The 56,255-nt window shown below is 50.6% G+C and carries 60 protein-coding genes (1 of these 60 running past the window's edge); 27 read left to right on the plus strand and 33 right to left on the minus strand.

Features of this window, described 5'->3' with window-relative positions; genetic code table 11:
• Positions 1-1,511: aspartate--tRNA ligase (gene aspS, locus HZB31_08850; protein ID MBI5848039.1), on the plus strand; the 1,511-nt coding region annotated here is incomplete at its 5' end.
• Here aspS and HZB31_08855 read toward each other — a convergent pair.
• Positions 1,508-2,101 carry a hypothetical protein gene (locus HZB31_08855; protein MBI5848040.1) on the minus strand — a complete coding sequence of 198 codons (594 nt, stop codon included), beginning with the start codon at positions 2,099-2,101 and terminating at the stop codon, positions 1,508-1,510. The genes aspS and HZB31_08855 overlap by 4 nt on opposite strands.
• A 199-nt stretch (positions 2,102-2,300) precedes the next feature.
• Here HZB31_08855 and HZB31_08860 point away from each other — a divergent pair, with 199 nt between their 5' ends.
• The 15 genes from HZB31_08860 to HZB31_08930 all read left to right on the plus strand — a co-directional run bounded on the left by HZB31_08860 (position 2,301) and on the right by HZB31_08930 (position 20,673).
• Positions 2,301-3,056: a hypothetical protein gene (locus tag HZB31_08860; GenBank protein ID MBI5848041.1), complete on the plus strand. Its 756-nt coding sequence runs from the start codon at positions 2,301-2,303 to the stop codon at positions 3,054-3,056.
• A gap of 39 nt (positions 3,057-3,095) precedes the next feature.
• The gene (locus tag HZB31_08865) at positions 3,096-5,465 is read left to right on the plus strand and encodes an endonuclease MutS2 (protein ID MBI5848042.1); all 2,370 of its coding nucleotides are present in this window, start codon (positions 3,096-3,098) and stop codon (positions 5,463-5,465) included.
• Between the two features lie 293 nt (positions 5,466-5,758).
• Positions 5,759-6,190 carry a hypothetical protein gene (locus HZB31_08870; protein MBI5848043.1) on the plus strand — a complete coding sequence of 144 codons (432 nt, stop codon included), beginning with the start codon at positions 5,759-5,761 and terminating at the stop codon, positions 6,188-6,190.
• 302 nt (positions 6,191-6,492) lie between these two features.
• A complete protein-coding gene (locus HZB31_08875; protein MBI5848044.1) occupies positions 6,493-8,346 on the plus strand; it encodes an ATP-binding cassette domain-containing protein in 1,854 nt (617 codons plus the stop codon).
• Positions 8,347-8,413: 67 nt separating this feature from the next.
• Positions 8,414-8,635: a hypothetical protein gene (locus HZB31_08880; protein ID MBI5848045.1), complete on the plus strand. Its 222-nt coding sequence runs from the start codon at positions 8,414-8,416 to the stop codon at positions 8,633-8,635.
• A gap of 9 nt (positions 8,636-8,644) precedes the next feature.
• The gene (locus tag HZB31_08885) at positions 8,645-9,235 is read left to right on the plus strand and encodes a hypothetical protein (protein ID MBI5848046.1); all 591 of its coding nucleotides are present in this window, start codon (positions 8,645-8,647) and stop codon (positions 9,233-9,235) included.
• Positions 9,236-9,252: 17 nt separating this feature from the next.
• Positions 9,253-10,020 carry an S-methyl-5'-thioadenosine phosphorylase gene (gene mtnP, locus HZB31_08890; GenBank protein MBI5848047.1) on the plus strand — a complete coding sequence of 256 codons (768 nt, stop codon included), beginning with the start codon at positions 9,253-9,255 and terminating at the stop codon, positions 10,018-10,020.
• A gap of 11 nt (positions 10,021-10,031) precedes the next feature.
• Entirely contained in the window at positions 10,032-10,565 is a 534-nt protein-coding gene (locus HZB31_08895) for an adenine phosphoribosyltransferase (GenBank protein ID MBI5848048.1), read from the plus strand.
• Between the two features lie 6 nt (positions 10,566-10,571).
• Positions 10,572-11,249 (plus strand): hypothetical protein, encoded by a 678-nt coding sequence (locus HZB31_08900; GenBank protein ID MBI5848049.1) that lies wholly within the window; start codon positions 10,572-10,574, stop codon positions 11,247-11,249.
• A 316-nt stretch (positions 11,250-11,565) separates the two neighbouring features.
• Positions 11,566-12,906: a hypothetical protein gene (locus HZB31_08905; protein MBI5848050.1), complete on the plus strand. Its 1,341-nt coding sequence runs from the start codon at positions 11,566-11,568 to the stop codon at positions 12,904-12,906.
• A 15-nt stretch (positions 12,907-12,921) separates the two neighbouring features.
• Positions 12,922-13,302: a Crp/Fnr family transcriptional regulator gene (locus tag HZB31_08910; GenBank protein MBI5848051.1), complete on the plus strand. Its 381-nt coding sequence runs from the start codon at positions 12,922-12,924 to the stop codon at positions 13,300-13,302.
• A 15-nt stretch (positions 13,303-13,317) separates the two neighbouring features.
• Positions 13,318-15,906 (plus strand): GAF domain-containing protein, encoded by a 2,589-nt coding sequence (locus tag HZB31_08915; protein MBI5848052.1) that lies wholly within the window; start codon positions 13,318-13,320, stop codon positions 15,904-15,906.
• Between the two features lie 65 nt (positions 15,907-15,971).
• On the plus strand, positions 15,972-16,652 hold the full coding sequence (locus HZB31_08920; GenBank protein MBI5848053.1) for a 4Fe-4S binding protein: 681 nt from the start codon (positions 15,972-15,974) through the stop codon (positions 16,650-16,652).
• A gap of 253 nt (positions 16,653-16,905) precedes the next feature.
• Entirely contained in the window at positions 16,906-20,271 is a 3,366-nt protein-coding gene (locus tag HZB31_08925; GenBank protein ID MBI5848054.1) for a Cache 3/Cache 2 fusion domain-containing protein, read from the plus strand.
• Positions 20,272-20,283: 12 nt separating this feature from the next.
• On the plus strand, positions 20,284-20,673 hold the full coding sequence (locus HZB31_08930) for a response regulator (GenBank protein ID MBI5848055.1): 390 nt from the start codon (positions 20,284-20,286) through the stop codon (positions 20,671-20,673).
• 97 nt (positions 20,674-20,770) lie between these two features.
• On the opposite strand, the gene maf is transcribed toward HZB31_08930, so the two are convergent.
• The 4 genes from maf to HZB31_08950 all read right to left on the minus strand — a co-directional run bounded on the left by maf (position 20,771) and on the right by HZB31_08950 (position 24,661).
• Entirely contained in the window at positions 20,771-21,361 is a 591-nt protein-coding gene (gene maf / locus HZB31_08935) for a septum formation inhibitor Maf (GenBank protein ID MBI5848056.1), read from the minus strand.
• Entirely contained in the window at positions 21,354-22,520 is a 1,167-nt protein-coding gene (locus tag HZB31_08940) for an NAD(P)/FAD-dependent oxidoreductase (GenBank protein MBI5848057.1), read from the minus strand. Before HZB31_08940 ends, maf begins: the two co-directional genes overlap by 8 nt.
• A gap of 66 nt (positions 22,521-22,586) precedes the next feature.
• Positions 22,587-23,672, minus strand: coding sequence for a radical SAM protein (locus tag HZB31_08945; protein MBI5848058.1), 1,086 nt, complete (start codon positions 23,670-23,672; stop codon positions 22,587-22,589).
• Entirely contained in the window at positions 23,672-24,661 is a 990-nt protein-coding gene (locus HZB31_08950; protein MBI5848059.1) for a glycosyltransferase, read from the minus strand. Before HZB31_08950 ends, HZB31_08945 begins: the two co-directional genes overlap by 1 nt.
• A gap of 615 nt (positions 24,662-25,276) precedes the next feature.
• On the opposite strand from HZB31_08950, the gene HZB31_08955 reads away from it, so the two are divergent.
• Together HZB31_08955 and secG are read left to right on the plus strand one after the other, a co-directional pair.
• Positions 25,277-26,023, plus strand: a complete 747-nt coding sequence (locus HZB31_08955) for a triose-phosphate isomerase (protein MBI5848060.1) — start codon at positions 25,277-25,279, stop codon at positions 26,021-26,023.
• Positions 26,023-26,388, plus strand: a complete 366-nt coding sequence (gene secG, locus HZB31_08960) for a preprotein translocase subunit SecG (protein ID MBI5848061.1) — start codon at positions 26,023-26,025, stop codon at positions 26,386-26,388. The genes HZB31_08955 and secG overlap by 1 nt, the downstream gene beginning before the upstream one ends.
• 107 nt (positions 26,389-26,495) lie before the next feature.
• Here the strand turns inward: secG and HZB31_08965 are convergent, their stop codons facing one another.
• The 13 genes from HZB31_08965 to HZB31_09025 form a co-directional block, all read right to left on the minus strand.
• Positions 26,496-26,906 (minus strand): hemerythrin family protein, encoded by a 411-nt coding sequence (locus HZB31_08965; protein MBI5848062.1) that lies wholly within the window; start codon positions 26,904-26,906, stop codon positions 26,496-26,498.
• 206 nt (positions 26,907-27,112) lie between these two features.
• Positions 27,113-27,274 (minus strand): cbb3-type cytochrome oxidase assembly protein CcoS, encoded by a 162-nt coding sequence (gene ccoS, locus HZB31_08970; protein MBI5848063.1) that lies wholly within the window; start codon positions 27,272-27,274, stop codon positions 27,113-27,115.
• Entirely contained in the window at positions 27,274-29,733 is a 2,460-nt protein-coding gene (locus HZB31_08975) for a heavy metal translocating P-type ATPase (protein MBI5848064.1), read from the minus strand. The genes ccoS and HZB31_08975 overlap by 1 nt, the downstream gene beginning before the upstream one ends.
• Before the next feature lies 1 nt (position 29,734).
• Entirely contained in the window at positions 29,735-30,256 is a 522-nt protein-coding gene (locus HZB31_08980; protein ID MBI5848065.1) for a sulfite exporter TauE/SafE family protein, read from the minus strand.
• Entirely contained in the window at positions 30,226-30,381 is a 156-nt protein-coding gene (locus HZB31_08985) for a sulfite exporter TauE/SafE family protein (protein MBI5848066.1), read from the minus strand. The genes HZB31_08980 and HZB31_08985 overlap by 31 nt, the downstream gene beginning before the upstream one ends.
• The gene (locus tag HZB31_08990; protein ID MBI5848067.1) at positions 30,368-30,784 is read right to left on the minus strand and encodes a hypothetical protein; all 417 of its coding nucleotides are present in this window, start codon (positions 30,782-30,784) and stop codon (positions 30,368-30,370) included. The genes HZB31_08985 and HZB31_08990 overlap by 14 nt, the downstream gene beginning before the upstream one ends.
• Complete coding sequence (locus tag HZB31_08995; GenBank protein MBI5848068.1) at positions 30,784-31,239, minus strand: FixH family protein; 456 nt, start codon at positions 31,237-31,239, stop codon at positions 30,784-30,786. Before HZB31_08995 ends, HZB31_08990 begins: the two co-directional genes overlap by 1 nt.
• Positions 31,236-32,438: a 4Fe-4S binding protein gene (locus HZB31_09000; GenBank protein ID MBI5848069.1), complete on the minus strand. Its 1,203-nt coding sequence runs from the start codon at positions 32,436-32,438 to the stop codon at positions 31,236-31,238. Before HZB31_09000 ends, HZB31_08995 begins: the two co-directional genes overlap by 4 nt.
• Positions 32,428-32,571, minus strand: a complete 144-nt coding sequence (locus HZB31_09005) for a CcoQ/FixQ family Cbb3-type cytochrome c oxidase assembly chaperone (protein ID MBI5848070.1) — start codon at positions 32,569-32,571, stop codon at positions 32,428-32,430. Before HZB31_09005 ends, HZB31_09000 begins: the two co-directional genes overlap by 11 nt.
• A 204-nt stretch (positions 32,572-32,775) precedes the next feature.
• Positions 32,776-32,967, minus strand: a complete 192-nt coding sequence (locus HZB31_09010; protein MBI5848071.1) for a hypothetical protein — start codon at positions 32,965-32,967, stop codon at positions 32,776-32,778.
• 12 nt (positions 32,968-32,979) lie between these two features.
• Positions 32,980-33,870, minus strand: a complete 891-nt coding sequence (locus HZB31_09015) for a cbb3-type cytochrome c oxidase subunit II (protein MBI5848072.1) — start codon at positions 33,868-33,870, stop codon at positions 32,980-32,982.
• A 10-nt stretch (positions 33,871-33,880) separates the two neighbouring features.
• Positions 33,881-35,278 carry a cbb3-type cytochrome c oxidase subunit I gene (locus tag HZB31_09020; GenBank protein MBI5848073.1) on the minus strand — a complete coding sequence of 466 codons (1,398 nt, stop codon included), beginning with the start codon at positions 35,276-35,278 and terminating at the stop codon, positions 33,881-33,883.
• Between the two features lie 56 nt (positions 35,279-35,334).
• Entirely contained in the window at positions 35,335-35,748 is a 414-nt protein-coding gene (locus HZB31_09025) for an Rrf2 family transcriptional regulator (GenBank protein MBI5848074.1), read from the minus strand.
• A gap of 295 nt (positions 35,749-36,043) precedes the next feature.
• On the opposite strand from HZB31_09025, the gene HZB31_09030 reads away from it, so the two are divergent.
• The 3 genes from HZB31_09030 to HZB31_09040 all read left to right on the plus strand — a co-directional run bounded on the left by HZB31_09030 (position 36,044) and on the right by HZB31_09040 (position 37,269).
• A complete protein-coding gene (locus tag HZB31_09030; GenBank protein ID MBI5848075.1) occupies positions 36,044-36,238 on the plus strand; it encodes a hypothetical protein in 195 nt (64 codons plus the stop codon).
• 61 nt (positions 36,239-36,299) lie between these two features.
• Positions 36,300-36,908: a redoxin domain-containing protein gene (locus HZB31_09035; GenBank protein MBI5848076.1), complete on the plus strand. Its 609-nt coding sequence runs from the start codon at positions 36,300-36,302 to the stop codon at positions 36,906-36,908.
• A gap of 34 nt (positions 36,909-36,942) precedes the next feature.
• A complete protein-coding gene (locus tag HZB31_09040) occupies positions 36,943-37,269 on the plus strand; it encodes a carboxymuconolactone decarboxylase family protein (GenBank protein ID MBI5848077.1) in 327 nt (108 codons plus the stop codon).
• Positions 37,270-37,397: 128 nt separating this feature from the next.
• Here HZB31_09040 and HZB31_09045 read toward each other — a convergent pair whose 3' ends face one another.
• Complete coding sequence (locus HZB31_09045) at positions 37,398-38,198, minus strand: fused MFS/spermidine synthase (protein MBI5848078.1); 801 nt, start codon at positions 38,196-38,198, stop codon at positions 37,398-37,400.
• Positions 38,199-38,447: 249 nt separating this feature from the next.
• Between HZB31_09045 and HZB31_09050 the strand changes: the two genes are divergently transcribed.
• Positions 38,448-39,434, plus strand: coding sequence for an ABC transporter ATP-binding protein (locus HZB31_09050; protein MBI5848079.1), 987 nt, complete (start codon positions 38,448-38,450; stop codon positions 39,432-39,434).
• Positions 39,421-40,188 (plus strand): ABC transporter permease, encoded by a 768-nt coding sequence (locus tag HZB31_09055; protein MBI5848080.1) that lies wholly within the window; start codon positions 39,421-39,423, stop codon positions 40,186-40,188. Before HZB31_09050 ends, HZB31_09055 begins: the two co-directional genes overlap by 14 nt.
• A gap of 47 nt (positions 40,189-40,235) precedes the next feature.
• Here the strand turns inward: HZB31_09055 and HZB31_09060 are convergent, their stop codons facing one another.
• The 4 genes from HZB31_09060 to HZB31_09075 form a co-directional block, all read right to left on the minus strand.
• The gene (locus tag HZB31_09060) at positions 40,236-42,467 is read right to left on the minus strand and encodes an HD domain-containing protein (GenBank protein MBI5848081.1); all 2,232 of its coding nucleotides are present in this window, start codon (positions 42,465-42,467) and stop codon (positions 40,236-40,238) included.
• 464 nt (positions 42,468-42,931) lie between these two features.
• Positions 42,932-43,306, minus strand: a complete 375-nt coding sequence (locus HZB31_09065; protein ID MBI5848082.1) for a DsrE family protein — start codon at positions 43,304-43,306, stop codon at positions 42,932-42,934.
• A 24-nt stretch (positions 43,307-43,330) separates the two neighbouring features.
• Positions 43,331-43,714 carry a diguanylate cyclase gene (locus HZB31_09070; protein ID MBI5848083.1) on the minus strand — a complete coding sequence of 128 codons (384 nt, stop codon included), beginning with the start codon at positions 43,712-43,714 and terminating at the stop codon, positions 43,331-43,333.
• Complete coding sequence (locus HZB31_09075; GenBank protein MBI5848084.1) at positions 43,711-44,016, minus strand: DUF134 domain-containing protein; 306 nt, start codon at positions 44,014-44,016, stop codon at positions 43,711-43,713. The genes HZB31_09070 and HZB31_09075 overlap by 4 nt, the downstream gene beginning before the upstream one ends.
• A 201-nt stretch (positions 44,017-44,217) precedes the next feature.
• Here HZB31_09075 and HZB31_09080 point away from each other — a divergent pair, with 201 nt between their 5' ends.
• Positions 44,218-44,898 carry a hypothetical protein gene (locus tag HZB31_09080; GenBank protein ID MBI5848085.1) on the plus strand — a complete coding sequence of 227 codons (681 nt, stop codon included), beginning with the start codon at positions 44,218-44,220 and terminating at the stop codon, positions 44,896-44,898.
• Between the two features lie 68 nt (positions 44,899-44,966).
• On the opposite strand, the gene HZB31_09085 is transcribed toward HZB31_09080, so the two are convergent.
• Complete coding sequence (locus tag HZB31_09085) at positions 44,967-45,284, minus strand: hypothetical protein (protein ID MBI5848086.1); 318 nt, start codon at positions 45,282-45,284, stop codon at positions 44,967-44,969.
• A gap of 345 nt (positions 45,285-45,629) precedes the next feature.
• Here HZB31_09085 and HZB31_09090 point away from each other — a divergent pair, with 345 nt between their 5' ends.
• From HZB31_09090 to HZB31_09100, 3 genes are all read left to right on the plus strand, one after another.
• Positions 45,630-46,022, plus strand: coding sequence for a glycine zipper 2TM domain-containing protein (locus HZB31_09090; protein MBI5848087.1), 393 nt, complete (start codon positions 45,630-45,632; stop codon positions 46,020-46,022).
• A 123-nt stretch (positions 46,023-46,145) separates the two neighbouring features.
• Complete coding sequence (locus HZB31_09095; protein MBI5848088.1) at positions 46,146-46,811, plus strand: response regulator transcription factor; 666 nt, start codon at positions 46,146-46,148, stop codon at positions 46,809-46,811.
• A 19-nt stretch (positions 46,812-46,830) separates the two neighbouring features.
• Positions 46,831-48,057, plus strand: a complete 1,227-nt coding sequence (locus tag HZB31_09100) for a GHKL domain-containing protein (GenBank protein MBI5848089.1) — start codon at positions 46,831-46,833, stop codon at positions 48,055-48,057.
• A gap of 11 nt (positions 48,058-48,068) precedes the next feature.
• Here HZB31_09100 and HZB31_09105 read toward each other — a convergent pair whose 3' ends face one another.
• The 9 genes from HZB31_09105 to HZB31_09145 all read right to left on the minus strand — a co-directional run.
• Positions 48,069-48,554, minus strand: coding sequence for a metallophosphoesterase family protein (locus HZB31_09105; protein MBI5848090.1), 486 nt, complete (start codon positions 48,552-48,554; stop codon positions 48,069-48,071).
• A 98-nt stretch (positions 48,555-48,652) separates the two neighbouring features.
• Positions 48,653-48,808, minus strand: coding sequence for a hypothetical protein (locus HZB31_09110; protein MBI5848091.1), 156 nt, complete (start codon positions 48,806-48,808; stop codon positions 48,653-48,655).
• Positions 48,809-49,020: 212 nt separating this feature from the next.
• The gene (locus HZB31_09115; protein ID MBI5848092.1) at positions 49,021-49,923 is read right to left on the minus strand and encodes a diguanylate cyclase; all 903 of its coding nucleotides are present in this window, start codon (positions 49,921-49,923) and stop codon (positions 49,021-49,023) included.
• Positions 49,924-50,049: 126 nt separating this feature from the next.
• Positions 50,050-51,096, minus strand: coding sequence for an N-acetyl-gamma-glutamyl-phosphate reductase (locus HZB31_09120; protein ID MBI5848093.1), 1,047 nt, complete (start codon positions 51,094-51,096; stop codon positions 50,050-50,052).
• 110 nt (positions 51,097-51,206) lie between these two features.
• On the minus strand, positions 51,207-51,599 hold the full coding sequence (rpsI, locus tag HZB31_09125; protein ID MBI5848094.1) for a 30S ribosomal protein S9: 393 nt from the start codon (positions 51,597-51,599) through the stop codon (positions 51,207-51,209).
• 10 nt (positions 51,600-51,609) lie between these two features.
• Positions 51,610-52,035 (minus strand): 50S ribosomal protein L13, encoded by a 426-nt coding sequence (gene rplM / locus HZB31_09130; GenBank protein MBI5848095.1) that lies wholly within the window; start codon positions 52,033-52,035, stop codon positions 51,610-51,612.
• An 85-nt stretch (positions 52,036-52,120) separates the two neighbouring features.
• A complete protein-coding gene (locus HZB31_09135; protein ID MBI5848096.1) occupies positions 52,121-54,214 on the minus strand; it encodes a glycine--tRNA ligase subunit beta in 2,094 nt (697 codons plus the stop codon).
• A complete protein-coding gene (locus HZB31_09140; GenBank protein ID MBI5848097.1) occupies positions 54,211-55,086 on the minus strand; it encodes a glycine--tRNA ligase subunit alpha in 876 nt (291 codons plus the stop codon). Before HZB31_09140 ends, HZB31_09135 begins: the two co-directional genes overlap by 4 nt.
• A gap of 211 nt (positions 55,087-55,297) precedes the next feature.
• Positions 55,298-56,255, minus strand: the 3' portion of a protein-coding gene (locus HZB31_09145) for a response regulator (protein MBI5848098.1). The gene runs 1,367 nt beyond the window's last position; the window shows 958 of its 2,325 coding nt (coding positions 1,368-2,325); its start codon lies beyond the right edge, outside the window; the stop codon is at positions 55,298-55,300.

Here is a 56,255-nt window from a genome sequence, read left to right on the forward strand (position 1 = left end):
CCGAGATGTACGTCAAGGAGCTTGTCGTGCTGAATGAGGCTGCACCGCTTCCCTACAGCATGGAAGAGGCTGCTGAGGCCGGCGAGGCCCTGCGGCTGAAGCACCGGTACCTTGACCTGAGAAGACCTGAGATGCAGCAGAACATGATCACCCGCCACCGGGCAAGCAAGCTGATGCGCGATTATCTGGACGATAACGGGTTCCTCGAGATAGAGACGCCCATGCTCACCAAGTCCACGCCGGAAGGCGCACGCGACTACCTCGTGCCGTCCAGGCTCAATCCTGGATATTTCTATGCGCTGCCGCAGTCACCGCAGCTTTTCAAGCAGATCCTGATGGTTGCGGGCATGGAGAAATATTTTCAGATCGTGAAATGTTTCCGTGATGAAGACCTGCGGGCAGACCGACAGCCCGAGTTCACCCAGGTCGACCTTGAGATGTCCTTTGTGGACCGCAAGGATGTTATAGAACTGATTGAAGGCATGATGAAGAAACTCTTCAGGGGAGTTTTGGACATTGATATCCAGACCCCCTTTGAGATGCTGAGCTATCAGGAGTCCATGGAGCGCTTTGGCAATGACAAGCCTGACATGCGTTTCGGGCTTGAGCTGAAGGACATGGCTGATCTTGCGGCAAAGGGGACCTTCAAGGTATTCCTTGATGCGATCCAGTCAGGCGGCCTGGTGAAGGCCATCAACGGCAAAGGTATGGCAGGAATCTCCAGGAAGGATATCGATCTGCTTACTCAGGAGGCACAGTCGTATGGCGCAAAGGGTCTTGCCTGGATCAAGGTGAAAAGCGGCTTTGAGTCGCCTATCGCAAAGTTTTTCCCTGAGGACGTGTTAAAGGCCATGTCAGAGCGGCTCGGCGCTGAAGACGGCGATATGATGCTCTTTGTGGCTGACAAGGTGAAGGTGACCTATGACGTGCTGAGCAGGCTGAGGCTTGAATTGGGCAAGAGGCTGAACCTTATTCAGCCGGGATACAAGTTTGTCTGGATCACCGACTTTCCGCTTCTTGAATGGGATGAGGAGGAGGGCAGGTTCCAGGCAATGCACCATCCGTTTACCTCGCCGCTCGATGAGGATATCGAAAAGATGATGGCCGGTGATATGACTGACCGCAACATGCTTGGTTCACTCAAGGCCAAGGCGTATGATATTGTTTTGAACGGTTTTGAAATCGGCGGAGGAAGCATACGAATCCATAACCAGAAGCTCCAGAAAAAGATGTTCGAGCTGCTCAATATCGGTGAAGAAGATGCCCGCACCAAGTTCGGTTTCCTCCTCGATGCCCTTCAGTATGGCGCTCCGCCCCATGGCGGGCTTGCCCTCGGCCTCGACAGACTTGTGATGCTTATGGTGGGAGCAACCTCGATCAGGGATGTTATTGCCTTCCCCAAGACGCAGAAGGCCTTCTGCATGATGTCGGGTGCGCCCTCAGCGGTCGAGACAAAGCAGCTCCGGGAGCTTCATATCAAGACTGACGTGGTAGTGGAAGAAAAGTCCTAACGCTGCAGGTCGCTGTAGTGCTTCTTGAGGCATTCTTCGCAGATGCCATGTGAAAATTCCATGTCGTGATAGGTGCCAAAATATTCCTCAAGGGTCTGCCAGTAGTTGTCGTCATCTCTGATCTTCTTGCACCAGGCGCATATGGGCAGCAGGCTCCTGAGGTGCAGCAGTTCAGAGATATCTTCGATAATCAGCAGGGATACATTTTTGTTTTCGAACAGAAAGGGTGAAGCGGTAACGAGCACATGCACATCTTTTACACCCTGTTCTGTCGAAAGCGACATCATGGTTTTTTTCCGGTACACCTTGTTGCCGTGCAAGGCCTCTTTCACCGAGTTTCTGATCACGCAGTCTGTACAGGCAGCTGCATGTCCGCATCCTCCCGGAGTCTCCGCAGCATGAATGCAATGGAGGGCATCGCCGCCCCGCTTATGATATACGCTCTCTCTGCCACCGTCGATCGGCATTAGTCCTTCTGCGGCACTGTTCAGATACAGTATCCTGACATCGTCGTCTACAACAAAAACCGGCGACGGGATCGCATTAAAGAGGTTCAGCAACGACGCGGAATCATCAAAAAGCGATGTCATGGACCCGACCTTTTTCCCCTCTGGTATTCACCATTTTAGTATATTCCCATTTACGCCCGGATTCAAGAGGGATGCCTGGAATCGGTTAACGGTCTCAGTGTTTCGGGCTTGACAACAGTCCGAATGGCTCCTAAACTCTTTATGAGAGTGTGAAACATATTTTCTGCTTCGGGGTTTTATCGACAAAGGAGGATGTGATATGAGACGAACGATTTTGCTGGTTTTATCAATGGGATTTCTCTTTGGACTTTTTGCCTGCGTAGAGGCTGAGCGGAGGCCTTATGGAGACGGCAGTTATGGGGCTTACGACCGCGCTGACCGGCACGATATCGGTGTCCGCATCGAAAACCAGCAGCGAAGGATCGATCAGGGTATAGCTTCCGGCGAACTGTCGCAGCGAGAAGCCGATATACTGATTGATAATCTCAACTGGATCAGAGATGAGTATTCAGTGGCCAGGAGAGACGGAAGACTGACCCAGTCAGAGATTGATCGCCTGGCCGGACATTTAGACCAGAACAGCCGCATGATAACGGACAAAAGGAATAATGAGATACGGAGAGTCTATACCGCGCCGCCTCCACCCCCATTCGTGCCGGCCCCTGCACCGCGACATGAACGCCCCGGCAGCGACTTCCGTGACCGCAACGAAAACCAGCAGAGGAGGGTCGCTCCGGGACCTGAATCGGACGAACAGCCAAGGAGTGATCTGCGTGATATTCGGATGGACAACCAGCAGTTGAGGATCAACCAGGGAGTTGACAAAGGCGAACTGACCAGAAGAGAGGCTGCGATTGTCCAGGAGAACCTCAATAGAATAAGGGCTTCGTATGCGCGCATGAAGGCTGCCGGCAGTAAACCGGTGCATGAGCTGGATAAGATCGACAAGAAGTTGGACCGGAACGACAATATGATCCATGACAAGAGGCGCAATGCAATAGAGCGGATCGACTGATATACGGTAATACGGGCTCATAGGGTAAAATAGATCTTCATGATATCGAACAATACCCTTGCACTGCTCGAATTCGACCGCCTTCTGGAAATCATTTCCCGTGGCGGCCATAGTGAAATATCGAAACAGGCGGTTCTGGATCTTGCGCCCCTCTTCACGAGGGCCGATATCCGGAACCGCTTTTTATTGATCGGAGACATTCGCAGGATCTCCAGCCAGGGCTCACTTTTACGGTTGCACTCATTTCAGGACCTTACGCATCTGCTCGGTCGCGTAAGGCCGCAGGGCGCTCTGCTGGAGGCTGTCGAGATATCGGCTTTTGTGCCGGTGCTTGAGATGGCACTCGAAATATCGACGCAGGTTTCCGAGTTCGAAGGGCTCAGGGCACTTTCTGAACTGACCGTATCGTTGACCGGCCAGCCTGAACTTCTCAAGACCATACAGAAATCGATCGATGCGGACGGCCATATCAAAGACAGTGCGTCCCCGGTTCTTGCCGGTATCCGCAGAGAGCTGAGACGGCTCGAAATGAATATTCAGAAGAAGCTTGAGGAGATGACGAGGGATGCCTCTCTTTCCGTCTTCCTTCAGGACGATTTCATCACCAAGAGGGCCGGCAGGTGGGTCATCCCGGTGAGGATGGACTCCAAAGGCATGGTGCCGGGTGTTGTGCATGATATCTCGAAGTCCGGAGAGACCGCTTTTATCGAGCCGCTCGCGGTCATTCATTTTTCAAACGAACTGGAGAACCTTTCAGCCGAGGAGAAGGCGGAAGAACTGCGCATCCTTCGGACCATCTCTGCAGAGATACGGTCAAAGGCGGGGGAGATAGCAGCGGAGTTTGCGGTCATCGTCCAGCTCGATATGCTGAACTGCATTGCGCGGTTTGCCGATCATCTTCATATGGAGGTGCCGGAGATAGGCGAATCAAACGCGGTCAGACTCGTTCATGCCCGCCATCCTCTCCTGGCCTTGGCCCTTGAGAAGGCCGGCAGCGACAGGAAGGTTGTCCCTCTGGACATTGAGCTTGGGGGAGAGGACACGGCCATGGTCATTACCGGATCGAATGCCGGCGGCAAGACCATATCCATAAAAACGGTTGGTCTCCTGCTCTGCATGGCCTTGTCCGGCATGCCGGTGCCTGCGGGTCCATCATCGAGTTTTCCGCTAGTCAGTTCGCTGCTCGTGGATATGGGTGACGAGCAGTCGATCGAGAGCAGCCTCTCGACCTTCTCCGCCCATGTCAGAAATATTGCCGAAATTCTTGAGACCGCTGATGCCAATGCCATGGTCCTGATCGATGAACTCGGAACAGGCACCGATCCTGATGAAGGCACCGCGCTTGCCTGCGCAGTCCTGAGGGAACTGCAGCAGAAGGGTTCCCTGGTATTTGCGACTACCCATCTTATGGGCATCAAGGGTTTTGTGCATAGAGCCCGCGGTATGGTGAACGCCTCCATGGAGTTTGACAAGAAATCCCTTACGCCGCTGTACCGGCTCAGGACCGGCGAGCCGGGTCAGTCGCATGCGCTGGAGATAGCACGGAAATTCGGGCTGCCTGCTCATGTGGTTGATGCTGCCAGGGAGCTGTTGGGCGGAGGCAAGGTTGAACTTGATACGCTCATGGCTGATCTGAACGACAAGAGGGCGGAGTATGAGCAGCTTCTTGGGGATTTGCGGAGGAAGCAGGGCGAAGTTGAGGCAAAGGTCCAGGAAGCGGAAAAGAGGATCGCGGAGGCAGAGCTGAAAAAAAGAGAGATGCTTGCCAGTGCCCACAAGGAAGCGCTTGCTGTCGTATCTGACAGTAAACGGCAGCTGAGGGTTCAACTGGATGAAATAAAAAATAAAGAGAAGAAAGATCTCCAGGATAAGATTAAACAGGTTGAGCTGAAGCAGCGGCAGCTGTCTGAGACGCTGGCCCAATATGCAATGGATGAGGCCGGAACACTCAGCATTGAAGATATCCATATCGGTGATCAGGTATTTGTGAAGTCCCTGGGGTACGACGGCGCGGTTTCCGGGATCATGGCAAAGGCTGACCGTGTGAAGATTATCTCCGGCTCAAAAGAGATCCTCGTGCCGGTGTCGGACATCAGGATAAAGAAGGGCAGGGCTCTGGCTGAAAAAAAGGAAATGACTGCGCGTCAGGAAGTGCATGACGAGATGGCTCCGTCCAGGATCAACCTGGTCGGTACGCGCGTTGATGAGGCGCTCTCAAGGCTCGAACCGTTTCTGAACCACGCAGCGCTTGCCGGTTTCCGTGAAGTTACGATCATCCATGGTTATGGTACCGGCATCCTGGCCAAAGCAGTGCGTGAACATGTTACGCGCCATCCGCTGGTCAAACAGTTTCGACATGGCGAGCCGTCCGAGGGCGCCGGCGGCGTTACCGTCGTTACCTTGGTATAGGCAATGAAAAGTCCTTCCCGCTCTTAACTCCCGAACCTTCTCATCATAGTTACGGAAAGATTAATCCCCTGTTTTTGCGGGTCTTACGGGTGATCAGTCAGAATACAGAGGCCCTTTAACAGCATAAAATACGCCTGTTCTTATTGACAACAGATGGCATTTGGCTAATAATTGACGATAAATATTTTCATGGGTTTTCTCGATACCAGCTGTCATGGGAAAAGAGAACATTACAGGGAAACGGCAGATGTTCATCTATACATGCTGTCAGATGTTAATTTTGGAAATCGGGAATGAAACGCAGGAAAAAGAACTCCGGGAATAATAGAATCCCATTTGCCTGGAGAGCCTGGCAGACAATTGGCTGTTCTGCTGTCGGGGCGCTCCTCTTTGCGGCTATCTACTACAAGGGCTTTGTTGACCTGGAAGCCACGGTCGGCAAATCTCCTGATCCTGTTGAGCGTATTGTGTTCAGCGCCTGTTTCGCCATCTTCTTTACCATCCTGACGGCCGTATGGTCCGGTGTAATTCTCCGGCGCATACACGAAAAACAGTCCATGGCAGATATCGCTGAGGATATCGCAAAAGAGGTTGCTGCCGAAGCACTGAGCGCTGTCGCCGAGGGGATCGTGGGAGGCGTCTCTGGAGGGTCGGTCAAGAGTTCATCGGGTACGAAGGGCGGTGGAGGTTCGTTCGGCGGGGGCGGGTCTTCGGGGGATTATTAACGTCAACTCCTGATCAGCCGGTGCAGGATGGAGCAAGGTGCATCTGAGCAGAGAAAGAACTGTCCCGGGATGCAATCAGGAAGAGTTGACACATTATGCTGCGTATCCATATAAGGGAAGGAGTAATTCTCCTGCCGGCGCTGCCTATATAAACCTTATACAACTTGATATAAGACCCATTTTTCTTATATTCTAAATACCTGCATTAGCGGCAGCGATCAGAGGTTTTCTCCAGAAATACCGCAGCAGAGATACTATACATCCGGCGTTTCACGTATTCGCGGAATAACAAGAAGGGACATATGCTACAGATAAACAATCTTAACAAGTCTTTTGGCAAGCAGGAGATATTCGACAACGTAACGGCAACGATCAACAGCGGCGAGCGGGTAGGTTTCGTCGGCAGGAACGGCTCCGGCAAGACAACGCTCTTTAAGATGATCCTTGACGAGGAGCATCCTGACTCGGGGAATATCAGTGTGCCGCAGGGGTACCGGATCGGACACCTTTCGCAGCACATCCATTTTACGAAGAAGACAGTATTGAAAGAGGCCTGCCTGAGCCTCAGACCGAACGAAGACGGCATTGATGAGACATACAAGGTAAAAAAGATCCTGAGCGGTCTCGGTTTTGGTGAGGACGACCTTGAAAAGAATCCCCAGTCCCTCTCCGGCGGATACCAGATCCGTCTGAACCTCGCAAAGGTGCTGGTATCTGAGCCAAACCTCCTGCTGCTTGACGAACCGACCAACTATCTCGATATTGTCTCGATCCGCTGGCTTGGTCAGGAACTGCGGGCATGGCAAGGTGAACTGATACTTATCACGCATGACCGCGATTTCATGGACAGCGTGACGACCCATACCATGATTGTGCATCGCTGCAAGCTGCGGAAGGTCCCCGGTCCTACGGAGAAGCTCATTGAACAGATAGCCCTTGAAGAAGAGGTCCATGAGAAGACAAGAATTAATGACGAGAAGAAACGCAAGGATGTGGAGCAGTTCATCAACCGCTTCAGGGCCCAGGCAAATAAGGCCAAGGCAGTCCAGTCAAGGATCAAGGCGCTCCAGCGGCATGAGCGGCTCGAAAAACTGACAGATATCAGGACACTCGACTTCTCTTTTAATGCTGCGCCGTTCACCGGCAAGCAGCTTCTTGTTGCCGAGAACCTGTCGTTCGGCTTTGACAGGCATGAACAGCTGATCAGGGACCTAAATCTGATCATCGGCAAGAGGGACCGCATTGCGATCGTCGGCAAAAACGGCAAGGGCAAAACAACGCTCCTGAACCTTCTTGCCAATGAACTGAAGCCCCAGCATGGCGTAATCACACCGCATCCTGCCACAAAACTCGCGTATTTCGGCCAGACGAATATCAGCCGGCTGAATACGGCAAATACGGTGGAAGAAGAGATCATGAATGTCCACCCGGACCACAGCCGCGGCGTCAGCAGGAAGATCTGCGGGTTGATGATGTTCAACGGCGACCATGCGCTTAAAAAGATATCGGTGCTTTCGGGCGGCGAGAAGATCCGCGTATTGTTAGGCAAGATCCTGGTCAGCCCTGCCAATCTGCTTTTCCTTGACGAGCCTACCAACCATCTCGACATGGAGTCCATTGATTCGCTTGTTGAGGCGATCGAGGCCTTTGCCGGTGCTGTTGTGATCGTCACGCACAGCGAGATGATCCTCCATGCAATGGCTGAAAAGTTGGTGATCTTCGACGACAACAAGGTCAGCGTCTTTGACGGCACGTATCAGGATTTCCTTGACCGGGTAGGTTGGAAGGATGAGGCACCAATCGACAGCGCACCGGAGAAGCGTGCAAAGGCAGAAAAGGGCATCAACAGGAAGGACCTCAGAAAGATGCGTGCAGAGATCGTCACAAACAAATCCAAGGCCCTGAAACCGATCCAGAAGCGCATGACCGAGATAGAGCATACGATCGTGAAACTCGAAAAAAAGGTGGAGCATGATACCAAAGCGCTCCATGACGCGACACAGAAGGGCCATGGGGACCAGATCCAGAGTCTGTCAAAGGATATTCACGACATGCAGAAGAAGATCGAACCCCTGTTTAATGAACTTGCCACATTAACCGAGGAGTTCGAGAGAAAAAGCAAAGAGTTCGAGGAACGGCTGAAAGAGGTTGCATAAGCCGGCATTGCTTCGATTATAGTAGAACGTACATTGATTATTCCCTTTTTCAGTCAGGAGAACGATAATGGATCTGACTAAGTATTTCAAGCCCGTTGTTTCGATGACCGCTGAAGAGGCGCGCGAGTTTATAAAGGGAAAGAACCCTGATGACTACAATCTGATCGATGTGCGCCAGCCCGTGGAATATGAACTTCGCCATCTTGCGGGTGCCCGGCTTATACCTGTGGGTGAACTGCAGGAACATCTCAATGAAATTGATAAGGCCAAGCCGACCATAGCCTATTGAGGCTCAGGTGTGCGCAGCCGGGCGGCTGCGGCAATCCTTTCCGACTCCGGTTTTAATACGGCATTTACTATGCAGGGAGGCATCAGGGCCTGGGAAGGGCTCGTGGCCGCAGGTCCTCCAGAGGCCGGTATGGCTTACTTCGGCGATGCCGTGAAGCCTGATGAACTTGCCATGCTTGCCTGGATACTTGAAGAGGGGTCACGGACATTCTATCTGCGTCTTGACGAATTCCTTCATGACGATGAGGCACGCCATCTGTTCCAGAGCCTTGCAAAGGCAGAGGAAAGCCACGAAAAGACCCTCGCTGAACTGTATAAAACATTCTCAGGCGGCAGTGCGCTGAAGGAGAAGCTTCCTGCACAAAAGAATGAGTTCATGGAAGGCGGCGTCAGGGTTGATGAGTCGCTCCTCTGGGCACGGGATAAGGATGTCACCTCGATCCTTGAATTCGCCATATCTCTTGAGACGAATTCCTATGACCTGTATATCAAGATGGGACGCAGATTCGAAGGTGATGCCAGAAAAGTCTTTTCACTCCTTGGGAATGAGGAAAAAAAACATCTCGAAAGGCTGGCAGGACTGCTCGAAAAGAAAGTCTGAATAAAAAGGGAGATGCTATGGCAGGAATCAAGATAGGTATCATCGGCGGCTCGGGCATGGATGACCCGAAGCTGCTGCAGAACAAGAAAGAGAAGAAGGTAAAGACCCCTTATGGCAGCCCATCGTCAGCGCTGACGACCGGCAAGATCAACGGCATTGACGTTGTCATCCTTGCGCGCCACGGCAAGGACCATTCGATCTATCCGACTGGCGTGAATTTCAGGGCGAATGTCCATAGCCTGAAGCAGGAAGGCTGCACCCATATCCTTGCCACTACTGCTGTGGGCTCGCTGCGGGAGAAGATCAGGCCCGGCGACCTGGTCTTTGTTGACCAGTTCATTGATTTTACCAAACAGCGGACTCTGACATTCCATACGAAAAAGAAGGTTGTCCATACTCCCATGGCAGAACCGTTCTGTTCTGACCTGCGCTCGCTGCTGGTCAAGTCAGCCAGGGAGCTGAAGCTGCGCCACCACGCAAAGGGCACGGTCGTGGTGATCGAAGGGCCCCGGTTCTCGACGAAGGCAGAGTCTCATATGTTTAGATTGCTCGGGGCTGATGTGATCAATATGTCAACGGTCCCTGAGGTGATCCTTGCGCGGGAGCTCGGCCTCTGCTACCAGGCGATCGCCATGTCAACGGACTATGACTGCTGGAAAGAGGACGAGGAGCCTGTCACCTGGGAGATGATCCTTGCGACCATGCATAAGAATGCCGAGAATGTTAAGCAATTGCTGCTCAGGACCATAGAGAAGATAACGACTGTGCATAGCCACTGCGGATAAAGGAGGAACCCATGCCGATCAAATCGAGAATAAGGACCATACCGGATCACCCCAAAAAAGGGATTATGTTCAGGGATATTACGACGCTTATCAAAGACCCTGTCGGCTTCAGGCTGGTGATCGATAACTTCACCCAGCGGTATATTACCGATGAGATCAACTTCGACATGATCGTTGGTATTGAGGCCCGGGGATTTATCATCGGCGGTGCGCTTGCCTATACGCTCGGAAAGGGATTTGTCCCTGTGCGCAAGACCGGCAAGCTGCCGGGCGAGAAGATCAGCCACGAGTATGCGCTTGAATACGGCACGGACAAGATAGAGATGCATGTCGATTCGATCAGCAAGGGAACGAGAGTTCTTCTGGTCGATGACCTGCTTGCCACAGGGGGGACTGCACTTGCCGCTGCCGCGCTTATCGAAAAGCTCGGCGGTGTGGTTGCCGAGATGGCCTTTATCGTGAACCTGCCTGATGTTGGCGGAGCAAAAAAGCTCGCTGAGAAGGGATATAAGGCCTACTGCCAGACCGAGTTCGAAGGCGATTAGTTTTTTGTGATCCCCTGGATATTCCTTGACAGTGCGCAGGCACCCGGAAACGGCGGAGAGCTGAGACTCTACCAGCGTGGCGCCGAGTTTTCGATCAGAGTCGAAAAGTGCGAACTCATGAACAGCCGTCAGTACGGTTCAGAAGATGCGCTGGCCGAACTTGCCTGCAAAAGAATTGCTAACCGTCCTCATCCCCGCGTCCTGATAGGCGGTCTCGGTATGGGTTACACCCTCAGAGCGGCACTGAACAATCTGAGTTCTGACGGCAGGGTGGTTATGGCCGAACTGGTCCCTGCCGTTGTAGCATGGAACCGCGGCCCGCTTGCCGAGCTTGCAGGCAATCCTCTCAAAGATCCTCGTGTGACTGTGCGAGAGTCGGATGTTGGAGCGGTCATGCGTGAGAAGCAGCATGCATACGATGCCATTATGCTGGACGTTGATAATGGGCCAGAGGGCCTGACCAGAAAGAGCAATGACCTGCTTTACGGATTGCCAGGTCTGAAGATCGCCTATGACGCCTTGCGGCCGGCAGGGGTGCTGGCGGTATGGTCAACGAGCGAGAATGACGGGTTTGTCCGGCGCCTTCGCAAGGTAGGCTTCACGGTTGATGAGGTCCCTGTGCGTGCGCGTGGCGCCCGCGGAGGGGCAAGATACATTATCTGGCTTGCCCAGCGGGGAGACTGATACCTGCTAAGCAGTATTTGCTTTTAACGTCACTTTCATATGGAATTACGCAATCCCTGCCAAAAAGCTGATTACGCAGGTCACCTGCCATTCCACAGGTTTCAAGAAACTGCAACGTTGAGATGTTACCCGGAGACAAATACAAAAGGACCCTGTTACTGAGCTATCGTCACATAAGTCATCAAAAGTTTCTGTTTGTGACGACTGCCCGAGCATGATTAATCCGTCACGCCAGCGGCGAGACTTTCGGTAATTTCTATTTTTTGTCTGAGTTACCGAATCTGATTTTTGTGCTATAGTAACAACAATTTTAATCATGAAAAAAGCAGAAGAACATAATCATTCCCTGGAGCTTAAGGACGGAGCGAAAATCGCAGTTATAGGCGGCGGCCCGACCGGTTCCTTTTTCAGTATCTTTGCCCTCAAGATGGCGAAGATGATCGGCAAAGAACTGGATGTAACGATTTTTGAGCCCAAAGAGTTCATGAAGGACGGCCCCGGCGGCTGCAACAGGTGCGGAGGTATAATTTCGGAACTGCTCGTCCAGACCCTTGCCGTAGAGGGAATAAACTTGCCCGATTCCGTTATCCGGAAAGGGATCAACTCATATGTGCTCCATACAAACCGTGGTGACGTCAATATAGATACCCCCCACTTGGAAAAAACTATTGCTACCGTATACCGGGGAGGCGGCCCGAAGGGCATGATCGGGCATGATAAGGAGAGCTTCGATAACTTTCTGCTCCATTATGCCGTAAGCGAAGGGGCTGTCCATAAGCAGCTCAGGATCGATCATATCGAACGAAGGGAAAGGCCGGTGCTCTTTTCAAAAGACGGCGAGGTAATGGCTGCGGATCTTGTTGTCGGCGCTTTCGGTGTAAACAGCACCGCAGCAAAGATGTTCGAAGGTTTGGGGTTCGGGTACAAGGAACCGCCGACGGTCACAGCCGCGATATGCGAAATAAAAATGGGTGAAGAGTTAGTGGCAAAGCATTTCGGCAACGCGATCCATCTCTTTCTTCTTCCCGACACCGGTATAAAATTTGCAGCCATGGTCCCCAAAGGGCCCTATGTCTCTCTCTGCATATTGGGCAAGGATTTGAGCTCAAAAAAGGTGGACGATTTTATGTCAAAACCGGTGGTCAAAGCGGTCCTGCCAAAGCCTGCCGATTATCAGGTCGAATGCAGGTGTCTGCCCAGGATGAATGTCGGCGCTCCAAAGAGACCCTTTACCGACAGAATCGTCATGTGCGGCGATGCAGGCTCAACAAGACTCTTCAAGGACGGACTCGGAGCTGCATATCTTATGGGAAAGGCCGCTGCAAAGACGGTCGTATTTCGCGGCGTCGGGGAAACTGACTTCAGAGCAGATTACTATCCTGTTTACCGGGACATCGTGACAGACAATTTCTTCGGAAGATATCTCTATATGATTACCGACATCTACCGGAAAAACGGAATACTGACGAAAGGCCTGATCGAGACGATAAGAACGGAGCAGCACAGCGACGATATATTTAAACCGCTAAGCGGTATGATGTGGGACATGTTTACCGGAAACGAGAGATATAAACGGATATTGCCAAAGGCGCTGAGCCTCAAGATGCATTTAAATTTGTGGGAGCAGCTGGCGAAGGCCGTTGTCGGCAGGAATTAATTAGAGGAGGACCAGGTGAAAGACGGCGATTTTCTCGGAAGAGTTTATTCAGACGGCGAGGTCATTTTTAAGGAGGGCGACAAGGGCGAAGGGATGTACGTAGTCCAGTCCGGAAAGGTCCGGATATCAATGCAGACGTCTTCCGGTGAAGTGGTTCTTAACACCATCGGCAGCGGCGACATACTTGGAGAAATGGCCATCTTTGATAAGCAGCCGCGTTCTGCGACAGCCTCTGCTCTGGGCGAAGCAAGGATTCTGAGTGTTGACAAGGCGAAACTCTTCAGGCTTATAAGCGGAGATCCGACTACTGCATTCAAGATCATTGAGTCTATGAGTACAAGGATAAGAAGGCTGAGCGATGAGCTTTCGAAATATAAAAACGCGCAGTCAACATGAATGTAAGCTTACAAAATGGAAGAAACAGATCGCGCGCGAAGAAAAATAGGGCTTAATAAACTTATCTCCAGGAAAGAAGAGTCCGCTATTGTCTCGGATATCATTGCCCTCGCAGGCTGCGAGATCACCATCTATGACGCCGACGGCAGATTAATCCAGGGCAGGGACCAAACCGATGTTGCGAGGATACCCATTGAATTTGACGGCGATACAGTCGGCTGGGTGTCGGGGGGAGAAAATGCCCCGAAGGTGGCTGCGTTTCTGCGGTATCTTTACGCGACCGGCTCCAATAAAAGGGCCCTTGTAAAAGACTCTCTCGAGAAGTACAAGGAAATAACCCTGCTCTATGACCTCGGGGAGAAGATAACCGACTGCCTCGATATTCATAGCGTAGCGGTACTGATTATTGAAGAAACGAAGAAAATCATCAGGTCCGACAACGTCTCGTTGATGCTTCTGGAGGGCGACCAGGGCGAGCTTGCAATCCTTGAGGCGTGGGGAGAGGAATCCCCTGGAAAATTATGCATGAAAAAGGGGAAAGGAATTGCCGGCAGCGTCGCCGCCTCCGGGGCCGCAGAGATCGTCAATGATGTCGCAGCTGACAGCAGATTCATCGTCGGCGAAAAAATAATACACTCGCTCATCTGCGCGCCGCTCAAGGTCAAAGATAAGGTGATTGGGGTTCTCAACATCAGTTCCTCTCTCCCTCACTCCTACTCATCCGGAGACCTGAAAATGGCCATGGTTCTCGCCTATCAGGCCGCCATGACTATTGACAACGTCCGCAACCGCTCCGTCAGGGAGACCTTCGGACGCTATCTCTCGGATGAGATCGTACGAAGCATCCTGGAGACGCCCGGCGGGATGAACCTGGGAGGTGAGAAGCGGACCGTTACCATCCTGATGTCCGATCTGCGCGGGTTTACCTCTATCGGGGAGAGATCACCGGCAGAGAACGTGGTCGGCATGATAAACATCTATCTCAGCGTCATGACCGAAATCATTCTGAAATATCATGGCACGATCGATGAATTCATCGGGGACGCCATTCTTGTGATTTTCGGTGCGCCCATACAGCGTGATGACGACATGACGCGCGCCGTAGCCTGTGCCGTTGAAATGCAGACGGCAATGGAAGAGGTCAACAGGAGGAACAGGGAAGCCGGATATCATGAAGTGGCAATGGGTATCGGCATCAATACCGGCAGTGTGGTAGTCGGCAACATCGGATCTAATAAAAGAACAAAATATGCGGTGGTCGGCAGAAATGTAAACCTGACTTCGCGGATAGAATCATATACTGTAGGCGGACAGATCCTCGCATCCCAAGGCACGGTTGAGGCCTGCGGAGAAATATTGAGAATAGACAGCACTATGGAGGTCATGCCGAAAGGTGTGCAAAAACCGCTCACCATTTACGAGGTGGGAGGGATAGGCGGAAATTATAATCTTGTTCTTCCGGAGAAAAAGAGGACGGAGTTGCCGGAACTCGATCGCCCGCTCCTTGTTCGTTTTAAGGTGCTCGACGGGAAAAATGTCGCTGGGGAATCCTTTAAAGGCAGGATACTCAAGATGTCCGGCATGGAAGCAGAGATTCATGCTGATCTGATAACTGACAGATTGTCGAACCTCAGGATTACGCTGGCAGGGACCGGGAGCAATGAAACAGCACCAGAGCTTTATGCAAAGGTCACGGAGAACATATCGGCAGAGCCGCCGGTCTTCAGGGCATGCCTGACTTCAGCTGCGTCGCAGGTCCAGACATTTATGAATGCGGCATATTATTCCGGCGGGAAGGACCGTCATATGACGATCAAGTTCCTTGGCGTAGGTTCACAATTTTCGGGTCATGACTATTATCACTCAAACATGCTGATCACGGCGAAGAGCGGTAAGAAGCTGCTGCTCGACTGCGGGAGCGATATACGGTTTTCGCTGAAGGAAACTGATATCCCATTGGGAAGTATCGCGAGCGAAATTGATGCGGTATATATTTCACATCTTCACTCAGACCATATCGGCGGAGTTGAAACAATTGCTCTTTGCTCATATTTTAGTCCAGGAGACCAAAAACCGAAGCTTTTTGCAGAGGATGAAATGATCCCGAGACTTTGGCTTGACTCCCTGAAAGGCGGCCTGCAGTGCATCCAGGGCAGATGCATGGAACTCGGGGATTATTTCGAATGTTGCCCGGTGCCGGATGCAGGGTCTTTCCTTTGGGAAGGAATTAAATTCAGCCTTATTAAGATGCCTCATATACAAAGCGGGCAGAAGGAACATAATAGTTATGGTCTGATAATAGAGGAGCAGAGTGAAGGGGTGAACGTCTTCGTTACCGCTGATACCCAGTTTAGGCCTGAGCTGATTAATGAAATTGCCGAAGGTGTTGATCTTATATTCCATGATTGTGAAACATCCCGATTCAAGACGGGAGTGCATGCCCATTACGAAGAGCTATGCACCCTGCCTGAAGAGGTGAAGCTGAAAATATGGCTTTATCATTACCAGCCTGACCCCGTTTATAATCCCGAGGCCGACGGCTTCAGGGGATTTGTAATCAAGGGACAGGAGTTCGAAATTAAGCATAAACGTTACCATGATTGAAGTCATAGTATCCGAAGATCAGGTGCTTGAGCTGCAGTTCAAAATGGAAATCTGAGGAGAAGATAATGACACGTAAGCTCTCGGCGGATGTCATCAGAAAACGGAATCTGCAATGGGTGCTCCTGCCCATTGTCATAGTTACCATCGCACTGGGCTGGAAATATACTTTTCTGGGATACAGTGTGCCGATAGTCATGATGGCCGGCATGACGGTGGGGGCATTCAAAGGGCGTTATATGTGTGGGAATTTCTGTCCGCGGGGTGGCTTTGCGGACCGTCTGCTGTCGATGGTCAGTCGTGAAAAACCGATCCCCCTATTTTTCGGGGGTATGCAATTTCGGTTGATCGTTTTTGCTGCTCTCATGAGTTTTATGACTTTTCGGCTGATGAACAAACCTGCCGCTCTCGACTGGGCAGACCACATCGGCAAAGTTTTCTGGTTTATGTGTATTTTTACGACGAGTATTTCAGTGGTTCTGGGTGTAGTTATCCATCAGCGGTCATGGTGTTCCTTTTGTCCAATAGGCACTGTCGCAAATGTGGCGGGCAAAGGGAAATATCTTTTCCATATAGACAAAGATACATGCAAGGAATGCAGGGTCTGTGAAAAGGCATGCACCATGAAACTGGAAATAGTGAAATTCAGGCCGGAGGGGAAGCTTCTTAATCCGGATTGTCTCAAGTGTGGGGAGTGTGTCGGAGCTTGCCCCACAAAGGCGCTGAGTTTTCCTTTACAAACAGGATAGAGACGGATCGGCTTTTTGTGAAATTGCAAAGATAGGACTGTAACGGGGGCGAGGGATTTTCCTTCCATTGCTGCCGTCATGCCGAATTGATCAAGCAGTTTTCTGTATTGAATTGCACTGGTAATTCAATTTGCCTGTTGCATCACAAAGAAATTGATGCAAAATGATTTATTGAAAATTCTGAGGCCTCTCTATAGACTATTGAATGTTTACGCCTTAAAGGGGATACCATCATAATGTTCTGGAAAATAAGATGCGCAATATCAGTATAAGGGCCAAACTTGCACTCTGGGGGACCGGGACCATCGTCGTCTCGGCTCTTGCGATGGTTGCGGTCGGTTTATGGGAGGGCAATGTCTTCAGCGGCAAGGCGAGAGTGGAGGCCGAAAAGCTGATAGACGCCGACCTCGACCATATCACAGAAGGCGTTTACAATATCATCAAGTCACAGGATGAATCGATCCAGCAGAAGGTCAACCACGATCTGAATGTGGCGAGATACGTGCTGAAACGTGAGGGCGAGGTTGCTCTTATCGATGGGACGACGACCTGGAACGCCGTCAATCAGTTTACGGGGAAAGCTCAATCGGTGCAGCTGCCGAAAATGGCGGTCGGCAGGAAGTGGCTCGGACAGAATAATAAGCTTGTTGTTGAAACTCCGGTTGTCGATACGGTCAAGCGCCTGGTAGGCGGCACTGCAACGATATTCCAGCGGATGAACAGCCAGGGCGACATCGTGCGTGTGGCAACAAACGTTGAGAACTCTGACAAGACGAGGGCCATAGGCACCTATATACCGGCTGTTAACCCCGATGGACAGCCCAACCCGGTGGTTTCGACGGTCATGCGGGGGGAAACCTATCGGGGCCTCGCCTATGTTGTCAACGCATGGTATGTTACCGCCTATGAGCCGATTAAGGACCGCAGCGGCAGGATTATCGGCGTACTGTACGTCGGAGTGAGGCAGGAAAATATCGAATCGCTCAGACAGGCAATAATGCAGGTCAAAATAGGCAAGACCGGCTATGTCTTCGTTCTCGGAGGAAAAGGCAACAACCGGGGGAAGTACATCATTTCCAAGAGGGGTGAGCGTGACGGGGCTGACATATGGGACGAAAAAGACGCAAAGGGCAACCTTGTAGTCCAGTCCATCCTGAAGAGGGCGCTGAATTTGAAACCCGGGGAGTTCGCCTCTGAACGTTATTTATGGCGCAACCCCGATGATACGGGACCCCGCTGGAAGATCGCCAGGCTGGCCTACTATGAGCCGTGGGATTGGGTGATAGGGGCGTCGGTGTATGAGGATGAGCTGCAAAAATCTCTTTTTGTCATTACCGCCGGCTATAGGAAAATGGTCTATGGCTTCCTGCTCGTTGCGCTCTGCGTGTCTGTCCTTGGCGGTATTTTTACGTGGTTTTATGCCAGACATCTTACTGCTCCAATCACGGTCGTCACCAACGAGGCTACGAGGATTACCCTGGAGGAATTTCCCCGGCTTGTGACTACAATGCAATCGGTTGAACAGGGTGACCTCACGGTCAGTTTTCATTTCGAGACGAAATCAGTAGACATACATTCAGAAGACGAAATCGGTATGATGGCCGAAGCCTTCAACAGTATGAACATAGTCCTGGAATCTGTCGGTAAATCGTTTACACAGATGATCGCAAATCTGAGGGAACTCACGAACCGGCTTGAGGAGAGGGTCGAGGAACGTACAACCGAACTCAGGGAGTCCGAAAGCAAGCTTTCCGATATTGTAAGCTTTCTGCCGGACGCCACCCTCGTCATAGACCGCGAGGGCAAGGTCCTTGCCTGGAACAGGGCTATCGAGGCACTGACCGGGATCAAGGCGGAGGAGATGATCGGCAAGAGCAATTATGAGTATGCGCTTCCTTTTTACGGGGAGCGTCGGCCTATTCTCGTTGACCTGGCCTTAATGCCGTTTGAGAAACTCGATAACGCAGCGTATGCCAGTCTCCGGCGTACAGGGGAAGCGCTTACCGGAGAAGTCTTTACGCCAAGTCTGCCTGGGGGTGGCCGCTATCTCCTGGGGACTGCCCGGCCGCTCTACGATTCAAAAGGCGCTGTAGACGGTGCGATCGAAATAATTCATGACATCACAGACCGGCGGTTGTCGGAAGAGGAACTCAAAAAGGCGAAGGAGGCCGCTGAGTCGGCCAATCAGGCAAAAACAGACTTTTTAAATACCGTATCCCATGAGCTGCGCACCCCGCTGACCTCGATCCTCGGGTTTGCCAAGATTATTCGCAAAAAGTTTGATGAAACGATATTCCCGGCAATACGCATAGAGGACAAGAAAACCGAAAAGTCCATACGTCAGGTCAGGGGCAATATCGATATTATCCTGACTGAGGGTGAGCGGCTGACAAATCTGATAAACGACGTTTTGGATTTGGCAAAGATGGAGGCAGGCAGGACCGAATGGAAAATGGAAACGTTGCGTGTTGAAGAGATTGTCGACCGTGCACAGTCGGCAGCAGCTTCCCTGTTCGAGCAGAAAGGGCTCAGCTTGATCAGGGACATAGAGAAAGACCTCCCGGCAGTAACCGGTGACATGGACAGATATATCCAGGTGATGCTGAACCTTATTTCTAATGCGGTAAAGTTTACTCCGCAGGGTTCGGTTACCTGCGCTGCACGAAAGATGAACAATGAAATAGTATTGAGCGTAACTGATTCAGGCATTGGTATTGCGGAGGAAGACCAGCCGAAGGTGTTTGAAAAATTCAAGCAGGTTGGAGACACGCTCACCGATAAACCCTCCGGCACCGGACTGGGCCTTCCCATATGCAGGGAGATCATAGAGCATTTCGGCGGCAGGATATGGGTCGAGAGTGAGCCGGGGAAAGGCAGTACATTCTCATTTACGATTCCGCTTGGGCAGGTTTATACAGACGTTGCAAACCTGGACATGAATACACTCGTGCAGCGCCTCAGAGACCATGTCGCAACGATCCCGATCGTGGGGGGGCATGCTGAAAAGACGGTGCTTATCGTGGATGACGATCTGTCCATTCGTCAGCTTCTCAGACAGGAGCTGGAGGCGGACGGTTATAAGGTGAGCGAAGCTGCCGACGGACTGGAAGGTGTGCGAAAGGCAAAGGCCGGCTCGCCCGACCTGATTATCCTTGATGTGATGATGCCGCAGATGAACGGATTTGATGCAGCGGCGGTGCTTAAGAATGACCCCTTGACCATGCATATCCCTATTATTATCCTGTCGATAGTCGAAGACAAAGAGAGGGGATACCGTCTTGGCGTTGACCGGTATTTCAGCAAGCCGGTAAACACGGAGAAGTTGCTCAGTGAGATCGGGGTCCTCATATCCGAGGGTGTGTCGAAGAAGAAGGTCATGGTTGTGGATGAAAACGAGTCAACGGCCAAGACGCTGAAAGAGGTCCTTGAGGCAAAGGGGTACACGGTTGTTTCTGCGTGCACCGGCAAAGAATGTGTAGAAAAGGCCATCTCCGAGAGGCCGGATATGGTTATCATAGATACGTTGCTTCCGGATACTCACGATATCGTGAGGACTCTGAGGTTTGAAAAAGGATTGGAACATATCTATTTTCTCTTTGTGGAAGGCAGCAGGAAATAATAAGGAGGCAGGATGTCAAAGAAGTTATTGATCGTAGATGATGAACCCCATATACGTCTTCTTCTCGAACAAACCGTCGAGGAGCTTGAAGACGAGGGGGTGGAAATACTGATTGCGGACAACGGGGAGTCCGCCCTTGAGATAATCAGACGCGAGAGGCCGGGGATCGTCTTCCTCGATGTGATGATGCCGAAGATGAATGGCTTCGACGTATGCAATATGGTAAAAAAAGAAGAACCGATCGATGGCATCTATATCGTGTTGCTGACCGCGAAAGGGCAGGAGTTCGACAAAAAAAAGGGGGGCGAAGTCGGCGCCGACAGATACATGACAAAGCCCTTCAATCCGGATGAAATACTTGCTATCGCCGCAGAGGTTTTGGGGATTGAGTTAGAAAAATAGCCGCCTCGTACGCAAGCGGCAGCGACGACAATGTATGACGACGTATACGCATAACGGGCGACAGCCGCCTGTATCCTTTCATTGATTCGCAGAAGTTCTAGCAGTCTAATACGTTTATCCCGAACTTCTTCAGGGTAGCTGCAAGGCTTGAAACAGGCAGACCGATAACATTGAAATAATCGCCCTCGATCTTTTTCACAATAAGAGAACCGATCCCCTGAATCGCGTACGCGCCTGCCTTGTCCAGTGGCTCTTCTGTTCTGACGTATGCCCGTAGTTCAGCATCCGCCATCTTCCTGAACCAGACCTTCGTTTCTATCGAGCGGGAAGATTTCTTTCCGGTATTGGTATCAAAGACCGTATATCCTGTTATGACTGAATGCGATTTGCCATTGAGCAGGGTGAGCATCCGCATGGCTTCTTTATGTGTATGCGGTTTGCCCAACAGTTTACCCCTAAAAACAATGAAGGTGTCTGCCGCGATAATAACAGCATCCCTATGCTTATCTGCAACTGCCCTGGCTTTTTCGAAAGAGAGATATTGGGCGAGCTCATGGGGCTTGAGCTTAAGCCCAAGGTCTTCTTCATAGTCGCTCACATCGACCCTGAATTTCAGGCCGATGAGCGAAAGGAGTTCTTTGCGGCGGGGCGATGCCGATGCCAGGATGATCGTCCTCTGCTCAGACATACTGTCCTGCGGCATGACCTGACGCCCATGCCCAATGAAGGTTGTATCCGCCGAGCTGGCCGGTCACGTCAAGGACCTCGCCGACAATGTACAGGCCCGGAACTTTCTTTGTTTCCATGGTCTTGGATGATACCTCATTCGTATCGATTCCGCCAACGGTCACCTCTGCCGCAGCATACCCTTCGGTGCCGGAGGGCTTGATCTGCCATGCATGGAGCTTTTCGGCAGTTTCCCCAAGTTCTTTTTCGGTAAACTGGCAGACAGGTTTTGTCCGGAGATAATTGCTGCACCATGCCTGAATGAAGCGAGAGGGCAGATATTGAGAGAGCACTGTCTTGATATCTTTTCTGCTCTGACTGTGTGCAAGCAGCATATCATGAGCATCAGTTCCGGGCAGAAGATCGATGGAGAGCAGCTCACCTTTGTTCCAGTATGAGGATATCTGGAGTATGGCCGGACCGCTCAGCCCGCGATGCGTGAAAAGGAGACTGCCCCGAAAAGATACCTTGTTTATACTGACTTCCGCATCGATCGATACACCGCTCAGTTCCCTGAAAATCTCCAATTCCTTATGTGAAAAAGTGAGCGGCACAAGACCGGGCCGTGGTGATATAACGTTGATCTTGAACTGTTCTGCGACTCTGATGCCGAAGTCGGAAGCCCCGAGTTTGGGATATGACAACCCACCTGTGGCGATGACGAGTGATTCGGCCTGAAATGACCCTTTGTCAGTTTCGACGGTGAACAGGTGATTATGCGTAATCTCCCTGATACTGCAGCCCAGTCGAAATTCTGCAGCCGCTTTTTCGCATTCTGCCCTGAGCATTATGATGATCTCAGCTGAGGTCGTATCGCAGAAGAGCTGGCCTGCTTCTTTCTCGTGATACGATACCCTGTGTTTCCTGAGCAGGGAGATGAATTCTTCCGGCATATAGCGGGAAAGCGCAGATTTACAGAAATGCCGGTTCTGCGAAATATAGTGCTCCGGTGAGACATGCCGGTTCGTAAAATTGCACCTGCCGCCGCCTGATACCCTGATCTTGCTCCCGATCTTTTGGGTATGGTCAATGACAAGAACAGATCTCCCGCGCTTTCCTGCCTCTATTGCGCAGACGAGTCCGGATGCCCCGGCCCCTATGATGATGACGTCTTTTTTCATGGCGGTTTAATCATACCCCTCTTTGAAAAAGGGGGCAAGTGCTGCTATCAGGTTAGCCCCGGTAAACTACCTGATCTGCAGATATTCACGGGCAAGGGCGGGATACAGACGCGGATTAAAGAGGATGTTGGTCATAAAGTAGCATTCGTGGGTGCAGTAGCACTGGCTGTCTCTGATGCTGTTCAGTATTGCCTTTGCCCTGTCTGAGCGGAGAAGCTTCTGAATATCATACCCGTAATCCCTGATATTCCCCAGGCTTCTCCTCAGGATTTCGCAAGGGAAAACCTCTCCGGTTTCCTCAAGAACAACGTTTAACGCCCCTGCATAACAGGGGATCAGCTGTTTCTGCGCTTCATGAGTCCGGGAGATGAGACTGCGTTGAAGGATGTCCTGCGCTGCCTTGATGCGCGCACCCTGAAACCGATATTTTTTTGCCGATTCTTTTTTCTTCAGGTTTTCTTCAAGCCGCCCGATTGCGTGTTGATACTTACTTCGGTCAATATTGATAAAGCCCTTATCAGACAGGTTTCCCCTGACTAGGGAGATAGTATGGGTCTTTATGCTCTCCATGCTGCCCACAAAATCAATGATCTCATCCATGTGGTCCTGGTTTCCCGAGCAGAAGACCGTATTGATGCCCAGTTCAAAGTTGGGATACGGGTCAAGAAGGTCCTTGAGTCTTTGGTAGGTCTCGATGGTTTTTGAAAAACTGCCGGGAGTATTACGCAGTCTGTCGTGTGTCTCATTCAGTCCGTCCAGCGAGAGTTTCACCGCGATAATGCTCTTTGAACAGTCTTTAAGTATCTGCTCCGTCATTTCCCTGATGCGGCCGGGAAGCATACCGTTGGTAGGAAAAAGCATGATCGAAGGCTTATTGTTTTTGTAGAAGATCCTGCTAATCTCGGGGAGATCATCCCTGAGATAGATCTCTCCGCCCGAGAAGGCAAGCCAGAGCAGATTGCCCAGAGATGACGAAAACTTCCTGATCTCCTCAGAAGAGAGTTCCTGGTCAGAGGCGGTCTGGGCATCTTCAGATCTGAGATGAAAGCAGAAAGGACATTTGGCATTACACTTGCGCGTTATGAAGAACGTAAGATGGATTGGCCTTGTTTTGCTGAAGATGGAGCTTACATGACGGAAGGGAGAATACATTATGCCGCTTTCCTTCTTGCCTGAACATAATAGGCCACGCCTGCTGCGCCGCCGGCCGCAACAGCCAGAGGGTAGACCACTGCATAATAGAGCGCTGCCTTGATGCCGAATGCACGCCCTTTTTCCCTGAAAAAGGCCCTGATCAGAGACCTGCTGACCACAAGATCAAAGGCGAAGACTATGCTCATGCCGGCCAGATAAAAGGTGTCAGGAGAGATGATAAGACAGAGGAAAAAGAACCATAAGAGGGAAGCGCAGAAAACCGTGAATTTCAGTTCGATCGATGCGGTTCCCGAATCTGCCATAAGGTCCCTGTTGCCTATGGAGTAGGCTATCCAGTATTTTGATTTTCTGAAGGCATTGCTGAGGGATGTGCCCAGATTATAGTTGAAGATATGCCTGACCAATATCGCTTTGTCCATGCGGAGACGTTGTCCCGAACGCCTCAGCCTGTGGCTGAATTCCACATCCTCCATGACCGGTCCAAAGTCCTCGGGAAAGCCGCCGCTCCTTTGAAAGTTGTCGCGGCCTATTACCAGTGCATGGCCTGCAATATAGTCAGGTTCCGGTCTTCTGAGCTCTGAATAATTGATGAATATGGATTGGAAAGTGCTGAAAAAGGTGTCGTCAAAGGCAATTGGTGTGTAGCTTCCTCCGATGACATGCTCCTTGTTCCTGTCAAAGGCATGTATCGCATGCAGGATTGTATCGTCCTGGACAACGCAGTCTACATCGATAAAGAAGAGAGCGTTTCCGAGGCTGTTTCCTGCGCCGGTATTGCGCGCCTTTGATGCGCCTTCCTGCCTGTCGAGCCGGATCAGACGGCAGGGGAACCTGTTGATTAATTCAATCGAATTATCCGTAGAGCAGTCATCGACAACGATCACCTCAAAGGGCCGCGGCCTCGCAGAAAATAATGCCTTCAGGCAGGCTTCGATAAAGGCGCTGCCGTTATGGTTGGGAATGATTACCGAGAGCAGTGTACTCATTGGCGTATTATGAATTAAGACCTACTGATATGCCAATTAAATATTTCTCATTTTTGTAGTGGCGTAGTCAGTTGAATGCCGTAGCCGCTACGCCACCGTTGTCTGAGTAGTAGCCTCTCATGCGCAGACCATATGATTATCCGGCAAACAGGAAAACTTATCGGTCTGATTTGCTCGTGTTATACTTCTTGACATCCCAGATAATCGCGGTAAAATATAATCAAGAAAAGGATTTGCGGTACTCCGGACCGGGTGAAACCAAAGGATTAAGCAACTCGGTTAGGGAGCGGGAGTAGGATGCGGTGAGCATGCCTCCTGCAGTGAGGAGGAAGCCTGAAGCGTCTTTCGAAGCCCCCAATTAGAAAACGCTTTTGGTTTCCCGGATCTGGGGCATCGCATGTATCATACTGGAGCCGCTGTAGGGTAAATGGTCATACCCGGCGTGGTTTGGCTCAAAGCTGAGAAGCCGGCGCGTCTTTTATCGCGTTGACCCAAGGACGGCTCCATTATACTTCTTTAAAGGCCGGAAGCGTGGCGATATGCTTCCGGCCTTTTTCTGTTTTTACCTGACAGCTCCTTGACTGAAACAGGCCTATATCATTACAATAACTGTCTATGAAAAGTTTTATCGCAGCGAACTGGAAAATGAACAAGACGATTGCCGAGACTCGGGAGTTTCTGCGCGATTTTATCCCTGAGGTGATGAACGCGGCTGAGGTCGATATCATTATCGCTCCTCCCTTCACTTCTTTGGCTGCTGCCGGAGAGGCCCTGAAGGGAACGAATGTTCAGCTTGCGTCCCAGGACATGTTCTGGGAGGAAAAGGGTGCATATACCGGAGAGATTTCTCCTGCCATGCTCCTTGATGCAGGCTGCAGACATGTCATCATCGGCCACTCGGAGAGACGCCAGTATTTTCATGAGGACGACAGTGTGATTAATAAAAAGGTCAAGGCGGCAAAAAAGGCCGGTCTCGGCGTAATATTCTGCTGCGGCGAGTCTCTTGAGGAGCGTGAAGCGGGCAAGACCTTTGACGTGATCGGCCGTGAGGTCGAGAAGGGTCTTGAAGGTGTTGCCGCTGATAACCTGGTTGTGGCCTATGAGCCTATCTGGGCGATCGGGACAGGCAGGACTGCTTCGCCTGAGCAGGCCCAGGAGGTCCATGCCTTTATCAGGGAGCGTCTCCGGAAATTATATGGCAGCGCTGCCGAAGAAATCCGCATCCTTTATGGCGGAAGCGTGACACCGGAGAACATAGAGATTCTGATGGCTTGCAAGGATGTTAACGGCGGCCTTGTTGGCGGTGCAAGTCTTAAGCCCGACAGTTTTGCTAAATTAGTCTGTTATAAAAAGGAGAAGTAATGCTTTCAACATTGGTTTTGATCGTGCATCTTATTGTCAGTTTATTCCTTATCGTGATCGTGCTTATTCAGGGAGGCAAAGGGTCTGAGATGGGCGCGGCGTTTGGCGGTTCAAGCCAGACGTTGTTTGGCGCGCGGGGAGCCGCGACCTTCTTCAGCAAGCTCACAACCGTTGCGGCTGTTGTATTTATGATCTCGTCTTTTCTTCTTGCAATAGTCCAGTCAAGAAGCGGTTCGATCATGAATTCTGTTCCTGCCGCTACTCAACAGCAGCAGAGCAACATCCCTCAGGGAGCTACCGGCCCTGTACAGGGTCAGCCAGCACAACCTGCTCAACAGTCCGCACCTGCAGCCCCTGCGAAATAGCAGAAATCTGAAAGATCGCTAAAGGGCATATCCCGCATCACGGATGCGGAATATGCCCTTTGTTATTAAGGGGCAGATGATGTTCTGTGCGTGATAACGCACGGCCCTCAGGCAAGCGGTTTTGTTTTAAGGAATGAACCAAGCTCCCGGTCGATCCTGCGGATATGACTTCTCAGCCAATCGATAACGAGCTGATTTGTCATGATGACCGCAGTAAGACCGATGCTGTCGGCTTTCAGATGATCTTTTACTTTTGAGAAGTTCTCCATAAATTTCAGATGCTCGGCCTTGTGATGTTCATACTCAGGGTAATTGAAATGAATCATCTGTTTTTCTTCTTCGGCGAAATGGGTCACGACATAATCCTCCAGAAACTTGACGACGGGAATGACCTCTTCCTTGCCCTTTCCCTTATTGCAGGCTTCGAGAAGGCTATTGATCCTTCGAAATAGTTCCTGGTGCTGGGCATCAATGCGTGACACTCCGGTTGCCAAATCTTCAGTCCATTCTATTGCCATATCACTCCTCCACACAATCCTTAACGTAACTTTGCAGCCAAGGGCTGCTATCTTCTTCAGTCGTTTTGTAGCAGGGCTATTGACCCCAAGCAAGACAAAAAACATCCTAATTCCGTCGACTTCTCTGCAAATCGTGCTTCATCAATTGGATTAAGAGAAGATACCTAAACCGTATGATGCATCGTACCGCTTATGGCCCTGAGTCTCTAAGCCGATGTCCCATGCTCGTCATCATCGTCATCCATCATCCGGTATTTTGGACCCTCAGGATCATCATACTGACCGCTTTTGACGGCCCAGATAAAAAAGAGCCAGGCCCCGATACCAAGCACAAGGGAAAGAAAGATCAGAAAAATGAGGGTCCACATCAGGCTGCCGCTCCTTTTCGTATCCTTAGCGAGTTGAGCACCACAAAGAGGGAACTTGCTGCCATGGCCCCTGCCGCGATGATCGGGTGGAGCACTCCTGTAATGGCAAGAGGTATGGCCACGATATTATAAAAGAAGGCCCAGAAAATATTCTGTCTGATTACGCGGTACGCACGTAACGAGAGGTCCAGGAAATAGGGTATAACTGAAAGATCGCTCCTGACCAGGACAGCGTCTGCACTCTCCATGGCAATATCCGTTCCCTTGCCCATGGCAATCCCTACAAAGGCTTCAGTGAGGGCGGGGGCATCATTGATGCCGTCGCCGACCATTAATAACCGTGCTCCCCTCTGCTGAAGCTCCCTGATATAATCTCTCTTGTCGCCCGGTGACATCTCAGATACAACGTGTTCTATGCCCGCTGCCGAAGCAACCGCGGCCGTAGTGGTTCTGTTGTCTCCGCTGACGACCGCAACACGCTTTCCTCTCAGCAGTATTTCCTTGACCGTATCAACAGATTCTTCCCTCAGACAGTCAGAAACAATAAAGATAACTCTCAGTATCCCGCCCCATCCCATATAGATGACCGTATCTCCTGCCTTTTCATAAGGGAGCGCGAGATTCTCGATCGGCGTGGAAAAGGATGGGGCAATCATGGCGTGGTCTTTCATGAAGGCCTCATTGCCCATTACAATGTCCTTATTGTCTACGGAGCCCTGAATGCCGCGCCCCGGCATGGTCTGGAAATTCCGTACCGGGAAGAAATCCCCATTCCATGCGCTGACAATGGCACGACCGATACTGTGCTCTGACAGGTTTTCCATCGAGGCTGCCATTCTGAGGATATACTGGCTGTCCAGACTGCTGTCAAGCGTCAGTACAGCCTTGAGGGATGGCCTGCCCTCTGTTATGGTGCCGGTCTTGTCAAAGACGACCTGGTCAAGTCTGCTGGTATTCTCGATAACTTCGCCTCCCCTGATCAGTATGCCGCGGGATGATGCCATCGTAGTGAAAACAAGCACGGCAAGGGGTGTTGCAAGGCCGAGGCTGCAGGGGCAGGCAATAACCAGCACTGATACACCGGTCATGAGAGCATCATTCATAGATGCTCCCCTGAAGAAATACACTGCTACGGTTACGAGCGAGGTGATCAGAATGGCAGGCACAAAGTACCCGACGATCCTGTCGGCCAATATCTGGAGGCGCGGCTTGCCTGCCTGTGCATCTTCGACCGCCCTGATGATGCCTGCCAATACCGTCTCTTTTCCGGTGTGCGTCACCTCAAAGATCAGCGTGCCGAAAAGATTCATGCTGCCGCCGATCACCGGGCTGCCCGGGGTTTTTCTGAGCGGTCTCGATTCACCGGTCAGGATCGACTCATCGGTTTCGGACTCGCCATAGACAACCCTGCCGTCAGCAGGAATCCGCTCTCCAGGTATGACCTTCACACGATCGTCTTTTTTTAATGCGGCAAGGGGAACCATCACCGTTTCTTCAGTGCTGAGGTCCTTGGTGCTCCCTTCCGATTTCTGAAGGATTCTCGCTTCCCTGGGCGCAAGCTCGGAGAGCCTCTCGATGGTCTCAGACGCCTTGCCCTTTGCGGTAGACTCTATATAACGGCCAAGCAGTATGAGTGTGATGATCATGGCAGCGGTATCAAAATAGACAGTGCCGCCGATGAATATCTGGTACACGCTGTACATAAACGCCGAGCCTGCACCGATCGAGATGAGAGAATCCATCGTAAAATGAAGATGCCGAAGACCGGAGAGAGTACTGCGTATAAACGGCATGCCTGAATATGCGATCACCGGAATCGTCAGCATCATGGCGATGATCTCAAAAATGATCTTTGTTCCGGAATCGATGCCCTGAAAATATCCGGCATAGAGTGCGATGCTGTATATCATAAGCTGTGAAGAGAGGAAGGCTGCTGTACCGAAGCGCACCAGCAGATCCCGCGACTCTGCCTTCCGTGCCGCGTATTGTTCTGATTCCCGGTATGGTCTTGGGGTGTAACCGATTGCCTGAACTCTCCTCAGGATCTTTTCTAACCCTATGACATCAGGATTCCAGAGTATCTTCGCCCTGTGGGTGGCGAAATTTAGACGCGCAGAGGTAACGCCTTCAGCTCTCAACAAAAACTTCTCGTTCAGCCAGACGCAGGAAGCGCAGCGAATGCCGTCAATAAAGATGTCGATTTCAGAGCCCTGCCCGGTCGACCGCACATCCTCGCCGAAGGCCTTAAGGTCAAGTTCTTTCAGGGGATTGGCCGGGCTGCCCGGTGCATCCCAGTGCCTTTTGTCATAGAAATCGGCCAGGCCTTCGCTCCTGATCAGAAAAAAGACCCCTCTGCAGCCATGACAGCAAAATACATGCTGGCAGCCATCCACGTCCTCACGGATCGCATCCCGTTCGGGAAAGGTGAGGAGGCAATGGTCACAGGTGTTTTTTTGCATTTCAGTATCTGAAGGAGCGATAGATGAGCATCGCTCCGATGATGATCATAATAACGGAAGAGATCCGGTAAAAGCGTTTTCGTATCCATTGTCCCTTGAGTGCTGCGATCCGCCCTATCAGAAAAAGGGAGGGAGCTGTTCCGGTACCGAAGAGAAAAAGCATGAGCATGCCCTTGAGAAATCCCTCTGCTTGACTGTTTGCGCCGGCGCCGGCGCCCGCTGCTGCTATATAGGCGGTATAGAGCAGACCGCAGGGAATGAACCCCGTTGCCATACCTATGGCATAAAACGAGCCTGAAGAATGCGTCCCTGAGATAAACGCTATCGTGCGGTTGATTGCAGTGGACAAGGCTGAAGCAAGACGGTTCTGCCCTGAAGCGCTGTCGCTGCTTCTGCCGAAAGAAAACCAGCCCGTCGCTGCAAGCCCCATAATGATCATCAGTGTGCCGATGCCTGCCATGGTAATATTCTGAAACCTTTCGATGGTTTGAACTACGCCTGCAAATGAACCGGTAAGCCCCATAATGCCGCCGATAAGTTCAGGGCGTAGGTGGCGACAATCGGGCCGCACATGCCGCTGCAGTGTCCGAGCCCGCCAAGCAGGCCAGACCCCAACATAAGCAGATAGATCGAATCACTGGCTAACATGGAATGTATAGGATACCTTGCCGGCCCCCGGAATTGTTACTGCCGCACGCCAGAGTTTTTTGCCGCTGGGGCAGCGGGGAATGATTCCCTTGCCACGAAAGGCTCCGTCCGGGGACTTCTTCAAAATGACTTCGTTTCTGCCCATGTACATGCCGGGCATCGAGATATCGAGAAGCAGTGTCGGTGCACTAATTCTCCCGACACCGCTGACCGTAAAAGTGAGCTCTTTCATGGTCCTTACCGGCCTGGGTGTGATGTCGAATGTGACCTGCCTGCCAGACACGGCGCTGCTGCAGGGCCCCAGATCAATGGAGCAGTCAGGGGTATCAGTTGCGGCAAGAGCAGGGGGATAAGCCGGAAACAATACGCAGCACAGGAAAACGATTGATATGATCAATTGCATCAGGGTCTCTTCTGATTTGCAAAGAGGGTGCGTTCAAACGTGATACTTCTGGAGCTGTCTCTGACCTGAACCTTTGCATCCCAATATCCATAAAGCGGCAGGTCTGCATTTGCGGTATACTGCCCTTGTTCCGTCTTTGCCGCCGCATATGTTTTGTCATAGTCTTTTGACGAGGGTCTGCTGATGCTCAACGCAATCTCAACATCGGAAAGTGGTGTTCCATTTCTGTCTGTGAGCAAAAAACGGATATCGTTTTTCCCTGTCGTAAAAGACGGGTTCAAAACATCCAGTCTCCAGCCTGATGCCTCTTTTTCATGATGTGCCGCGTCATAGGCCAGACCCCGTTCATAGGGTCTGTCTACAACGGTTCCGTCAAATGTCCTGGTGCCTATGACCACAGCGCCGATAACGGCGCTCAGGCCGATAATTGAGACGACAATAAGCAAGAGTTTCATTTGCCCTCCGAAGGAGCTGTAATGCTGAGGATTTTTACGATCTTTGCTGGAGAAGGCTGAGAGGCCTCAAAAATCAGTTCAACGCTCCCGCTTACTTTTCCCGGGATAAAGAGGTAGACCGTTATCCTCCTGTATTCTCCAGCCTTGAGTGCGATCTTCTCCGGAATGACTTTCACGGTCTGCCCTTCAGTCGTGGCAGCTGTCCTGAATTCCATAACGCCTCTGCTTTTGTTCTCAGCTGCCAGGACAAAGGAATTAAGGAGCTCCCCTGTATCGGTAATGCGCGGTTTCATATCATAATTAGGCATGACGGTCAGATCATAGGGATTTCTGGTATACGAATGATAAACGAAGAAGAGAAAGAAAAGGAGCGTTATAACGCCGATAAGCAGAGCGTTCGGCCTCAGGAGATTCCGCTCATTGCCTGGTCTGCCGAAAAAATAGCCGATCAGTCCGGGTTTCTGTTTCTTCTCCATCTTGCCCGAGCAGGTGTCAAGGCATTCTGCGCAGTTAATGCAGGCCGCGTTGATCCCTTTGCGGATATCGATGCCGACAGGACAGACCTTGACACATGCCCTGCAGTCCATGCAGTCGTCCTCTCTCCGTTGGTCAAAGGCAATCACCATGGTGTTGTTGTCGAATAGGGCCCCCTGAAGTTTTGCATAGGGGCAAACGGTCTTACACCAGGTATGCCGCAGAAACGCGTAATCAAGAAATAAAATGACGCTCAGGGATAGCCAGAAGCCCCAGGTGATCAGCCCGAGATGTCCTGCCAGGAGTGCAGGCAAGAAGTCATAGGGAGAGACGAAATACCAGATCAGACTGGCGGCCACCACGATACAGCAAAGGAGGGTGAGGAAGTAAGCCGCTATTTTTTGTGTGATACCCTTTGTGCTCGCCCTGTCCAGAAACGACGTGATGTCGATGATCACGGTCTGCGGACAGAACCATCCGCACCAGATGCGGCCAAAAAGCAGGGTGATAAGGATAATGAGAAAGGTAAGGAAGAAGAGCCCCATAAGGACGATAAAAAATTCATCCATCCAGAGGCTCACGCCGAACACGTGCAGTCTCAGTGATGCAATATCAAAGCGGAGAGCACTCTCTCCATTAATTCTTACAAAGGGGGTCCCCAGGATAACCAGTGCCTGGATAGCTTCTGCAATGCGGCGCCAGGGCTGAATCCTCTTAATTGTCATCTTCGAACATCTTGTACTTCGGGTCCTCCACTTTTTTGTGTCTTTTTCTGGAATAGTAAAAGGCAATGATAATGCCGAACAGAATAACAAGCGTCAGACCGAAGACAAAATATGCAATGCCTTGAGCATTCATTACTTTTTGTTTCCCCTCATCATGAAGTAAAGGATAACGATTGCGGTTGTCGGTATTACCGTAAAGGCGATGGTTGCAAGTATTGAAATATCCATATAAACCTCCTGTTTTTTTGTGTCAGTGTCAGATAAGAAAAGTGGGCAGTGTCAGTGATCAGTTTCTGTCTATTGTGAAACTAACCACTGACACTGCTGTTATTGCTTCTTATTTCTTTACGGATTCCTCATAAGCTCCGGACTGGGTCCATCCGCTGATCGACGGCGAATACATCGCAAAATAGTAGATGCCCCAGAGGATAAGACCCCAGAAGAGGATCAGCCAGCCCACAGGAAGTTTTCTGGCCGTGTCCTTTGCTTCAAAATCTTCAACGTTGGTATCGTCAAAATCTTCTGCCATGGCTTCCTCCTGTTATTGTGCATGCTGTTCGTGTCTGATGTACCAGACAAGCGACCAGATCGTATTTTTGTCAAACTGTGTTCCATAGGGCGGCATTCCTCCCTGCGTGCCGTCTGCAATGATCGTGAATATCTGTCCATCAGTCACGCTGCCTTCCTTACCGAGCCAGATGTTGTCCTGAATGCTCGGTCCTATGCCGCCTTTGCCGTCTTTGCCGTGGCAGGACTCACAGTTTTCCTTGAAGATGCGCTCCCCCAGCTCATGGGTCTTTGAATCTTCTGCAAGAGGGTTCTTCTCATCAAAAGGAATCGTGACAACGGCAGGAGCTTTCGCAACTGCTATGCCGATTACCTGCATATAGGCGACAAGTGCATCAAGCTCTGTCATGGTCGATAGGGCTGCAATCTCATCCTTGGTATAGGGGAACCCATTAGCCTTCATATGGGCTTCCATGTCTGAGGGATCGAGCTTGCTGTCTTTCAGCCAGCCGTATTTAGGCATATTCGACTGGGCAAATATAGCCTGCGGATCGGTAAAATGTCTGTAATGCCAGGCGTCCGGATATTTCCTGCCGATACGCGCAAGGTCAGGGCCGGTCCTCTTTGAGCCCCAGAGGAACGGACGGTCATACGCGAACTCGCCGGCCTTTGAGTAATCGCCATAGCGCATCACTTCTGTTTTCAGTGGTCTTACGGTCTGTGTATGGCAGTTATTGCAGCCTTCACGCTGATAGATGTCCTTGCCGGCCAACTGAAGCGCTGTGTAGGGCTTCAGGTTTTCAAGCTTCGGATGCATGCCCTCAGTGAACATGGGGAAAAAGACGGTTGCGATCGTGCCGATAAGGATGACGACCGCAGCTACGATGGCGAACATGATCGGTTTTCTGTAGATTTCACCAGCCATGGTCCACCCCCTATGCCCGCGATGCCGCAAGTGCTTTGCCCTTGCGCATCGTCATAAAGATATTGTAGATAAAGAAGAGCATGCCGACCGTGAAGATCAGACCTGCAACCGTTCTGAGCTGCCAGAAGGGATAGTTCTTTACCAGCCCTTCCATGAACGTGTATTTGAGGCTTCCGTCAGCGTTCGTTGCCTTCCAGAGCGCGCCCTGCTGAATGCCCGTGATCCACATCGTGACCGAGAACATGAGCTGGCCGATCAGCACAAGCCAGAAATGGGTGTTTGCCACCTTGATGCTGTAGATCTCGGTGTTATAGATCTTCGGGATAATGTAATAGACGGATGCGGCTACGGTCATCGTGACCCAGCCCATGGTGCCCATATGAACATGTCCCGGGACCCAGTCAGTGTAATGGATGAGTGAGCTCACGACCCTTATTGCCTGGGTAGGACCCTGCACGGTCTGCAGCCCGTAGAAGGTGATTCCCATAATGAAGAATTTTGTCAGATAGTTGGTCTGCATCTTGGACCAGTCAGAGCCAACCGTGTAATATCCGTTGACAACCGAGCCCCAGGACGGAGCGATCAGAAACAGCGTAAAAACGATGCCCAGGGTCTGGATCCAGTCAGGAAGGGGTGTGTACACAAGATGATGCGCGCCTGTCCAGAGATAGGCGAATACCAGAGACCAGAAGGCTATGATCGCGAGTCTGTGGCTGAAGATCGGCAGCCCCGTTGACTTTGGCAGGAAATAGTAGAACATTGCCAGTATGGGTGTTGTGAAGATGAAGCCGACGGCATTATGGCCATACCACCATTCTACGTTGGCGCTGTTTACCCCTGTAAAGAGATGGTAGGATTTGAAGAGACCCGCCGGGATCGAGAGGTTGTTGACAATATAGAGCACGGCAACGGCAATGACCGTTGCGATGATATACCAGAGCGAGATATACATCTGCTGCTCTTTCCTCTTGATGATCGTGCCGAAGACATTGACCGCAAAGATGACCCAGAGGATCACGACCCCGATATCAAGGGGCCATTCAAGTTCAGCGTACTCAAGGGACTGGTTCATTCCCATGAAGAGGCTGACGGCTGCCAGCGCTATTGCAGCATTAAAGAGATAAAGATGAAACCGTGCGAGTTTCGGGAAAAGAAGAGGCCTCTTGGTCAGCCTCATTACAATGTAGTAAGAAATGCCGAAGATCGCCCCAATGCCGAGCCCGAAAGCGAGCCCGTTTGTGTGTACTACTCTCAGTCTTCCATAGGTGAAAAAGGGCGGTATATTCAGTTCAGGCTTCCACAACTGGATCGAGATCCAGAGCCCGATGAGAATACCGACCACTCCCCAGAAGATCGAGGAGACGATAAAGCCTTTTACCGTCTGGTGGTCATACTGATAGTCAGTCATGCCGGAAATCCTCCTTTGACAAATAATTCTGAATAAGCCTCAAAGAAGCTTTATGATTATCTTGATTTCTTTGTTGTTGCCGCAATTTCGGCAAAGTTATGTTTTCTGAGCAGTTCATTGACCTCTCCCCTGAGTGTTATCCATACGGTATGCACCGCGCAGGTCTTGCTGAACCCGCAGACTGAGCTGTCGACAGCACAGGTGTTGAGGGCAACAACGCCTTCGATCGCCTCTATGACGTCTAACAGGTTGATATCCTCCGGGGCCCTGTTCAGCTGGAACCCGCCCTTGACACCTCTGAAGGATTTGACCACTCCGGCCTTTACCAATTTCTGAAGGATCTTTGCCAGAAAGCTTTTCGGTGTTGCCATTTCACGCGAAATCTCATCAACCATGACAACCTTGTCGGTCTGGCCTGAGAGATATAGTACGCAACGCATGGCATAATCTGTTTCCCGTGTTATCTGCATGTTTTCGTCATCTCCCTATCGTATTTCAGGACTGTTCAACTCTTGATTGCTGATCCAATCATATCAAATCATGATTATTAAGCAAGATGAAAATAAGTTAATATAAGATTAATTTACTCTTGATTAAATTCTATGTCAAGCATAAAATAAGACTAATATAATCCAATTTTAAGGAGATACGCATGGCACGATCGTTCAGAGATAAAAAAGTGAAGTAAATACAGGGAGATAGAAAAAATAGGTATTCATCAGGGCCGAAAAAACAGTTTCGGCTTTATCATGGTTCTATGATAGGATGAAACAGAAAGGAGCGCTTGAGATGAAAGATATCAGGATAATATATAGCAGTGTGGAAGAGATGGTTCGTATCCCTGAATCCGTCACCTGCCCCAAGTGCGGTGGCCAGATAGGGCTCTGGACAGAGTCGATCATCACGATATGCTGGTTTTGCGGATTTCATCTCTTCAGGAAAGAGGCGATCATCAATTAGCGTTATACCTTAGGGTCATCGGCCCGAAAAATCATATTGATCAGCATATGGAGGAAAGATTATGAGCGAACACTATGGCATTAAAGTTGGAGAACTGGTCCCGGATTTCAAGATCGAGACGTATGAACCGTCAAGAGGTGACTTTGGAGAGATCAGCCTGGCAGAACTGAAGGCAAATAAGAAATGGACGGTGCTGTTCTTCTATCCGGCCGATTTCACCTTTGTCTGAGCTACTGAATTCGCTGCTCTGGCAGAGCAGCACGAGAATTTCAAGGCAGCCGGCTCTGAACTTATTACTGTCAGCACCGATACGAAATTCGTACATCTTGCCTGGCAAAAGGATGAAAAGATGCTCGAAAAGGTGAAATACACCATGGGCTCAGATCCGAATGCGAGACTCTCAAAACTCTTCGGTGTATACGACAGAGAGGCCGGACTTGATCTGCGGGGAACTTTTGTCATCAGCCCTGAAGGCAAGGTCATGAACGCGGAAGTGAACTTCTTTAATCTCGGAAGAAATATCGAGGAGATCCTCCGCAAGGTGAAGGCGAACAGCTATCTTGCCGCTCATCAGAATGAGGGCTGCCCTGCAAAATGGCAGAAAGAAGGCGACAAGACTCTTACGCCGTCTGCCCAACTGGTAGGCAAAGTATTCGAAGCCCTGAAATAGTGGTAAAATACTCCTAAAACGAGGAGGGTTAGGCATGGCTACATTACCGAATCAGTTTATGAGCATCAGGAAGAGGTTTGAGAAGTTTTTTAAGGCTGTTGAAAATGTAGGAAAAGAGGCAAAGGCTGCAGGTCCGCTCAATAAGAAGACCGCACATCTGATACAGCTTGCTGCAGCAGCGGCAAGCCGCTCTGAGGGTGCTGTTCATTCGCATACCCGGAGAGCGCTTGAGGCAGGGGCAAAACCTGCTGAGGTGTACCATGCGATTATCCTGCTGACAAGCACAATCGGCTTCCCGACGGTTTCAGCAGCACTCTGCTGGGCTGATGACGTTATCGGTGAAAAGGCAAAGAAAAAGTAAGCTATAGCGTTCTTAGTCAAAAATAGAGGTGAACAGGAAGCTGTTCACCTCTATTTTTTTGTGGATGAGGCGTTCAACTGCGATCGATAAAATTCAGGAGCAGGCAGGCCTGATTTAGCTCTTCATGCTTATTGATCCTGATCGTCAAAATTCTGCCAATAAAGATGTTTCAGATACCTGGGGAAATTGATCCGGTGCTTACGCTGCAGATCTGCGGCTGTGCAACGGTAATCCGGCAGATGACGACAGGCCGCAGGATTTTCAAAGCCGAAGGCAACTGCATTCCGATACGACTCAGAGAGCAGGAGCTTTAACGTATTATTTTCAAAAGCATCCTGAATTGATTTGTACAGTGCATGAAAGTCATGTTTGGGACTGTTCCATAAATTCATGATGAATACTCCGTTTTTGTTCAGCTGCATGCGGCAGGAGGACAGAAAATCCTTGTCAAGAAGAGGGGCAGCAGGGCCAGTTTCATCAAATGCGTCGACGATGATTATATCGTAGTTATGGGAATACGCCCTGCGGAGTCCAATAAAATCTTCGCCTGCTGCATGAAATATCCGTAAATTTGTATTGTCCGCCGGAAGGCGAAAATAATCCTTTGAGAGATCGATAACCTGTTGCCTGATTTCGACAACATCTATGGCAGAATCCGGCAATGCCTTCAGCAGGAAGTGGACCAGCGAACATCCGCCAAGGCCGATTAGGAGAACCGATTCTGGCTCGCACTTAAAGAGCAGCCCGCTCATCATAGCCTCATTGTAGTCTTCCAAAAGTAGATCAGGCCTGTCAGTCTGAATAGTACTTTGAATTATTCCTTCACCGAAGTAGAGGGTGCGCTTATTGCCTTCCTCAGCAATGATGATCTCTCCATATTCATCACGACGCCGGCAGATTTCGTCGCCTTTTATTCTGTCTTTCCCCATTTTAGGTATCCAGTTATTATGTCGTTAGAATCATGCATCTGTGGATATATGCTTTTCCCGCATGATGATGTATCCATGAATATCTGCACTTGGTCATCGGTGAATGCATAAGAGGGATGGCTTTATCTCTGTTGCCCCCTGCGTAAGTCTAATGAAACAATCGGGAAATGTAAATAAATAATGTAAGTGATGGTCAGGTGATCTTATCGTCGATTCGCAGGTCTGAGCGTATTTCTGGTAAAATTTCAGATGGCCATGATACGTGTCGAGAACCTGGTAAAGAAATTCGGGAACATAACCGCAGTAGATAATGTCTCCTTTGATGTTGAAGAGGGGACGATCTTCGGTTTTCTCGGCCCAAACGGCGCAGGCAAGACAACCACCATCAGCATTCTCTGCACACTCCTTTCCCCTACCTCCGGCAGGACCTTCATTAACGGTTTTGACTGCAACCAGGAATCGTCAAAGGTGCGAAGCGCCATCGGCATTGTCTTTCAGGACAGTTCGCTCGACAAGGACCTCACAGCCCGGGAAAATCTTGTCTTCCATGCCTATCTGTACAATGTCCCAAAGTCGGATCGGAAGCAGAGGGTGGAGGAAGCCCTGCAGTTCGCAGGTCTTACCGACCGTGCAGACGACCTGGTAAAGAAATTTTCCGGGGGCATGAAGCGTAGGCTTGAGGTCGCACGCGGTCTTATCCACAGGCCAAAGGTGCTCTTCCTCGACGAACCGACACTCGGCCTTGACCCCCAAAGCAGGGCAAGCCTCTGGGAGTTCATTAAGGGCCTGCAGGAAAAACATAAGGTAACGATCTTTATGACAACGCATTACATGGAGGAGGCAGAGGTCTGCGACAAGATTGCGATCATTGACCGGGGCCGGATCATTGCCTCAGGTACGCCTGCCGAATTGAAGAAGATCGTCGGCGGTGACGTGATCTATCTCAGGACCACGGACAACGGCAAGGCGATGGCGGATATTAAAAAGCTCTTTGATACGGAGGTGTCCGAGAAAGAGGGAGAGATCTTTATATCTGCCATGAAAGGGGAAGCCTGCATCCCTGCCCTGATCAGGGAGGTCGGCGATAGCGTCCTTTCCGTGCGCATGCAGAGGCCGACGCTGAACGATGTTTTTCTCAAACTCACCGGCAAGGAGATCCGCGAAGGGAGCGGCGCAGGCAATGATGACATAAAGACCATGGTGCGCTCATACAGGAAACGGCATGATCGAGACTAATGTGATCTATGTGATCGTTGCCCGTGAATTCAAGAAATTCATCCGGGAAAAGAGCAGGCTCGTCTCTACGCTGGCCCGTCCGCTGCTCTGGCTGTTTCTTATCGGCGGTGGTATGTCGCGACTCGTTCCCGCAGGAGAGAATGTCTCCTACATACAGTTTATATTCCCAGGCATCCTTGGCATGACCGTTCTTTTTACGGCTATTTTTTCCTCCATTTCGATCATATGGGACAAGGAGTTCGGATTCATGAAGGAGATCCTCGTGGCGCCGGTATCCAGGTTTTCCGTTGTGATAGCCAAGGCGACAAGCGGGATGGTGCTCTCGACGTTCCAGGCGATCATCGTCCTCTGCCTCTTCCCTGTTATCGGGCTGAGGCTTGACCCGCTGCAGGTGATCGGCGTCATCCTTGTATCTGCAATCCTTTCCTTTGCCCTTGCCGCCTTTGGAATCCTGCTTGCTTCGTTTTATGAGAACTACGAGAGCTTCAGCGTGATCATGAATTTTATCGTGATGCCGATGTTCTTCCTGTCCGGCGCGATGTATCCGGTAAAGCTCCTGCCGGATGTGCTGAAGTTTATTTCGAAGTTGAACCCGCTCACCTATGGCGTTGATGCGCTCAAGAACATTGTTTTTCCGCATGAGACAGGGCGGATGAGCGCAGACTTTTCGCTCTCCCTGGATGTCCTTGTTATCTGCAGCCTGGCCGTGGTCTTTGTGTTTGTGGCAGGGAAGGTTTTTGAAAGAAAGCAGTAATGTCTCACCGCACATGAACCGAGTTCAGGCGCTGAGTCCGGTCCTGTCTATTCCATCCGGGGCAGCAGGGAGATGAAACGCTCCACGATCTCAGGATCGAACTGTGTGCCTGCATGTTTTATCAGTTCTTCCTTTGCCACCTGGATGGGAAGCGGGTCCCTGTAGGGTCTTTTCGACATCATCGCATCCCAGGAGTCGGCGATACCTATGATCCTGGCTTTTAATGGTATCTCTCTGCCCTTGAGGCCATGCGGGTAGCCTGAACCGTCGTATTTTTCATGGTGATGCCGTATCGCCGGCAGGACCGGCTTCAGGAAATGGATCGGTTCGAGTATCTGCATGCCTCGTTCAGGGTGGGAGCGTATCTCTCTCTGTTCCTCCCCGTCAAGGCGGCCATTCTTTCTGAGAATTTCTCTGCCGATACCGATCTTTCCTACATCGTGCAGTGCTGCCGCAAACCTGAGATGTTCTTTTTCCTGTGCGCTTAAACCCATGGCGTCTGCCATCCTCATGCTCAGGGCAGCTACCCGTTCGCTATGGCCTCCCGTATAGGGGTCTTTCGCCTCTATAGCATTGGCAAGCGCGGTGACCGTCTGAAGATAGGAGGTCTCGATATCGTCGAAAAGCCGGCTGTTGACGATGCCGGATGAGATGATGTCAGAGAGGAACTGGAAAAACTCAATCTCGTCATCACTGTAGTGATGCGCCTCATCGGATGTCAGGTACAGTATCCCGGTGATCTGATCCTTTGCCTTCAGCGGTATTGCGATCTCGGTCATCGTATCGATCGGCATATCGAAGGGATTTTCTCTCGAATAATTGACGAGGGTCCGGCCCATGAGAAGCGCTTTGTGAAGATTGCTGCCATCGATCTTCAGCCGTTCTCCCAGGTGGCCGCTTCTGAAACCCGAAACCATCTTCGGTATCAGTACAACACTTGAAAAAAAGGCACAGCTGCTGCAGGCATCGAACTTGTCAGTCTGGTTCAGCGGCGCGTGATGCGTGTGGCAGTGATTGTGCTCCCAGCATGCTGTTGCAGATAATCCGTCAGGGCATGACGCTGAGCCTCCATGGCACATAGTGCCTGACAACGACCAGCAGTTCAGTCCGGACCCGTAGGCCGGGCAGTTATGAGCACTGCAATTGAAATATTTGTAACACCGCGTCTCAATATCCTCTTCGAGAAGGAGTACGACGCCGACTTTGAGGTTCGTAATATCCAGGATGATGCTGAGGCTCAGAGACAGCGTCTGCTCAAGCTGCAGGGTGGAAGTGGTCAGCCGGGAAGCATTCAGCAGGGTACTGAGCTTCGTATTACTTTTTACCAGCTCCTGGTTGAGTCCCTCGGTCTCGAGAATATGCTGTGCCGTGTCCTCCTCGTGTTTCTTCAGTGCAGAGCTCATCCGGTTGAACGCATCGGTCAGTTGGACAAGTTCATCCCCGCGCTGCTCTCTGTATACCCGGCATGTTCGACAATTGCCGTGTTCCAGGGCAAACTGGCCGGACGGGATGCCCTGACAGAGAGTCCCTGTCGTCAGCCAGCATGGTATCGTGGAATTTTCATAGGAAGGACAGTCCTTCTGCACGCAGTTATGAAATTTTCGGCAGTTGATGCGCCTCGGTCTGTGAAAGACAAAGTCACCACTGGAGATACGGTCTGCGGCAGCGGTGAGTCCGCGTATGGGAGAAAGAAGCATTTTCCTGCTCAGCACGACCAGAACACCCGACAGGGTAAGGGCTGCCATGAGGCCGAACCACGACATTCTTTTGGCAAGGTCAGTGATATTTTTGGCAATATCGCCCTCGAAAACCGCTACCACCACTACCCCGCGCACCGCTGCATCGTCCTGGTGGCAATTACGGCAGGCTGCTTCGTTCATTAACGGCGTCAGAAAATAGCGCGATCCCTCTGATGCATAGTTGAGTTCCGCACCATTGGCGAGGTTTGCAAGCAGCTCTTTTTTTATGGGCAATGGATCACCTGGTATGCCAAAGGCGCTGCTTCCGTCGGCCTTAAGCACTGCCAGTGCTCTTACGGAGTCTATATCTTTCAGAAGGCCTATCAGTCGCTGCGTTTCTTCCGGACGCCCCATGATCATATTGTCACGGATCGTTCTATGGATAACGGTGGTAACCATTTTTGCGTTGCGCTGATGGTCTTCTTCGATCAGTGTGGTTTCGCGTCGGATCACCAGCAGGCCGAGGACCGAGATGACCGTGACTACCGCAGCGATGACCACGGAGATGAACTTCGCTTCGATGCCGAGTCTACGCAGCATACGCTTCGGGGAAAGAACGAGTCGGGTTGAGCCGGAAAAGCGGGAGCCCCTCGAGCCCCGGCACTGTATAAGGCTTATTGGAAAACAAGAGAAAATCTCTCTCTCTTGTCACCTGTACAGTTGCCGTAACTCCCGGTATATTACCCCCCCTAGGGGTGACAATCCATCGGAGCTGACACAGAAGCTCCTCGATGCAGAAAAACAATGAAATCCCCCTTCTTTAAAAGGGACTAATTTAGTCGCGTATGGCTTTTTTGTCAAGGTCTGCATTACGACTGCAGGCCGAGAGGGTGAAGAATATTTGTGGGGACGATATAGAATGGAGGGCTTCCACAATATCGTGTTCCTCCTATGTCATAAGAAGCTCGAGACGACCATGATTTATTCCTATCTGCTGAGGAATATGAGTTATGTCCCCAAACGCCCGCTGTATGCAGGCGATGGGAAGACCGGCCACTGACAGATCAGAACGTGAGCCCCTGCCGTTCCATCAGCAGCTCGCCCAAATATGATCCTGGTTTGACCGATGCGTTTTTGATCAGTTCAACCTTATCCAGATCATAGTGCTTTACGCAGGAAGCACAGATATAGAACTTGCAGTCAAAGTCCTCAATAAGTGTTGTCATCAGCTGATGAAGTGGCGAGAACTCGTCCTTTTTCTGATACGTCAGTGTCTCTGCAAAACCCTTTTTGCCCAATAGCGCGCCGTTGTCCATAAGAAAGAAGTCAATTTCGGCTTCAAAGGCTTTCATGTTCGTTGCAAGCTGGAATGCACCTGCTATGAGATCAGGCCTGTCGAATGACTGGGTAATAATAAATATGAATTTTTTGTTAGCCATAGTGTCTCCTTCGTAATACCAGAATTAGTGATGTGAACAGGCCGAGCCATTTGCATGACCGCCACAGACGTGGCCTGGCGTAAATGCCTGCAGAAGGCCGGCTGTATATAGGGTGAGGTTTTCACGCACGGTACCTGTTGCTGCCTTATAGACCTTGATGCCTGACTGGTTGAGCTTCATAAGGGCGCCGCCGCCGATACCGCCGACCACAACACAGTCGATTTTGTGGCCGCCTAATGCCCTGATCGGACTGCACATGCCGTGTGCATGATGCTGGTCGGCATTGACAATCACGTTCAGATCACTGGTCTCCGTATCGACAAGAACGAATGAAGGGGCTGAGCCGAAGTGTCCATAGATCTCACTTTCGAGTGAGGGGGAGTCTTTTACCGGGAAACATACTTTCATTTCTTTTCTCCTTTGTTGCAGACTGATTTTTCAAGAACGAGGGCCTTGCACTGGGTAAGTGCGCATGCCGTTTTCTGTCTGGCACCGGCAAGGATTCGCTGTACTGTGCCCCGTGATATGCCCATAGTACGGCCGGCCTCCTCCTGTGAAAGACCGTCAAGATCGCAGAGCTTCAGGGATTCAAGTTCGTCCGGATAGATCATGATCTTTTCGATCTCCGCTAAGGGGATGCCGATTGGTTTAAAGGCCTTTCCTTTGAAGGTGCATCCGCAGGTCCTTGGCTTTTTATAGCGGGGTGACATGAGGCAATATCCCTATATTGTGCATATGCACAATATAGCACTAAGTCGGATTAAACGTCAACGGAAATAACTCGTTGGCGTTCTTTTTATCAGCAGGTTACAATAGGAAGCAGGACCGGGTCCTGCTGATGTATACTGATACGGCAGTTGTCCCTGGCATCCGTACTGATTATGATAAAATCCGCGATAAGACAGATAAATGTGCTTAATCTGCTCCTGCTGGGCGTGGCATTTATATCGGCAAATTCATTTTTATTGCCGGCACTCGGGGAGAAAGCAATACTGCCGCAGGCTGCTCCCAACCTCTCGCCCCCACAGACTTTTCCTGCGGCGGTTCCGTTTCTGCCGCCTCCGGCTGCTGAATATCTTCTGGTTTCAGAGCAGAACATTTTTCATCCTTCACGGAACATACCGATAGAACAAAAAAACATACAACTCGCCGCAAAGCCTGAGTTCCTGCTCTACGGTACGCTGATAACCGATTCAGCTGCAATCGCATATATGGAGGACCGGAAAGCTCCCCGCAGCAGTCCGGGGCGGGGAAAGAGGCAGCAGGCGGTGATGCTTGGAACGTCATTGAGCAACTATACCCTGGCCGAAGTTCAACATGACAGGGTTGTTATGGTCAGAGGTGAAGACAGGATTGAGGTAAGGATATCAGCCACCCGATCCTCACAGGGAAAAATCTCGAAGGTGACTGTTGCGCCGGGCCCGCAGCCGAAAAAAGACCTTATTTCGGTCCTGGAGAATAAACCTGTCGGCAGCGGTCTTCCTCCGGGAGTCATTCATAAGGAAATGCCTCCGGAGCTCAAGGCCAAAGTGCCCGGTCAGTTGAAAGATTTATTTAATCAGCAAATAAAACAGCAGACAGCTCCCAAATAAAAAACAGGGGATACCTATTATAAGGATATCCCCTGCATTATACCCGCATCAGAAAGACGGTCCCACCGTTACAGGTAGTATGCGCCGTAATGATACCAGTTATAACCATCATAAGAGACATACAGATCATAATAAGATGGATAATAGTCTGCCCAATAATATGCATCGGGGATTCCGTCAGGATCTATCTGGGTGGCGGAAGCGGTTGCATTATTTGCGTTCATGGTCAGGTTCAGATGGGTCCAGCCATCCCAGCTATAGCGGTCATAAATCGTTGTGAAATCCCCGGTATAGGGATAATCGGTCCCCCATACGTAAGCCTCAGCCATATTGGCGCTTATACAGAGCATTAATGCTACAGCACATACCAGAATAATTCTTTTCATTACTATTCTCCTTTTAGAAAACCTTATTGTATATCACTCTTTGATGCTCGCCTGAAACAACAATGAAAAGCTCAATTTGCACTTTTTTATTCTCACCCCCTCCTTCTTTCAAGATGTCTGAGCGCAACATCAGGTATATATTGAAATGCTACATCATACCTGGATGACTGTCAAGTCGCATTATCACTATGAATGAACGCAAAAAATGATGCAGAAATGAACGCGGCAATGAAAGAAATTTCATTTGAATTTTGCTCATAAGTGTGTAAGATGAAACCAAAGCAGGATTACGCTGTTTAATGATCAAAAGGAGGAATTTCCGTGAAAATACTAATCTGTTTTGTGATGACGCTGAGTCTGGGGAGTCTGATTTTCGGATGCACACCCTATCATGCCCAGGGTGTGAGTACAGGTGCCGCTGTCGGTGGAACTGCGGGGGCGATACTGGACCACAGGAATCCCTGGAGGGGCGGCGTAATTGGAGGTCTGATCGGCGCGATTACGGGCGCCACGATTGCCGATATCGGATACCGGGGCGGACGCGAGGCATATTATAATGACAGACCGGTTGAGTATTACACCGAAGACCGCCGCGGACGGTATTATGCCGAGCCGCGAGGCTATAATGAACGGACCAGATGCAGGATTATCCATGAGAGGATCTGGGAGGACGGCAGGCTGATCAGGGACGAAGAACGGGAAATTTGTGAAGACCGGAAGCACGAGCCGAGGTGGTAAGTGTCTTTAGCGCGATGAGCGAAGAAGAGGGGCTGCTGCAGAGTTATGCTCCTTTTCGCTTTCGTTTAGCGATCAGGTTCCTCGCGAAAATGAAATCAGGAAAACTGTGATACAATAGTACCTATGAGAATACTGCTGGTTGAAGATGAAAAGGGTGTAGCGAACTTTATCAAAAAAGGACTTGAGGAGGAGCACTACACGATCGACCATGCTGTCGATGCGGAAGAAGGCCTCGGTCTCGTTGCGGTCAACGAGTATGACATGATCATCCTCGACATTATGCTCCCGAACATGAGCGGCATTGAACTCTGCAGGGAGATCAGGAATAAGGGTATTCAGTCGCCTGTTATGATGCTCACGGCACGCGATACGATCGATGACAAGGTCACCGGTCTTGACAGCGGAGCCGATGATTACATGACCAAACCCTTTTCCTTTGATGAATTTCTTGCGCGGGTGCGGGCACTCCTTCGCCGCAAACAGGATAAGCTGACCGAGCTCATGTGCGGGGACCTGAAGATCGATGCTCTTGCGCACAGGGCATTTGTCAACGGCAAGGAGATCCTGCTCAGGCCGAAGGAATATGCTATTCTGGTCTATCTTCTCAGGAACAGAGGGCGTGTACTTTCCCGTACTCAGATCCTCGAAAATGTCTGGGGATATGATTTTAATCCCAATACGAATATTGTCGATGTGCATATCAAGTCCCTCAGGGAGAGGCTTGACGAGGCGAATATCCTGAACCTCATACGAAGCGTGCGGGGTGTCGGGTATATGATAGACACCTGAGCTTCGCCGGGGATTCCCGATGATTGTTCCCACTAAAAGACGGCTTGCGATCGTATTTACCTCCGTCATACTGATCTTCAATGCCATCATTCTGATTGTCAGCTATGTGTTCCTTCATCAGAGCATCATGAGCGGAGCAAAGCGTCACATGAGAGAAGATATCAAGAGCGAGTTCCTCGACCAATACCGTCGGTCTGGTCTTGATCCGATTAAATACCTCTGGGATGAGCATTTGTTCCAGATCCTCAACAGGGATGGGGCCATTATCGTATCTTCCCGAAATACGATGGATTTTTATCCTGAACTCAATAAGGTGCTGCTGAAAAGGGCCTTTGACGGGAAGGACGGCTTTATCGTTCAGATGATCGGCTCAGCGGATTACCTCATTTCATACTTTCCGATCGATGGGACCTATGTGGGACGGGCAGCCATGTCACTTCGGGAGACAAGAAAATATCAGAAGAATTTTCTGTACATGATGCTGATAGCACTGCCTGCAATGTTCCTGTTTTCTTACCTGACCAGCCGCTTTCTGGTAAATCATGCGATGGAGCAAATATCCGATTTCTTTACCTTCCAGGAGACGTTCTCCTCAAACGTTACGCATGAACTGCGGTCTCCGCTGGCATCGCTGAAGGGCAATCTTGAAGTCACTCTCAGGAGGGAGCGGTCTATTGAGGATTATAAGGAAACGCTTCAGCTCAGTCTGAGGGAAGTTGACCGCATTATCGGCCTGCTCAATAACCTGTATCTGCTTGCATCGTCCAAGTTCAAACTCCTCGACCTGTTTAAAAATGAGGTTGATATCGTTAAAATCGTTGTTGAGGTCGCCGGGACGAATGCTGCAGCAATGGCAGACCATCAGATCAAGTTTACGCTTTCGGAGTCAGGTGCGACTCTCTGCCGCTGTGACGAGGCCCTAATACGGAGGACTATCGCAAACCTCCTGGATAATGCCGTTAAATATACGCCCGACGGCGGCTCTATCAGCATTACTATCCAGAAGGATGCAAAGATGATCTCCATGACGATTACGAATACCTGCAAGGCGCTTGATCGGACTGACCAGCAACATATCTTCGATCCTTTTTACCGCGGCAGGAACACCAAAAATGCAAGAATTGAAGGAAAAGGGCTTGGCCTCTATATCTCACGATATATCATCCGTTCTCATGGGGGAGATATCAGGGTGAACAATACGTATGGCAATCTCTTTTCCCTGACTGTTACCATACCCCTCAAATAGAGAGAAGCCTGTTACTCCAGGTGGATGATCTCGGGGAACAGGTCCGTTCCCTGCAGGGTAATACGGGCAAGAGTGACGGGAAGAGAAAAACGGCGTGGTCCGGCGCTGCCCGGATTTACATAAAGAACTCCGTCTCTTCTGCTAATGGCTGGAATATGGCTATGACCGCTGACAATCAGATGAATGCCAGCTGCCTGTGGATCAAGATCCAGCCTTGAGAGGTCATGGAGGATATGAAGAAGAACCCCCCGCCATTGAATGGTATCGGAGACAGGGGTGTCTTTAATCCAGGAACTGTTGTCAGTGTTCCCGCGTACGGCCAGCAGAGGTGCAATTGCCTTCAGCGTTTTGAGAACCTCCGCACTGCCGATGTCACCTGCATGAATAATAATGTCTGAACCTTCAAGCGCACTGACTGCCTGAGGCCGTAACAGTCCGTGGGTGTCGGAGATTACGCCGATGCTGCGATGTGTATTTACGTCGCCGGGTTGAGCCATAAGGATAAAAAGTATACCCGAGCAGCCTGAAAATGAAAAGGCAGTGCAAAATTCTGTCCTCCCATTTCAGATATGATCAATATCTGCCTTGCTGTTGTCTATACCGCCGATGCGTTGCAGCTTGCCGAGCCGTGGCTGTTCTTTGCCGCTCTCTGCATGACATCAGAAAAGACAAGGCTTGCTCCGAAAAGGCTCAAGAGAAGCAGAAAAACCAATAGTGCCTGAATGATGCTTACGCTGATAATTCGCTTCATGAATCCTCCCTTCATATGCTACAGGATCCTTCTGTTCTCTCCACCGGTAATAAGAATATACGAAGAAGATGAAAGAAAGATTAACGGAGCATGAAATGAAATTAATATTGAAGGGTCACGAAAGGAGGACAATTGAAGAGATTCTCAGGAGTCTCATGGGAGAAAGAAGCTGCTGATCAGACGAAACAGACTCTATGCCCGTCTAAATGTCTTCAGTCTGCCGGGAGTTCTGAATAATGGCAGTATTTGTTTTTGTCGTGCTTTTTCGCGTAGTACATGGCCTTGTCCGCCTTTTTTATCAATTCATCAGCGCAGCCGGAGTCGGCAGGGAATATGCTTATACCAATGCTGACGCCGATCGAACATTCCTGCGCTCCAATCTGAAATGGCAGGGAAAGAGCGTTAATTATTCTTTCCGACACCGAGGCGGCTTCTTTCGCTTCAGCTACGCGCGCCAGGACCACAACGAACTCGTCCCCGCCCAGGCGGGCTACCGTATCTGCCTTCCGAACGCATGAGGTCAAACGGTCTGCCGCTTCTTTCAACAGAAGATCACCGGTATCATGGCCAAAGGTGTCGTTGATCTCTTTGAAGCGGTCGAGATCAAGGAAGAGAACGGCAAGCATATGCTTATAGCGTTTTGCCATCTCGAGTGCCTGGGCAAGTCTGTCCATGCAGCGCGCCCTGTTGGGAAGTCCTGTGAGAATATCAAGATGGGCCAGGTCCTGCAGTTCCCTGTTTAGCTTATGGTCGCGCATGAGCCGGTTGAACCTTGCAGAAAGCTCGGGTAAGGTGAAAGGTTTTGTGATAAAATCACCGGCTCCCGCCTCAATCGCGTCCTCTTCGGAATTATCAGCTGCAAATCCGGTCATCACGATAACAGACAGTCCTGGCTGTCTTTTTAGCATATTCTTTGTAAGGACAATGCCGTCCATATTCGGCATTTTTATGTCGGTAATTACTGTGTCGTAATCAGCTTCGTATATCATTTTCAGCGCTTCGACTCCGTCCGAAGCAGTGTCGCAGTGATGTCCCATTGAGGCAAAAAAGGCCGTCAAGAGGCCTTTAATTGCATCTTCGTCATCAACAATCAATATCCTGTAGTGCTGTGTCATATTCTTCCCCAAAGTAGGTGATCAGTTATCGTGCTTCACGAAATATTCTTTAACGTATCTGCCCACGCAGCAAAACTGAATGGCTCGCTGCGGTAATCTGTTCCATAGCAGAGAAAAAACAGGCAGCTACGGGAAAAGGGCAGGCTGGGCAAGGCCCTCTGCTTCGCTGAATCCCATCATGAGGTTCATGTTTTGCACCGCCTGGCCGGATGCCCCCTTGACCAGATTGTCAATTGCAGATACGATAATCAGCGTATTCGTCCTTGGGTTCACCGTAAGTCCGATTTCGCAGCAGTTTGATCCCCGGACATTCTTGATGTTAGGCAGAGCACCCTCCGAAAGCACCCTCACAAACGGTTCTTTTATATAAGCCTTGTGATAGATGCTTAATGCGGTCGTTGTGTCGATCTTCTTTGTCAGCTTCGCGTAAATCGTCGAGAGAATGCCCCGATCAACCGGCAGGAGATGAGGCGTGAAAGTAACGGCCACATTTTTGCCGGCAAGGGTAGAGATTTCCTGCTCAATCTCGGGTGTATGCCGGTGCGTTGCAAGACCATATGCCCTGAACCCCTCATTCACCTCGCAGAAAGAGATGCCAAGATCAGCCTTTCTGCCTGCTCCGCTTGTGCCTGACTTTGAATCTATAATAAGGGTCGAGGCATCGATAAGCCGCTTCTTCAATGCAGGCATAAGGCCGAGGATCGTACTGGTCGGATAACAGCCGGGGTTTGCGATGAGCCGCGCCTTCTGAATCTTTGTCCGGTAACACTCGGGAAGCCCGTACACTGCTTTCTTAAGCGTATCTTTATAATTATGCAGGAGGCCATACCACTTGGCATAGGTTGTTGTGTCAGCGATCCGGTAATCTGCTGACAGGTCAATTACCCGCTTTCCCATGCTGTAGAAATAATGCACTGCATCCTGGGATGCACCGTGGGGAAGTGCCAGAAAGAAGAGGTCTGCTTTTGTGAGAAGCGTTTCCCGGTCCATAGACTCGAAAGCAAGATCCCCGTATGCAGAAAGGAAGGGAAATACCTCCCGCAGTTTCCTGCCCGCAGATTTTTCAGAGGTGATGGCAGTTACCTCAACATGAGGATGGTGCGCAAGGATCCTGAGCAGTTCAATACCTGTGTAACCGCTGGCCCCGCATATTCCGACCTTCAGCTTCTTCATAACTGCTTTGTTCATTTTATAATCATACCTCACTATGTTCAAAAAAGTTCAGGCAAAAAAGAAAAGGCCCCGAAAATTCGGGGCCTTTTGGTATCGTATCGAAAGAAAAATTATCTCTTCGAGAACTGGAAGCGCTTTCTTGCTCCTGCGAGACCGTATTTCTTTCTTTCCTTTTCTCTCGGATCTCTGGTAAGAAACCCTTCTTTTTTGAGTTTGCCCCTCATTTCAAGATCTACCCGTAACAATGCCCTTGAGATGCCGTGCCTGATAGCGCCCGCCTGTCCGGTGAGGCCGCCTCCGGCAACTTTGACCGATATATCATGCTTGCCGGTGACCCCTACGAGTTCGATCGGCTGCTTGATGATCATGCGAAGAGTCTCTCTATGGAAGTAATCGTCAAGTGACTTGTTGTTGACGGTAATTTTGCCTGTGCCCGGCGCGATGATAACCCGCGCTACAGCATTTTTTCTTCTTCCCGTGCTGTTATATTTAATCTCTGCCATCTTTTCTCCTCTACTGCAATATTTCCGGGGCCTGGGCCTTGTGCGGGTGCTCAGCTCCCTTATAGACTTTCAGCTTCTTCAGCATCTGCTTGCCGAGGGTGTTTTTCGGCAGCATGCCCCAGACAGCCTTTTCTATGATCCGTTCAGGATGCTTTTCGAACATCACTTTGGCTGTCTCGGCCTTGATCCCGCCGATATATCCAGTGTGATGATAATAAACCTTGTCGTTCATCTTGTTGCCGGTCAGCCGGACCTTGTCCGCATTCACGACGATAACAAAATCTCCTGTGTCAACATTGGGCGTGAACACCGCTTTGTTCTTGCCTCTGAGTTGGACGGCAATTTTTACGGCGAGCCTGCCGAGCACGGCATCCCTGGCGTCGACGACATACCACTTGCGTTCAACATCACCTTTTTTTGCAAACTGGGTCTTCATTATTGCTTCTTACCTTTCTTTCTGAAAAAATGAGAGTTAAGTAAAATAATAAAAAACAGATAGAAATGTCAATATTTTGTGGCGATCATGACTGAAATTTTGAAAAATCCGCTACAGGTGCTACGGTTTCCCATATCTCCCGAAGCAGGGAAAGCCTGTTTATCTTTATCTCTTCGTCCTTGTCCATGACCAGAACCTTATCAAAGAAACGGTTGATCGCAGGCGTTATCAGGAGTATCTGCCTGATTGCAGCAGAAAAATCGCCCGCTGCCAGAAGCGGTGCGACTGCCGATTTCATCGCTGCATGGCTGCTGCCCAGGTTCTTCTCCTCATCCTGCCGGAACAGTTCAGGCTTTGCAGAAGGAAGCGCGTTCTTTGGCACGATATTATTTACTCTCTTGATAGCAAGGAGAAATTCAGCGAAGGTTTCTTTTTCTTCTGCCTGCACTGTCGCAAGCGCCACAATCCTTGCGGTAATTCCCTGCAGGGGATGGGTGAAAGAAAGCTGAAGCACTGATCGGATGATCTCCTGGGTATGACCTGCGGAGGAGAGGATGAACTCGGTCCTCTGGCTCATGAAGTTTGCGATAGAATCCATGACTGCCTCAGGGGATGCAACTTTTTGCTGATGAGTGAGCGCATGGGCAAATACGTCCAGGAGGCTCAGAGCGTATCCTTTTTCAAGGAATATCACGACGATGCCCATTGCCTGGCGCCTAAGGGCAAAGGGGTCCTCAGAGCCGGTAGGGATGAGGCCGATTGAAAAAAACGAAGCAATGTTATCGATCTTGTCAGCGAGGCTCAGAATTGCGCCAATCTCCGTCTGGGGGATTCTGTCGCCAAAACTCTTCGGCATATACTGCTCCTCGAGGGCATCTGCGACATCCCGTTCCTCCCTGTCGTGATGGGCATAATATTTACCCATAATGCCCTGCAGTTCAGGGAACTCTCTGACCACACCGGTGATGAGGTCAGTCTTGGAGAGACGCGCTGCCCTGACTGCCTTGTCCTTCAGGTCAGGGGAGAGTTTTTCGGCAAGGAACCCTGCAATCGAAGCAATCCGGTCTGTTTTTTCAAGGAGCGTTCCGAGCCGGGCATGAAACGTGACATTTCTGAGGCTTTCGATTCGGTCGGCAAGCGGTTTGGCCGAATCCTCTCTGTAATAGAACTTAGCATCGTCAAAGCGGGCCTTGATGACACGCTGGGCGCCAATTCTCACCGTTTCGGCATTTTCTGCCTTGGTGTTGCTCATGACGATGAAGTTGTTGGCAAGATAGCCGCCGGCATCCTGCAGAGCAAAATACTTCTGATGGTCTTTCATGACCGTGATAAGCAGTTCCTTCGGGAGCTTGAGATAGTCCTTGTCAAAGCTGCAGAGCACCGGCACAGGGTATTCGACGAGAAAGTTCACGGTTTCAAGAAGCCCTTCGTCCGAGATGACCTGCAGGCTTGAGTTTTGAATGAGCTGAGCCATGGATTTTATGATCGAGTCGCGCCTTTTGTTCTGATCAAGGAGCACAAAATTGGTCTCAAGGAAATGCCGGTAAGAAGAGATATCCTTAATCTGAAAGGAAGCAGGAGAAAGGAACCGGTGGCCCCTCGTCTGATTGCCGCTCTTAAGGCCGTCGATATCAAACTCAATCTTCTCCGCCCCCGAAATGGCCAGGACCCATGCTATGGGTCTGACAAACGTCATGGAGCCGTTACCCCAGCGCATGGATTTGGGGAAGTGCAGCGACAGTATGATTTTTTTCAGAAGTTCAGGAAGAACCGTTTTTGTATCGATGCCTTTTTCTTCGACAACCGCAATCACATACTCTCCCTTGCCCTTCTGCTTAAGCGTAAGGTCAGAGACGGAGAGCCCCAGAGACGATGCGAATCCGGTCGCTGCCTTTGTCGGCTTGCCCTCCTGGTCATAGGCCGCATTTTTTGCCGGTCCGAAGACTTCCTTTACCTGATCTTTTTGCGATGCGGCAACCCCGTCAAGCATCAGAGTAAGTCTTCGCGGTGTTGCATAGACCGCTATGTCCGCATAACCGATGCGATATTCTCCGAATGTCCTGGCCGCTATTGCCGTGAGGTCCTGTATCGCCTGGGGAAGAAACCGGGAGGGAATTTCCTCTGACCCTATTTCAAGCAGTATTGATGGCCCGTTGGGGATAAGCTCTTTTTTGCTCATTTATCAGTCCTCAGAAGGGGGTAGCCCAGCTCTTCTCTCTGTCGGCTGTAGGCCTCTGCAGAGAGCTTTGCAAGGTTTCTTACGCGGGCGATGTATTTTGTCCGCTCGGTCACCGAGATGGCGCCACGCGCGTCAAGAAGGTTGAAGAGGTGCGAGCACTTGAGGCAGAACTCATACGATGGAATCACAAGGCCGAGTTTGTTGAGTCTGATTGACTCCTGTTCGCAGTCCTCGAAATGGCGCGCCAGTAGTTCAGCATTGGAATGGTCAAAATTATATTTGGAGCCTTCAACCTCGGTCATATGGTGGATGTCACCGTACAGGAGGTCTTTATTCCACTTGAGTTGATATACATTGTCAACACCCTGAAGGTACATGGCGATGCGTTCAAGGCCGTAGGTTATTTCGAGTGTTACGGGCTTGAGGTCGATGCCGCCCACCTGCTGAAAATAGGTGAACTGCGTTACCTCCATGCCGTCGAGCCAGACTTCCCAGCCGAGCCCCCAGGCGCCGAGCGTCGGAGATTCCCAGTCGTCCTCAACGAACCTGATGTCATGTTTTGTCGGATCAACACCGATCGCCTCAAGGCTTTCGAGATAGATTCCCTGACAGTCTGCAGGTGATGGCTTGATGATCACCTGATACTGGTAATAGTGCTGCAATCTGTTGGGATTTTCGCCGTATCTTCCATCGGTCGGTCTGCGCGAAGGTTCTACAAACGCGGTTTTCCAGGGCTCGGGGCCGAGGACCTTTAGAAAGGTTGCCGGGTGGAAGGTCCCTGCGCCGACCTCGATATCATAAGGCTGAAGCAGCACACAGCCTTTTTTTGCCCAGAACTGATGAAGTGTGAGTATGAGATCCTGAAAATGCACAACCAGCCTCCTTGGAACGAGCCAAAATCTTAAAAAATTCCTGCACTTTTGTCAATGGCGCGGCAGGGGAATTATGACACCCGCAATGCATGGAAAACAGTCCGCACCGGTGAATTCTGTATGTAATGCATGATCAAATCCGGGGGCTTAAGCATGGATTTTCCCGCAGCGGAGGAAGTAAGACTAACGAACATTATTTCCGCTGGCATGCTCAGCCCAGTATCTTTTCAAGCATCTCCTTCAGCGCCTCCAGACGATACGGTTTTACCAGTGCGCCGCTGTAACCGTATAACGCATATTCGCCCATAACGGGGTCATTGGCATATCCGCTTGATACGATTGCCTTCACCTTCGGATCAAGATCACGGATCTGAACAAACGCTTCCTGTCCGCCCATACCCCCGGGTATTGAAAGATCGAGGATTATGGCAGCATAAGGGTCTCCCGCTTTCCCTGCCGCTGCATAGGCATTGATCGCCTCATCGCCGTTTATCACAGCCTTTACCCGGTACCCGATAAATTCCAGATAATCGACGGTGATCTGATTAACCGATGACTCGTCGTCCATGATCAGAATCCTGGGGCCGATTTTGGCCGCATCCTTAAGCATGAGTATGGTCTCTGCATCAGTGACAGCCGCAGGCAGATAGATATGGAAGACAGAGCCCTTGCCGATTTCTGAATCAACTCGTATCACGCCGCTATGCTTTCTGATGATTGCGTCACTGACCGTCAGGCCAAGCCCCATACCTTTCTGTGCCCCGCGTTCTTTGGTCGAAAAATAGGGGTCGAATATTTTCGGCAGGAGTTCAGGAGCGATGCCGCAGCCCTGGTCTCTGATCGAGATTTTGATATGACTTCCCGGCGCCAAGCCTGAAATTTCCTGGGGCTTGACCGTCTCATTTGAGGCGCTGACCAGAAGGACGCCTCCTGAGGGCATTGCATCTTTGGCGTTGAGCGAAATATTCCCTATCACCTGGCGAAGCTGAGAAGCATCGACATAAATGGGAAGGAGGTCGGTCGGCAGATCGAAGACCGTCTTGATATCTGAACCGCTCATGATGTAATCAACTGTATCCCTGATAAGCTCACGCGGCCGGATCGTCTGTCTGACCGCCGTGACCCCGCCTGAAAAACCAATGAGCTGATTGGTCAGATTGATGGCAGCG

Source organism: Nitrospirota bacterium, assembly GCA_016235245.1.
Classification (GTDB): Bacteria; Nitrospirota; Thermodesulfovibrionia; order Thermodesulfovibrionales; family UBA6898; genus UBA6898.

What these genes read in the sequence shown, in the direction of transcription:
- HZB31_08855 (MBI5848040.1), bottom strand. Translation starts at nt 2,101, where the DNA reads ATGACATCGCTTTTTGATGATTCCGCGTCGTTGCTGAACCTCTTTAAT.
- HZB31_08860 (MBI5848041.1), top strand. Translation starts at nt 2,301, where the DNA reads ATGAGACGAACGATTTTGCTGGTTTTATCAATGGGATTTCTCTTTGGA.
- HZB31_08865 (MBI5848042.1), top strand. Translation starts at nt 3,096, where the DNA reads ATGATATCGAACAATACCCTTGCACTGCTCGAATTCGACCGCCTTCTG.
- HZB31_08870 (MBI5848043.1), top strand. Translation starts at nt 5,759, where the DNA reads ATGAAACGCAGGAAAAAGAACTCCGGGAATAATAGAATCCCATTTGCC.
- HZB31_08875 (MBI5848044.1), top strand. Translation starts at nt 6,493, where the DNA reads ATGCTACAGATAAACAATCTTAACAAGTCTTTTGGCAAGCAGGAGATA.
- HZB31_08880 (MBI5848045.1), top strand. Translation starts at nt 8,414, where the DNA reads ATGGATCTGACTAAGTATTTCAAGCCCGTTGTTTCGATGACCGCTGAA.
- mtnP (MBI5848047.1), top strand. Translation starts at nt 9,253, where the DNA reads ATGGCAGGAATCAAGATAGGTATCATCGGCGGCTCGGGCATGGATGAC.
- HZB31_08895 (MBI5848048.1), top strand. Translation starts at nt 10,032, where the DNA reads ATGCCGATCAAATCGAGAATAAGGACCATACCGGATCACCCCAAAAAA.
- HZB31_08905 (MBI5848050.1), top strand. Translation starts at nt 11,566, where the DNA reads ATGAAAAAAGCAGAAGAACATAATCATTCCCTGGAGCTTAAGGACGGA.
- HZB31_08915 (MBI5848052.1), top strand. Translation starts at nt 13,318, where the DNA reads ATGGAAGAAACAGATCGCGCGCGAAGAAAAATAGGGCTTAATAAACTT.
- HZB31_08920 (MBI5848053.1), top strand. Translation starts at nt 15,972, where the DNA reads ATGACACGTAAGCTCTCGGCGGATGTCATCAGAAAACGGAATCTGCAA.
- HZB31_08925 (MBI5848054.1), top strand. Translation starts at nt 16,906, where the DNA reads ATGCGCAATATCAGTATAAGGGCCAAACTTGCACTCTGGGGGACCGGG.
- HZB31_08930 (MBI5848055.1), top strand. Translation starts at nt 20,284, where the DNA reads ATGTCAAAGAAGTTATTGATCGTAGATGATGAACCCCATATACGTCTT.
- maf (MBI5848056.1), bottom strand. Translation starts at nt 21,361, where the DNA reads ATGTCTGAGCAGAGGACGATCATCCTGGCATCGGCATCGCCCCGCCGC.
- HZB31_08940 (MBI5848057.1), bottom strand. Translation starts at nt 22,520, where the DNA reads ATGAAAAAAGACGTCATCATCATAGGGGCCGGGGCATCCGGACTCGTC.
- HZB31_08945 (MBI5848058.1), bottom strand. Translation starts at nt 23,672, where the DNA reads ATGTATTCTCCCTTCCGTCATGTAAGCTCCATCTTCAGCAAAACAAGG.
- HZB31_08950 (MBI5848059.1), bottom strand. Translation starts at nt 24,661, where the DNA reads ATGAGTACACTGCTCTCGGTAATCATTCCCAACCATAACGGCAGCGCC.
- HZB31_08955 (MBI5848060.1), top strand. Translation starts at nt 25,277, where the DNA reads ATGAAAAGTTTTATCGCAGCGAACTGGAAAATGAACAAGACGATTGCC.
- secG (MBI5848061.1), top strand. Translation starts at nt 26,023, where the DNA reads ATGCTTTCAACATTGGTTTTGATCGTGCATCTTATTGTCAGTTTATTC.
- HZB31_08965 (MBI5848062.1), bottom strand. Translation starts at nt 26,906, where the DNA reads ATGGCAATAGAATGGACTGAAGATTTGGCAACCGGAGTGTCACGCATT.
- ccoS (MBI5848063.1), bottom strand. Translation starts at nt 27,274, where the DNA reads ATGTGGACCCTCATTTTTCTGATCTTTCTTTCCCTTGTGCTTGGTATC.
- HZB31_08975 (MBI5848064.1), bottom strand. Translation starts at nt 29,733, where the DNA reads ATGCAAAAAAACACCTGTGACCATTGCCTCCTCACCTTTCCCGAACGG.
- HZB31_08980 (MBI5848065.1), bottom strand. Translation starts at nt 30,256, where the DNA reads ATGGGGCTTACCGGTTCATTTGCAGGCGTAGTTCAAACCATCGAAAGG.
- HZB31_08985 (MBI5848066.1), bottom strand. Translation starts at nt 30,381, where the DNA reads ATGTTAGCCAGTGATTCGATCTATCTGCTTATGTTGGGGTCTGGCCTG.
- HZB31_08990 (MBI5848067.1), bottom strand. Translation starts at nt 30,784, where the DNA reads ATGCAATTGATCATATCAATCGTTTTCCTGTGCTGCGTATTGTTTCCG.
- HZB31_08995 (MBI5848068.1), bottom strand. Translation starts at nt 31,239, where the DNA reads ATGAAACTCTTGCTTATTGTCGTCTCAATTATCGGCCTGAGCGCCGTT.
- HZB31_09000 (MBI5848069.1), bottom strand. Translation starts at nt 32,438, where the DNA reads ATGACAATTAAGAGGATTCAGCCCTGGCGCCGCATTGCAGAAGCTATC.
- HZB31_09005 (MBI5848070.1), bottom strand. Translation starts at nt 32,571, where the DNA reads ATGAATGCTCAAGGCATTGCATATTTTGTCTTCGGTCTGACGCTTGTT.
- HZB31_09010 (MBI5848071.1), bottom strand. Translation starts at nt 32,967, where the DNA reads ATGGCAGAAGATTTTGACGATACCAACGTTGAAGATTTTGAAGCAAAG.
- HZB31_09015 (MBI5848072.1), bottom strand. Translation starts at nt 33,870, where the DNA reads ATGGCTGGTGAAATCTACAGAAAACCGATCATGTTCGCCATCGTAGCT.
- HZB31_09020 (MBI5848073.1), bottom strand. Translation starts at nt 35,278, where the DNA reads ATGACTGACTATCAGTATGACCACCAGACGGTAAAAGGCTTTATCGTC.
- HZB31_09025 (MBI5848074.1), bottom strand. Translation starts at nt 35,748, where the DNA reads ATGCAGATAACACGGGAAACAGATTATGCCATGCGTTGCGTACTATAT.
- HZB31_09030 (MBI5848075.1), top strand. Translation starts at nt 36,044, where the DNA reads ATGAAACAGAAAGGAGCGCTTGAGATGAAAGATATCAGGATAATATAT.
- HZB31_09040 (MBI5848077.1), top strand. Translation starts at nt 36,943, where the DNA reads ATGGCTACATTACCGAATCAGTTTATGAGCATCAGGAAGAGGTTTGAG.
- HZB31_09045 (MBI5848078.1), bottom strand. Translation starts at nt 38,198, where the DNA reads ATGGGGAAAGACAGAATAAAAGGCGACGAAATCTGCCGGCGTCGTGAT.
- HZB31_09050 (MBI5848079.1), top strand. Translation starts at nt 38,448, where the DNA reads ATGGCCATGATACGTGTCGAGAACCTGGTAAAGAAATTCGGGAACATA.
- HZB31_09055 (MBI5848080.1), top strand. Translation starts at nt 39,421, where the DNA reads ATGATCGAGACTAATGTGATCTATGTGATCGTTGCCCGTGAATTCAAG.
- HZB31_09060 (MBI5848081.1), bottom strand. Translation starts at nt 42,467, where the DNA reads ATGCTGCGTAGACTCGGCATCGAAGCGAAGTTCATCTCCGTGGTCATC.
- HZB31_09065 (MBI5848082.1), bottom strand. Translation starts at nt 43,306, where the DNA reads ATGGCTAACAAAAAATTCATATTTATTATTACCCAGTCATTCGACAGG.
- HZB31_09070 (MBI5848083.1), bottom strand. Translation starts at nt 43,714, where the DNA reads ATGAAAGTATGTTTCCCGGTAAAAGACTCCCCCTCACTCGAAAGTGAG.
- HZB31_09075 (MBI5848084.1), bottom strand. Translation starts at nt 44,016, where the DNA reads ATGTCACCCCGCTATAAAAAGCCAAGGACCTGCGGATGCACCTTCAAA.
- HZB31_09085 (MBI5848086.1), bottom strand. Translation starts at nt 45,284, where the DNA reads ATGAAAAGAATTATTCTGGTATGTGCTGTAGCATTAATGCTCTGTATA.
- HZB31_09090 (MBI5848087.1), top strand. Translation starts at nt 45,630, where the DNA reads ATGACGCTGAGTCTGGGGAGTCTGATTTTCGGATGCACACCCTATCAT.
- HZB31_09095 (MBI5848088.1), top strand. Translation starts at nt 46,146, where the DNA reads ATGAGAATACTGCTGGTTGAAGATGAAAAGGGTGTAGCGAACTTTATC.
- HZB31_09100 (MBI5848089.1), top strand. Translation starts at nt 46,831, where the DNA reads ATGATTGTTCCCACTAAAAGACGGCTTGCGATCGTATTTACCTCCGTC.
- HZB31_09105 (MBI5848090.1), bottom strand. Translation starts at nt 48,554, where the DNA reads ATGGCTCAACCCGGCGACGTAAATACACATCGCAGCATCGGCGTAATC.
- HZB31_09110 (MBI5848091.1), bottom strand. Translation starts at nt 48,808, where the DNA reads ATGAAGCGAATTATCAGCGTAAGCATCATTCAGGCACTATTGGTTTTT.
- HZB31_09115 (MBI5848092.1), bottom strand. Translation starts at nt 49,923, where the DNA reads ATGACACAGCACTACAGGATATTGATTGTTGATGACGAAGATGCAATT.
- HZB31_09120 (MBI5848093.1), bottom strand. Translation starts at nt 51,096, where the DNA reads ATGAAGAAGCTGAAGGTCGGAATATGCGGGGCCAGCGGTTACACAGGT.
- rpsI (MBI5848094.1), bottom strand. Translation starts at nt 51,599, where the DNA reads ATGGCAGAGATTAAATATAACAGCACGGGAAGAAGAAAAAATGCTGTA.
- rplM (MBI5848095.1), bottom strand. Translation starts at nt 52,035, where the DNA reads ATGAAGACCCAGTTTGCAAAAAAAGGTGATGTTGAACGCAAGTGGTAT.
- HZB31_09135 (MBI5848096.1), bottom strand. Translation starts at nt 54,214, where the DNA reads ATGAGCAAAAAAGAGCTTATCCCCAACGGGCCATCAATACTGCTTGAA.